Annotated in this window: 64 protein-coding genes, 1 tRNA gene and 1 other annotated feature; of the genes, 52 read left to right on the top strand and 13 right to left on the bottom strand. The window is 41.1% G+C overall.

Features of this window, described 5'->3' with window-relative positions:
* The first annotated feature begins 13 nt into the window (after positions 1-13).
* The 8 genes from B806_RS0101180 (at position 14) to B806_RS0101140 (ending at position 9,523) form a co-directional block, all read left to right on the top strand.
* Entirely contained in the window at positions 14-826 is an 813-nt protein-coding gene (locus B806_RS0101180; RefSeq protein WP_155757611.1) for a zinc metalloprotease HtpX, read from the top strand.
* A 19-nt stretch (positions 827-845) separates the two neighbouring features.
* Positions 846-1,997 carry a trypsin-like peptidase domain-containing protein gene (locus B806_RS0101175; protein ID WP_000221973.1) on the top strand — a complete coding sequence of 384 codons (1,152 nt, stop codon included), beginning with the start codon at positions 846-848 and terminating at the stop codon, positions 1,995-1,997.
* Positions 1,998-3,034: 1,037 nt separating this feature from the next.
* Positions 3,035-3,457, top strand: a complete 423-nt coding sequence (locus B806_RS0101165) for a hypothetical protein (RefSeq protein WP_000582283.1) — start codon at positions 3,035-3,037, stop codon at positions 3,455-3,457.
* A 33-nt stretch (positions 3,458-3,490) separates the two neighbouring features.
* Positions 3,491-4,003, top strand: coding sequence for a hypothetical protein (locus B806_RS0101160; protein ID WP_005113776.1), 513 nt, complete (start codon positions 3,491-3,493; stop codon positions 4,001-4,003).
* A 132-nt stretch (positions 4,004-4,135) separates the two neighbouring features.
* Positions 4,136-4,999, top strand: coding sequence for a hypothetical protein (locus B806_RS0101155; protein WP_000991898.1), 864 nt, complete (start codon positions 4,136-4,138; stop codon positions 4,997-4,999).
* A 775-nt stretch (positions 5,000-5,774) separates the two neighbouring features.
* Positions 5,775-7,343, top strand: coding sequence for a type I restriction-modification system subunit M (locus B806_RS0101150; RefSeq protein ID WP_017402507.1), 1,569 nt, complete (start codon positions 5,775-5,777; stop codon positions 7,341-7,343).
* Positions 7,343-7,597, top strand: coding sequence for a hypothetical protein (locus B806_RS0101145; RefSeq protein WP_017402506.1), 255 nt, complete (start codon positions 7,343-7,345; stop codon positions 7,595-7,597). The genes B806_RS0101150 and B806_RS0101145 overlap by 1 nt, the downstream gene beginning before the upstream one ends.
* A gap of 318 nt (positions 7,598-7,915) precedes the next feature.
* Positions 7,916-9,523, top strand: a complete 1,608-nt coding sequence (locus B806_RS0101140) for a hypothetical protein (RefSeq protein ID WP_005130205.1) — start codon at positions 7,916-7,918, stop codon at positions 9,521-9,523.
* Positions 9,524-9,625: 102 nt separating this feature from the next.
* Here the strand turns inward: B806_RS0101140 and B806_RS0101135 are convergent, their stop codons facing one another.
* A complete protein-coding gene (locus B806_RS0101135; RefSeq protein ID WP_004740156.1) occupies positions 9,626-10,108 on the bottom strand; it encodes a hypothetical protein in 483 nt (160 codons plus the stop codon).
* Positions 10,109-10,339: 231 nt separating this feature from the next.
* Between B806_RS0101135 and tatA the strand changes: the two genes are divergently transcribed.
* Genes tatA through tatC form a run of 3 tightly spaced genes read left to right on the top strand, consistent with a single transcriptional unit; the run spans position 10,340 to position 11,713 of the window.
* Positions 10,340-10,567: a Sec-independent protein translocase subunit TatA gene (gene tatA / locus B806_RS0101130; protein ID WP_002123495.1), complete on the top strand. Its 228-nt coding sequence runs from the start codon at positions 10,340-10,342 to the stop codon at positions 10,565-10,567.
* Positions 10,568-10,600: 33 nt separating this feature from the next.
* Positions 10,601-10,945: a Sec-independent protein translocase protein TatB gene (gene tatB, locus B806_RS0101125; protein WP_002123497.1), complete on the top strand. Its 345-nt coding sequence runs from the start codon at positions 10,601-10,603 to the stop codon at positions 10,943-10,945.
* Positions 10,946-11,713 (top strand): twin-arginine translocase subunit TatC, encoded by a 768-nt coding sequence (gene tatC / locus B806_RS0101120; RefSeq protein ID WP_002123494.1) that lies wholly within the window; start codon positions 10,946-10,948, stop codon positions 11,711-11,713.
* A gap of 201 nt (positions 11,714-11,914) precedes the next feature.
* Here the strand turns inward: tatC and B806_RS0101115 are convergent, their stop codons facing one another.
* Positions 11,915-12,124: a helix-turn-helix transcriptional regulator gene (locus B806_RS0101115; protein ID WP_002123499.1), complete on the bottom strand. Its 210-nt coding sequence runs from the start codon at positions 12,122-12,124 to the stop codon at positions 11,915-11,917.
* A 356-nt stretch (positions 12,125-12,480) separates the two neighbouring features.
* Here B806_RS0101115 and B806_RS0101100 point away from each other — a divergent pair.
* The 5 genes from B806_RS0101100 to B806_RS0101080 all read left to right on the top strand — a co-directional run bounded on the left by B806_RS0101100 (position 12,481) and on the right by B806_RS0101080 (position 15,355).
* A protein-coding gene (locus B806_RS0101100) for an IS3 family transposase (RefSeq protein WP_107908566.1) occupies positions 12,481-13,700 on the top strand; the annotation gives its coding sequence in 2 pieces (ribosomal slippage) (positions 12,481-12,757 and positions 12,757-13,700; 1,221 coding nt in all).
* Positions 12,756-12,872 (top strand) — a sequence feature (AL1L pseudoknot). It overlaps the preceding gene by 117 nt.
* A gap of 113 nt (positions 13,701-13,813) precedes the next feature.
* Positions 13,814-13,889: transfer RNA gene (locus tag B806_RS0101095), tRNA-Asn, on the top strand.
* Positions 13,890-14,083: 194 nt separating this feature from the next.
* The gene (locus B806_RS0101090; protein ID WP_004832969.1) at positions 14,084-14,335 is read left to right on the top strand and encodes a hypothetical protein; all 252 of its coding nucleotides are present in this window, start codon (positions 14,084-14,086) and stop codon (positions 14,333-14,335) included.
* A 344-nt stretch (positions 14,336-14,679) separates the two neighbouring features.
* Entirely contained in the window at positions 14,680-14,853 is a 174-nt protein-coding gene (locus tag B806_RS19845; RefSeq protein ID WP_002123623.1) for a hypothetical protein, read from the top strand.
* Positions 14,840-15,355, top strand: a complete 516-nt coding sequence (locus B806_RS0101080; RefSeq protein ID WP_002123634.1) for a hypothetical protein — start codon at positions 14,840-14,842, stop codon at positions 15,353-15,355. Before B806_RS19845 ends, B806_RS0101080 begins: the two co-directional genes overlap by 14 nt.
* A 14-nt stretch (positions 15,356-15,369) precedes the next feature.
* Here the strand turns inward: B806_RS0101080 and B806_RS0101075 are convergent, their stop codons facing one another.
* Positions 15,370-15,591 carry a hypothetical protein gene (locus B806_RS0101075; protein ID WP_004832966.1) on the bottom strand — a complete coding sequence of 74 codons (222 nt, stop codon included), beginning with the start codon at positions 15,589-15,591 and terminating at the stop codon, positions 15,370-15,372.
* Between the two features lie 69 nt (positions 15,592-15,660).
* Complete coding sequence (locus B806_RS0101070) at positions 15,661-15,990, bottom strand: hypothetical protein (RefSeq protein WP_002123631.1); 330 nt, start codon at positions 15,988-15,990, stop codon at positions 15,661-15,663.
* A gap of 1,428 nt (positions 15,991-17,418) precedes the next feature.
* Between B806_RS0101070 and B806_RS0101065 the strand changes: the two genes are divergently transcribed.
* The 5 genes from B806_RS0101065 to B806_RS0101045 all read left to right on the top strand — a co-directional run bounded on the left by B806_RS0101065 (position 17,419) and on the right by B806_RS0101045 (position 21,273).
* Positions 17,419-17,601 (top strand): hypothetical protein, encoded by a 183-nt coding sequence (locus B806_RS0101065; RefSeq protein WP_223235332.1) that lies wholly within the window; start codon positions 17,419-17,421, stop codon positions 17,599-17,601.
* A 730-nt stretch (positions 17,602-18,331) separates the two neighbouring features.
* Positions 18,332-18,757, top strand: a complete 426-nt coding sequence (locus B806_RS0101060; RefSeq protein ID WP_000960557.1) for a hypothetical protein — start codon at positions 18,332-18,334, stop codon at positions 18,755-18,757.
* 439 nt (positions 18,758-19,196) lie between these two features.
* Positions 19,197-19,997, top strand: a complete 801-nt coding sequence (locus B806_RS0101055) for a hypothetical protein (RefSeq protein WP_002125709.1) — start codon at positions 19,197-19,199, stop codon at positions 19,995-19,997.
* A gap of 393 nt (positions 19,998-20,390) precedes the next feature.
* The gene (locus B806_RS0101050; protein ID WP_000819254.1) at positions 20,391-20,960 is read left to right on the top strand and encodes a LysM domain-containing protein; all 570 of its coding nucleotides are present in this window, start codon (positions 20,391-20,393) and stop codon (positions 20,958-20,960) included.
* A gap of 34 nt (positions 20,961-20,994) precedes the next feature.
* Positions 20,995-21,273: a hypothetical protein gene (locus B806_RS0101045; protein WP_000146944.1), complete on the top strand. Its 279-nt coding sequence runs from the start codon at positions 20,995-20,997 to the stop codon at positions 21,271-21,273.
* Positions 21,274-21,336: 63 nt separating this feature from the next.
* Here the strand turns inward: B806_RS0101045 and B806_RS0101040 are convergent, their stop codons facing one another.
* Both B806_RS0101040 and B806_RS0101035 read right to left on the bottom strand, forming a co-directional pair.
* Positions 21,337-21,630, bottom strand: coding sequence for a hypothetical protein (locus B806_RS0101040; RefSeq protein WP_000741665.1), 294 nt, complete (start codon positions 21,628-21,630; stop codon positions 21,337-21,339).
* A 125-nt stretch (positions 21,631-21,755) separates the two neighbouring features.
* Positions 21,756-23,465 (bottom strand): DEAD/DEAH box helicase, encoded by a 1,710-nt coding sequence (locus B806_RS0101035; RefSeq protein ID WP_000521251.1) that lies wholly within the window; start codon positions 23,463-23,465, stop codon positions 21,756-21,758.
* Positions 23,466-23,543: 78 nt separating this feature from the next.
* Between B806_RS0101035 and B806_RS0101030 the strand changes: the two genes are divergently transcribed.
* The 16 genes from B806_RS0101030 to B806_RS19715 all read left to right on the top strand — a co-directional run bounded on the left by B806_RS0101030 (position 23,544) and on the right by B806_RS19715 (position 35,181).
* On the top strand, positions 23,544-24,182 hold the full coding sequence (locus tag B806_RS0101030) for a ParB/RepB/Spo0J family partition protein (RefSeq protein ID WP_000110211.1): 639 nt from the start codon (positions 23,544-23,546) through the stop codon (positions 24,180-24,182).
* A 28-nt stretch (positions 24,183-24,210) separates the two neighbouring features.
* A complete protein-coding gene (locus B806_RS0101025; protein WP_000131110.1) occupies positions 24,211-24,813 on the top strand; it encodes a hypothetical protein in 603 nt (200 codons plus the stop codon).
* Entirely contained in the window at positions 24,810-25,460 is a 651-nt protein-coding gene (locus tag B806_RS0101020; RefSeq protein ID WP_001292430.1) for a ParB/Srx family N-terminal domain-containing protein, read from the top strand. Before B806_RS0101025 ends, B806_RS0101020 begins: the two co-directional genes overlap by 4 nt.
* Positions 25,460-26,116, top strand: a complete 657-nt coding sequence (locus B806_RS0101015) for an ATP-binding cassette domain-containing protein (RefSeq protein WP_000312034.1) — start codon at positions 25,460-25,462, stop codon at positions 26,114-26,116. The genes B806_RS0101020 and B806_RS0101015 overlap by 1 nt, the downstream gene beginning before the upstream one ends.
* Positions 26,113-26,535: a thioredoxin family protein gene (locus B806_RS0101010; RefSeq protein WP_000184979.1), complete on the top strand. Its 423-nt coding sequence runs from the start codon at positions 26,113-26,115 to the stop codon at positions 26,533-26,535. The genes B806_RS0101015 and B806_RS0101010 overlap by 4 nt, the downstream gene beginning before the upstream one ends.
* Before the next feature lie 38 nt (positions 26,536-26,573).
* Positions 26,574-27,527, top strand: a complete 954-nt coding sequence (locus B806_RS0101005; protein WP_017402505.1) for a hypothetical protein — start codon at positions 26,574-26,576, stop codon at positions 27,525-27,527.
* Complete coding sequence (locus B806_RS0101000) at positions 27,518-27,841, top strand: hypothetical protein (RefSeq protein WP_001175928.1); 324 nt, start codon at positions 27,518-27,520, stop codon at positions 27,839-27,841. The genes B806_RS0101005 and B806_RS0101000 overlap by 10 nt, the downstream gene beginning before the upstream one ends.
* Complete coding sequence (locus B806_RS0100995; protein ID WP_001228682.1) at positions 27,816-28,304, top strand: hypothetical protein; 489 nt, start codon at positions 27,816-27,818, stop codon at positions 28,302-28,304. The genes B806_RS0101000 and B806_RS0100995 overlap by 26 nt, the downstream gene beginning before the upstream one ends.
* Before the next feature lie 111 nt (positions 28,305-28,415).
* Positions 28,416-28,817, top strand: a complete 402-nt coding sequence (locus tag B806_RS0100990) for a hypothetical protein (RefSeq protein ID WP_000084570.1) — start codon at positions 28,416-28,418, stop codon at positions 28,815-28,817.
* Between the two features lie 152 nt (positions 28,818-28,969).
* Entirely contained in the window at positions 28,970-29,575 is a 606-nt protein-coding gene (locus B806_RS0100985) for a hypothetical protein (RefSeq protein WP_000134192.1), read from the top strand.
* Positions 29,576-29,584: 9 nt separating this feature from the next.
* Positions 29,585-30,829 carry a phage terminase large subunit gene (locus B806_RS0100980; RefSeq protein ID WP_002125703.1) on the top strand — a complete coding sequence of 415 codons (1,245 nt, stop codon included), beginning with the start codon at positions 29,585-29,587 and terminating at the stop codon, positions 30,827-30,829.
* Positions 30,830-30,874: 45 nt separating this feature from the next.
* Positions 30,875-31,672, top strand: a complete 798-nt coding sequence (locus B806_RS0100975) for a hypothetical protein (protein WP_017402504.1) — start codon at positions 30,875-30,877, stop codon at positions 31,670-31,672.
* A 92-nt stretch (positions 31,673-31,764) separates the two neighbouring features.
* Complete coding sequence (locus tag B806_RS0100970; RefSeq protein ID WP_000138815.1) at positions 31,765-32,157, top strand: hypothetical protein; 393 nt, start codon at positions 31,765-31,767, stop codon at positions 32,155-32,157.
* Entirely contained in the window at positions 32,157-32,795 is a 639-nt protein-coding gene (locus B806_RS0100965; protein WP_004832954.1) for a lysozyme, read from the top strand. Before B806_RS0100970 ends, B806_RS0100965 begins: the two co-directional genes overlap by 1 nt.
* A gap of 1,010 nt (positions 32,796-33,805) precedes the next feature.
* Positions 33,806-34,927 (top strand): replication initiation protein RepM, encoded by a 1,122-nt coding sequence (repM, locus tag B806_RS0100960; RefSeq protein ID WP_000818856.1) that lies wholly within the window; start codon positions 33,806-33,808, stop codon positions 34,925-34,927.
* A gap of 116 nt (positions 34,928-35,043) precedes the next feature.
* On the top strand, positions 35,044-35,181 hold the full coding sequence (locus B806_RS19715) for a hypothetical protein (RefSeq protein ID WP_004832952.1): 138 nt from the start codon (positions 35,044-35,046) through the stop codon (positions 35,179-35,181).
* 98 nt (positions 35,182-35,279) lie between these two features.
* Here the strand turns inward: B806_RS19715 and B806_RS0100950 are convergent, their stop codons facing one another.
* The 3 genes from B806_RS0100950 to B806_RS0100940 all read right to left on the bottom strand — a co-directional run bounded on the left by B806_RS0100950 (position 35,280) and on the right by B806_RS0100940 (position 37,674).
* A complete protein-coding gene (locus tag B806_RS0100950; RefSeq protein ID WP_017402503.1) occupies positions 35,280-36,884 on the bottom strand; it encodes an IS66-like element ISAba46 family transposase in 1,605 nt (534 codons plus the stop codon).
* A gap of 74 nt (positions 36,885-36,958) precedes the next feature.
* Positions 36,959-37,294, bottom strand: coding sequence for an IS66 family insertion sequence element accessory protein TnpB (gene tnpB, locus B806_RS0100945; protein ID WP_004832949.1), 336 nt, complete (start codon positions 37,292-37,294; stop codon positions 36,959-36,961).
* The gene (locus tag B806_RS0100940; protein ID WP_004646130.1) at positions 37,291-37,674 is read right to left on the bottom strand and encodes a transposase; all 384 of its coding nucleotides are present in this window, start codon (positions 37,672-37,674) and stop codon (positions 37,291-37,293) included. Before B806_RS0100940 ends, tnpB begins: the two co-directional genes overlap by 4 nt.
* Positions 37,675-37,878: 204 nt before the next feature.
* Here B806_RS0100940 and B806_RS0100935 point away from each other — a divergent pair, with 204 nt between their 5' ends.
* The 12 genes from B806_RS0100935 (at position 37,879) to B806_RS0100880 (ending at position 46,865) form a co-directional block, all read left to right on the top strand.
* Entirely contained in the window at positions 37,879-38,295 is a 417-nt protein-coding gene (locus B806_RS0100935; RefSeq protein ID WP_017402502.1) for a hypothetical protein, read from the top strand.
* Positions 38,296-38,382: 87 nt separating this feature from the next.
* Complete coding sequence (locus tag B806_RS0100930) at positions 38,383-38,814, top strand: hypothetical protein (protein ID WP_000005905.1); 432 nt, start codon at positions 38,383-38,385, stop codon at positions 38,812-38,814.
* A gap of 36 nt (positions 38,815-38,850) precedes the next feature.
* Positions 38,851-40,254, top strand: a complete 1,404-nt coding sequence (locus tag B806_RS0100925; RefSeq protein WP_000102026.1) for a DnaB-like helicase C-terminal domain-containing protein — start codon at positions 38,851-38,853, stop codon at positions 40,252-40,254.
* 87 nt (positions 40,255-40,341) lie between these two features.
* The gene (locus B806_RS0100920; protein WP_004832942.1) at positions 40,342-41,436 is read left to right on the top strand and encodes a hypothetical protein; all 1,095 of its coding nucleotides are present in this window, start codon (positions 40,342-40,344) and stop codon (positions 41,434-41,436) included.
* Between the two features lie 78 nt (positions 41,437-41,514).
* On the top strand, positions 41,515-42,054 hold the full coding sequence (locus tag B806_RS0100915) for a hypothetical protein (RefSeq protein WP_228141956.1): 540 nt from the start codon (positions 41,515-41,517) through the stop codon (positions 42,052-42,054).
* Positions 42,054-42,545 carry a hypothetical protein gene (locus B806_RS0100910; RefSeq protein ID WP_004832937.1) on the top strand — a complete coding sequence of 164 codons (492 nt, stop codon included), beginning with the start codon at positions 42,054-42,056 and terminating at the stop codon, positions 42,543-42,545. Before B806_RS0100915 ends, B806_RS0100910 begins: the two co-directional genes overlap by 1 nt.
* Positions 42,539-43,147 (top strand): Asp23/Gls24 family envelope stress response protein, encoded by a 609-nt coding sequence (locus B806_RS0100905; protein ID WP_002124005.1) that lies wholly within the window; start codon positions 42,539-42,541, stop codon positions 43,145-43,147. Before B806_RS0100910 ends, B806_RS0100905 begins: the two co-directional genes overlap by 7 nt.
* Positions 43,144-43,653, top strand: coding sequence for a hypothetical protein (locus B806_RS0100900; protein WP_004832935.1), 510 nt, complete (start codon positions 43,144-43,146; stop codon positions 43,651-43,653). Before B806_RS0100905 ends, B806_RS0100900 begins: the two co-directional genes overlap by 4 nt.
* Before the next feature lie 12 nt (positions 43,654-43,665).
* Positions 43,666-45,081: a hypothetical protein gene (locus B806_RS0100895; protein ID WP_004832933.1), complete on the top strand. Its 1,416-nt coding sequence runs from the start codon at positions 43,666-43,668 to the stop codon at positions 45,079-45,081.
* 17 nt (positions 45,082-45,098) lie between these two features.
* Positions 45,099-45,560, top strand: a complete 462-nt coding sequence (locus B806_RS0100890; RefSeq protein WP_000949172.1) for a hypothetical protein — start codon at positions 45,099-45,101, stop codon at positions 45,558-45,560.
* Positions 45,561-45,599: 39 nt separating this feature from the next.
* Positions 45,600-46,172 carry a guanylate kinase gene (locus B806_RS0100885; protein ID WP_002125274.1) on the top strand — a complete coding sequence of 191 codons (573 nt, stop codon included), beginning with the start codon at positions 45,600-45,602 and terminating at the stop codon, positions 46,170-46,172.
* Between the two features lie 72 nt (positions 46,173-46,244).
* Positions 46,245-46,865 (top strand): hypothetical protein, encoded by a 621-nt coding sequence (locus B806_RS0100880; RefSeq protein ID WP_002125265.1) that lies wholly within the window; start codon positions 46,245-46,247, stop codon positions 46,863-46,865.
* On the opposite strand, the gene B806_RS0100875 is transcribed toward B806_RS0100880, so the two are convergent.
* Positions 46,853-47,281, bottom strand: a complete 429-nt coding sequence (locus tag B806_RS0100875; RefSeq protein ID WP_002125269.1) for a hypothetical protein — start codon at positions 47,279-47,281, stop codon at positions 46,853-46,855. The two genes, B806_RS0100880 and B806_RS0100875, sit on opposite strands and share 13 nt — an antisense overlap.
* The gene (locus tag B806_RS0100870; RefSeq protein WP_002125263.1) at positions 47,278-47,955 is read right to left on the bottom strand and encodes an AAA family ATPase; all 678 of its coding nucleotides are present in this window, start codon (positions 47,953-47,955) and stop codon (positions 47,278-47,280) included. The genes B806_RS0100875 and B806_RS0100870 overlap by 4 nt, the downstream gene beginning before the upstream one ends.
* 202 nt (positions 47,956-48,157) lie before the next feature.
* Here B806_RS0100870 and B806_RS0100865 point away from each other — a divergent pair, with 202 nt between their 5' ends.
* Positions 48,158-48,574, top strand: a complete 417-nt coding sequence (locus B806_RS0100865; protein ID WP_001180909.1) for a hypothetical protein — start codon at positions 48,158-48,160, stop codon at positions 48,572-48,574.
* Here the strand turns inward: B806_RS0100865 and B806_RS0100860 are convergent.
* Positions 48,571-49,155 carry a site-specific integrase gene (locus tag B806_RS0100860; RefSeq protein ID WP_000124734.1) on the bottom strand — a complete coding sequence of 195 codons (585 nt, stop codon included), beginning with the start codon at positions 49,153-49,155 and terminating at the stop codon, positions 48,571-48,573. The genes B806_RS0100865 and B806_RS0100860 overlap by 4 nt on opposite strands.
* 339 nt (positions 49,156-49,494) lie before the next feature.
* Positions 49,495-49,914, bottom strand: coding sequence for a helix-turn-helix transcriptional regulator (locus B806_RS0100850; RefSeq protein WP_000833467.1), 420 nt, complete (start codon positions 49,912-49,914; stop codon positions 49,495-49,497).
* Positions 49,915-50,335: 421 nt separating this feature from the next.
* Between B806_RS0100850 and B806_RS0100845 the strand changes: the two genes are divergently transcribed.
* A complete protein-coding gene (locus B806_RS0100845) occupies positions 50,336-50,530 on the top strand; it encodes a hypothetical protein (RefSeq protein ID WP_000047261.1) in 195 nt (64 codons plus the stop codon).
* A gap of 240 nt (positions 50,531-50,770) precedes the next feature.
* Positions 50,771-51,676 carry a cobalamin biosynthesis protein CobT gene (locus tag B806_RS0100840; RefSeq protein ID WP_002125271.1) on the top strand — a complete coding sequence of 302 codons (906 nt, stop codon included), beginning with the start codon at positions 50,771-50,773 and terminating at the stop codon, positions 51,674-51,676.
* The last annotated feature ends 30 nt before the right edge of the window (positions 51,677-51,706 follow it).

The raw sequence follows: 51,706 nt of genomic DNA, 5'->3' as shown, positions 1-51,706 counted from the left end.
GGGTGACAGCGCTCTGTGGCTGGCGCTGGCGGCCGCGGGGTTCACCCTGCTGCTCGAACCGGCGGCGGCTTCCGGGCTGACCCTGCGGCTGTATGGCGCACGCCCTCTGCACCCGAATGAAGCGCCCGATCTTTGGGCTGTGTTGCGCGAACTGGCGGCGCGGGCCGGGTTGCCTGCCGTGCCGGTACCGCACTACGTGCCCAGCGGGGTCGTCAACGCCTTCGCCACCGGTACGAAGCATCACGCGGCCATCGCGCTGACCGACGGTCTGCTGCGTAGCCTCACGCTCCGCGAGTTGACCGGCGTGCTCGGCCACGAAATCGCGCATATTGCGAACGAGGATTTGCGTGTCATGGGGCTGGCCGATTCCATCAGCCGGCTCACCCATCTTCTGGCCTTGTTGGGGCAAATCATGCTCCTCTTCAGCCTGCCGGCCTTACTGTGGGGCACAGTCGCTATCCAGTGGCCGGCGCTGCTGTTGCTGGCCGTTTCGCCGCAGCTCGCGCTGCTGGCGCAACTGGGTTTGTCGCGGGTGCGCGAATTCGACGCCGACCGGCTCACCGCCGAATTGACCGGCGACCCACAGGGATTGGCTTTGGCGCTCGCCAAGATCGAGCGGGAGAGTCGCGCCTGGCTGCTGCCCGGATGGGGCAACCCGGAACCCTCCTGGTTGCGCACGCATCCGGCGACGACAGAGCGCATCCAACGCTTGCGGGAATTGGCTGATTCGATGGCACCGCAACCGCTTCATTCCAGCCCATTTCTGCCGGACATCCCCTTGGCGCCACGCCCACCGCGTTGGCGCGCCAGCGGTGTCTGGCGCTGATTTCAACAAGGAGAATGGCATGACCTACCCCGATCTCAACAGCCGCCCGGCGCCGGACCGATTCATCCGGCGCTGGCTCGTCATCACTGGCTGCATCGCCGCACTCATGCTGCTGTGGCAGTTCTTGCCTGCCATCGAAGCCTGGTTCAGTCCGCGCGAAGCGGCCGAGCGCACGGTGACACCGCGTGGTGATCTGGCGGCAGACGAGCAGACCACCATCCAACTGTTCGAGAAATCGCGCGGGTCGGTGGTTTACATCACCACGGCGCAACTGGTGCGTGACGTCTGGTCGCGCAATGTCTTTTCCGTGCCGCGCGGCACCGGCTCCGGCTTCATCTGGGACGATGCCGGCCACGTGGTGACCAACTTCCACGTCATCCAGGGGGCATCGTCTGCCACGGTCAAACTGGCCGACGGTCGCGATTATCAGGCTGCGCTGGTGGGCGCCAGCCCCGAGCACGACATCGCCGTGCTCAAGATCGGCGTCGGCTTCAAGCGCCCGCCAGCTGTGCCGGTGGGCACCAGTGCCGACCTCAAGGTCGGGCAGAAAGTGTTCGCTATCGGCAATCCCTTCGGATTGGACTGGACGCTCACCACCGGCATCGTCTCGGCGCTCGACCGCACCCTCGACGGCGAAGGGGGCGGGCCTGCCATCGATCACCTGATCCAGACCGACGCCGCTATCAACCCCGGCAACTCCGGCGGCCCGCTGCTCGATTCGGCTGGGCGGCTGATCGGCATCAACACCGCCATCTACAGCCCTTCGGGCGCGTCCGCTGGCATCGGTTTCGCTGTGCCGGTGGATACCGTCATGCGCGTGGTGCCGCAACTCATAAAGACCGGCAAGTACATCCGTCCGGCGCTGGGCATCGAGGTGGATGAGCAGCTCAACGCGCGTCTGCAGGCGCTGACCGGTAGTAAGGGCGTATTCGTATTGCGCGTGACGCCGGGCTCGGTGGCGCACAGGGCCGGGCTCGTCGGCGTCGAGGTCACCGCAGGCGGCATCGTGCCCGGCGATCGCGTTATCAGCATCGACGGTATCGCCGTCGACGACGTCACCACATTACAGGCCCGGCTAGACGACAAGAACGTTGGAGATGTTGTGGTCTTGTTAGTGGAGCGGGCCGGCAAGACTCGCGAGATGCTTGTGGAACTACAACCGGGAGTTTGATGGAAAGTGGGTCATGGATCTGCACAGCGAAGCAGTCAAGCGACTTCAGCCTTGCGCCGAACTACGAGCCCTAGCTAGTGCAGTGGGGGGAAGGCTGTTTAGGTTAAATGGATATAAGGGAGTCATTTTTGATTGTGTTTTTAAAAGAAGATGTTGATTTTTTTGGGTAAGCATTTAGGGCGTCCAAGGGTTGGAGCAGTTGGCACGGATGAGAGAGCTCAATGCTCGCTAGGGATTGGATCTATGTGTTTTTTCTGACTGACTGCTTACGTGTTGGAACGGGCAACATCGGAAAAGGATGAATTTTTATTTTCACCATTTACCGTATTTTTCGAGCCTGGGCGAAAATTAGGATGATACTTTAGCGCCCTTAATCATTCTCCCATGAAAGGCAAAACGATCCAGTCTCGGGTGTAAGTGCTCACAACATACTGATATAAAATGGATTTTTTATGAATAGGAGAGCGCGCGACGTTTCTCTCTGTTTTTAGGGTTAGGATGAAACTTAACCTTGGTGAAAGATGTGACCAAGATTATGACTAGATTAATAAGTCTTTATTTTTAAAGACTTATTTTATATTTTCTTTTAGTCATAATTTTAGTCATAAAATATAGAAAAACTAGATCAAAATACAACCAAATAAGTCATAAAAAACCGATTCCATTTTAAATCTATGGTTCAAATCGATAAAGCATTTGGTTCATTTCAATTATTAGATTAAAACAAGGCTCATGTCGAACACCAAACTTTTAGGTCAGCTCTTGTTGTTTTCTTTATGTACGATTCAGTACATGCTAATAACTTTGATATCTCTTCGGTAATAACTGATTTACTTAAGCCGGGCTGAACAATGGCATGGCGAATTTAAACCGATCGTTAGCCTTTCGGACGTGAAGTGGACCGACGTCAAAGACCGACACCGTAAAGAGTTCCAAGCGCTTATTAATAAAATCAAACCCAATCAGCAAGCATTGAATGCCTAATTTTGATTGCAATAATAAGTAAGCACTTATTTATAATTAATGGGTATTACGTTATGATTATTGCTGAAAGTATTTTTAGCCGTATTGGCAATCTGCGCAAAGTTATGTCAGACCCTCAAATCGCCTGCCTTCTATCAGGAACCAAAGGTGTTGAGAGTGAGCATTACAAAGACTTGATTATCAAAGTCGATGACATCGTAGCCAAATGCCCTGTTACCTATCAAACAGACGGCCAAGGCGACAACGCAATATGCCAAATGCATTACTTCAAGGGAGATAGCGACGTTTACATCGTTGAATTAGACGTTGCTGGTCCACCTCATACTCAAGCATATGGAGTAATCAGACTTAATGGCGGTTATCCGGAGCTTGGATATATCGATTTAGATGAATTGATCAAATATGGGTTTGAGCTTGATTTGTATTACGCCCAACAGACAGTTGGCGAAGTTATGAGAAAACTTACCTATGAGTAAACACGACGATACCGTAAATGAAGGAGAAAAATAATGGCGCGTTACTTTGACATGTTTAGCAAAGAGATTTCTAAGGAAGAATATGAAAAGTTACGTGCCCATTTTGAGGAAGTTTTTAGAAAGCATGCCGAAAACGAACCAGACACTTTGCCGCTAAACATGTTTTCGGTGCGCGAATTTCAAAATGAAAATCTATGTGTGCAATTAATATGGCTCGGTGAAATCAGCGATAAGATAGTCTCCAGCCACTACAAGTCACAATATCCTATCTTTAAAATTGCGATCTTGAATAAACGGAATGATGACCGATGGTATGAAGAACCTTTATCCAAGACGTACAACCGGCGGTCATCAGCCGATGCGGAATATGAAGATATCCTCTTGAAATACTCCAAATGTTATTACGATGAAGAAGGTAACTTTACCTATAGTGAGGACAATATTTCAAAATGTATTCATGAGCGAATTACGGTTGAGAACCTAGAAGAAGAACAACTACCTTCCATCACCTTCAAACCGAAAACCAACTTTGATTCAGTGTGGTAACACACTGAATCTTATTATTTTACTTTACCTACAACATCGCCATCATTTCGCTTCTTATCCACACGGCGCTCAATAAACTACATACAGCAGCAAGAAAACTGCAATAACTTCAACTAATAAAGGTATGTAAGTATGAACGCAAAAGCTACTAATCAAGTAAAAGATGATGAATTACTTATATCTAATCTTTTTGATCAACTTGATATTGATGAATCAGAACTCGACATGGCTTTAGAGCCAACAGCCGAATCTGCTGCTGTTCAAGATGAAAAGCTAGTCGATGAAGAGTTGCATGATGTTGAGTTATTGGACAACTTAAATAATGGCGCGTTTGACGATCTGATTAACGAGGAAGAACTTGATTTAAATCTTGAAGCAGAAGAAACAAAACAGCCAATTGTTCCAGAAAAGCAAAATAGCGCACCTCAGAAAGTGACAACAGAAAATAAAGCTGCAAAAGAGAAACCTAAATCTACACAGCAACGTGTGACACACTACAACTCCAAGAAGTCAGAAGTTCTCTTAGACCGTCTAGGCGGTAGTGCAGACATGATTCTTCTTGAAGCGAGTGATATTGATTTACCAAATGACAAGCTTAAAGAAAAACAAGAAAACCTGTTACGTATCCTGAACAACCAACCGACGGTAATTGGTACACGAGGTAATGTTGAGACAGTTCAAAAGAAAGTAGCTGAGAAGGTCATTATCTTGTTCACCTATTTCAAGAACGGTGGAAACTTAAATAAGGTCATGAGAATCGCATTTGAGACGATTATTACAGATGGTTATATTACAACTGGTAAAGGTGGCAATCTATATAACAACCTGTTGAATGCACATTACTCAGAAGGTACAGCGCGAGCGCAGGCGGGACAGATGCTCCAAATGTTCCCCCTATTGAAAATTGCAACAAAAGAAGGAAATAAGCTAATTCCAAATGAGCAGTCGCTAATTTTAGCCAAGATGAAAGCTGATCTCTTTCCAAGTGAAAAGTAATAGAAAAAAGCGGTAAAAAGGGAGTGTCAAACTCCCTTTATTTTTGCCTATGTCAAAAACACTATTTTCCTGCTTCTAATTTGCGCGCTAATTACGTTAAAAAAATTTTTATAAAGAAACACTCACGCTGAAAATAAAATTAAATCTAGCGCTTTACAACGCAAAATAGCACTGCTTATATATAAGCGCTTACTTATAAATATTGTTATGCTCTTTTAAAAATATAAAACAGTAGATAGAATCCATATTATTAGTTAGCGCTTACTATATATTTCCAGATAATTACATTTACTATTCACTCAACACTGGCTTTGTTGCACAAACCTAGCCTATAAGGTTTATTCAGTCCTATAATTTCAAAATGAATAAACCTACTCCTAAAACGAATTAGGTCGTCCTCATACCCAAGTTGTCACTTGAATTCTGTTCAAATGAGCAGAGTGTTATCTTTTAAATCTTTGTGCAACAAAGCCATTGGACATTAATTAATGCGTATATTGATGCTGAATATGACCAACTTTAACAAACCGCCTTTTTATTTATTTTGCTTATAAATATTTTTCTAAGCATCTGTAATTTTGATATGGGCCTTAATTTAAATTATGATACTTGAACCTGTTAATCTTTTAAAATCCAAATAAAACCTTGTATATCAATATTATTGATATGCATTTAGTGCGACAAATTTTGTCTTTCTATTTCCAATTTTGCTGAAAAAACTTTAATTTTCGGTAAACTAGTCATGTTTTATTCATTTCATCGGACATGCATAACAATGACCCAAGTACAACTGCAACAATTACAAAAACAACTTTGGAATATTGCCAATACTTTGCGCGGCACCATGGGCGCCGATGAATTCCGTGATTACATTCTGGGTTTTATTTTCTTTAAATATTTATCAGAAAAATCGGTGAACTTTGCCAACGAATTGCTCGATGGCGAAGACCTCAGTTTTTTAGAGTTAGATGAAAATAATCCTGAGCATGTGCCATACATCGAAGAAATTAAAAAGAATGCCATTGCCGAAGTGGGTTATGCGCTCACTCCAAAACAGCTATTCCATACCTTAGCCGAGCGTGGTCGTCAGGGCGAATTCATTTTGGATGATTTAACTGCAACCTTAAAATCAATTGAACAAAGCACGTTAGGCACCGACTCTGCCGATGACTTTGCCAACCTGTTTGAAGATTTAGATCTAAACTCGACCAAGCTTGGCAATAATGCCAGTGACCGTAATGCACTGGTGGCGAAAGTCCTGAGTCATTTAGATGACATTGATTTTGATATTTCCAATACCGAAGCCGATGTACTGGGGGATGCTTACGAATACCTGATTGGTGAGTTTGCCTCAGGCGCGGGCAAAAAAGCGGGGGAATTCTATACCCCGCAAACGGTATCGACTCTACTGGCGAAGATTGTCACGCAAGGCAAAGACCGTTTACGTTCAGTCTATGACCCGACCTGCGGTTCAGGTTCGTTGTTGCTACGGGTAAAACGTGAAGTTAAAGATGTCGATATGATTTACGGTCAGGAAATGAACCGTACCACCTACAACTTGGCGCGCATGAACATGATTTTGCATGATGTGCATTTTGCAAAGTTCGACATCAAGCAGGAAAATACTTTAACCCGTCCGCAGCATTTAGATAAAAAGTTTGATGCGGTGGTGGCGAATCCGCCATTTTCTGCAAAATGGTCAGCCGATCCGTTATTTTTACAAGATGAACGCTTTGCTGCTTATGGCAAATTGGCGCCAAGTTCTAAAGCCGATATGGCTTTTGTACAGCACATGCTGTATCAACTGGATGACAATGGCACCATGGCGGTGGTGTTACCGCATGGCGTATTGTTCCGTGGTTCAAGTGAGGGCGTGATTCGTCAGTACTTGATTGAGCAGTTGAATGTGGTGGATACGATTATTGGTCTACCCGCCAATATTTTCTATGGCACCTCGATTCCGACCTGTATTTTGGTGTTGAAGAAAAACCGTGAGAATAGCAGCAACATTCTGTTTATTGATGCCAGCAATGATTTTGAAAAGCAGAAGAACCAAAACAAGTTATTGCCTGAGCATTTGGATAAGATTGTTGCGGCATTTGAAAAGCGTGAAAATATTGAAAAATATGCGCATGTCGCGACCTTGCAAGAAGTGAAAGATAACGATTACAACCTGAATATTCCGCGTTATGTGGATACCTTTGAAGCGGAAGCCGAGATTGATTTAGATGCGATTGCAAAACAGCTTCAAGCTTTGGAACAAGACAGCCAAAATACTGATGCCATTATTGCAGATTTCTGCAAAGAGCTAGGTATTGCTTCACCGTTTGCGGAGGTGAAGTAATGGCTGCGCCAAAATTAAGGTTTAAAGAGTTTGATGGGGATTGGAACAAAAATACTATTGGTAATTTTGTATTAAATTACAAAGGTGGTGCATCTCTAACACCAGCAGATTTTGTAGAATATTCAGATTGCGAAGTTATTCCTAAAAAAGCTATATCTTCTGGTGGATTACTTCAATTGGATAAAGTTGTTCCAACTTTTTGCACTCTTGAATTTTTGATGTGTGCTGAAAAAACAGGAGGATTACCGCATTGAAATGGAAGTAACGACAATAGCCATTGCGGGAGAATCGGTTCGAATTCTATTGTGGCATTAATGTTGCTCGGGTAGTGATATTTTAGTTCATCTATGAACTTAGTTGCATCATATGGGGGCGTTATAAAAACAGAATTAAAATAAATTTTAAGTACATAAAGCATGAGTATTATCAAAATTAGAGAAAAACCAATAAATATCATTTTCGGCGATTATTTGCTCAAAAAATCAAAGTTCTTCATAATTTCTACATATTTTATAAAATTGGTATAGATATTGTATTTATCTAGGCGGTTTTAATCCAACCTAGAGGAAATGATGATGGCACAGCCACAAGTGAACCTACAAAAATCAATTTTAAATACTCCCTTGACTCGACGCTCTATTTTGATTGGGGGAATGACCTTGCCTGCGGTATCCATGCTTACGGGCTGTGGTGGCGGCGGAGGTGGTGGTGAGGTTGAGTCGGATGTGGTGATACCGATTGCACCGTTTGACCCAGATACAACACCGCAAATTCCAGATCAAGGCGAAAAGACTGAGCCCGAACAAGGTACTGAGCCGATCATTAGTCCAGATGCGGTGAAAATGAATGTGGGGATCTATAACTTTGAATATAATTCTTTTGCGCAATTACGTGCACGTCGCAAAGTAAGTAAAGGTACAGCAGGTTCAGTTTTGGTGACCAATAAAGATGGTACTGAAACGGCTTGGGAAAGTATCGTAGATTATGTCAAGCGCTCGGTCGATCATCGTTTTGTATTGTTGTACCGAGGGATGTTGACTGCTTTTGCTGAGCGCCCACCACAAGACTATGATGTCACCTTTTTTACTGCTCCAGAATTTTATTGGAATGTGCCTTGGACTGATTTTTTGAATACGGATGAAGTCTTGGTAGTTGCAGATTTATTTTTAGAACTCGTCACACAGAAAGTCCGTAGTTTGATTGCTAAGTTTCCTGAATGTGATTATGGAAAACTGGTACTTCTCCCAGGAACTATCGCAGTGTTAAAGCCATCAGTAAATATTTTTAACAAAGATGGTAGTGATGCCAGCACCGATAAAAATCCAATATTAGAAGCAACGAACCATTTGGTATGTGTGCATAATCTGTCTTTAAATGATGAGCATCAGCGCCCTGCATATATGGTTTGGCCAAAACGCACTGTGTCTTGGATTGACTTCATTGGTGATAGAAGATGTGATCGAGGGGATGAACTTGGTAATAATGCCAGTAATCCTGATCTGGAGAACTATGCACATGTTTGTACTTTAAATGGAGAGGAAAAGCTGGTGGTAAAAATCCAGCGAGTTTCGTCTGATAAAGTTCAAGCCTTTGATGATTATGGTCGTCAATTATTGGACACCACATTTAATAATGAACTAATTGAAGGCTTGCCATTTGGGATAAATATTTGTTTGGACTACGCAGTTGCCAGTACGACTACAGATAAGTATCGCATGGCACAGCTAAAAAATACCGAGTTTAAATTGGATTTTGTAATCTCTGCTGGTATTGGTCTAGTTGCAAAAAACTATCAAGATGCTTCAACGGTACAGTACGCCATTCATAATGATGGTATTCAAGGTAGTAATCAAAACCCATATCAAGTCAAATATGAGTATTTTAGTAATGTTTCGCAAATTTTTTATGATAAGCGAATAGGGGCACCATACCTTCTGTCATTACCTGCACTTGGAACGACCGCTGATGGCTCAAGACAATCTACAACGATGATTTCAGTTGATAACAGCACAGATTTTACTTATCCAGAACGTTATTCAGGGATGCCATCAATTACTGATGAGATTAATTCAGCCAATGTTCGGGTTTGGAGTTTGCCTGTTGATGTGACTGACACCTTGAAGACGCAAGAAACAGTCACTGCAATGAAGTCTGAAAACTGTGAAGCGGCTGTTGCATAAATTTGCTTGATTCGTTTTGGGAATTTATAAGATGCGTGGTTGAGCTCAGTTTTTGATCTCAACCACAGTGGGGTAACACCGTTTCAGTTATTGTTCTGGTGGTTATTCTAGTCGCTGTGGTGAAAGTATATTTTGTAAATTATCTAAATAGTTTTGACGAAGTGAAAGTTTGCACTGCGATCGTGTGATTGAGCTGGATTTAGTCAATTTTGATGTATTCATTAAATCATTGCACATCATTCTTTCATAATTTTCATATTTAGATTGAATGCTTTTTTTATTTATGTGAGGTTTTTTATTATCTAATATTTTATTTATTTTATTTATTTTATTATTAATATCTTCCAATTCTTTTTGCGTACAATCTACTGCAAGGTTGAATCCTTGTTTGTGGTCTGATATGCACCTTTCATATGCTTTTGAATATCCTTCTGATTGATTGTTTTTCGGAGGGTTTTGGCTGTCTATAATACTGCTTTTAGTAGTCGTGTACTTTGTGTTGTGTGATATGCCACTATCGCTTGCCTTTGCACAACTTAATGATAATAAAGCAAATAATAAGGTGGTAAGTATTGTATTGTTCATGCGTTGATCCTCGATTGTATACAGCTAAAGCTGTAGTTAAGCTCAATAAGCATCAGTTACTATATGTTTTAGATAAAGACTTGTAAAATAAAAGTGTGAATTAATTTTCCTGATAATGGTTGATTAAAATTTGACGACACAATAATTTATTTTTAATTTTTTATTTATTTTTAAGTTCTTTGGTGTAGTATTTATTTTAAGTTATTTTTTTGTTTAGGTGAGGGTTGTGAAATGGCAGGTCTATCAATTTGGCATATTTTATTGTTCTTGATTATTGTTGTTTTGCTTTTTGGTACATCGAAGCTCAAAGGGCTGGGTCGTGACCTAGGTGGTGCGGTTAAGGATTTTAAAGATTCAGTAAAAAATGAAGATCAAGATCAAAAACTACTTGCCGAAGATACTTCGGTGATTGATGTGTCTAGTCATACCGTTCGAGATGCGTCACATACGCAAAAGTAATTTTCATCATTTGGCATAAAGGTGGTTTAACCAATGTTAGATATGGGATTTAGTGAAATCTTACTGTTTGGTATTGTCGCTATTGTGGTGCTTGGTCCTGACAAGTTACCACAAGCAATGCGTACAGTAGGGCGATGGTATGGAAAAGCTCGACGCTTAATGCATAGCGTGCAGCACGATATTGAGAAGGAGCTCAATCTGCTCGAGATGAAAGAACAAGTTCAGCGTGAACTTGATCAAATCCGTGCAGTAGAACGAGATATGCAACAGCAGTTGGTTGAAATGAGAAAGAGTGCTGAAGATATTGCGAGTACAAAAGCGCAACAAGGGCAAAGTAATCCAGCTGCTCAACAACCTGCACAAAGTATAGGAGAGTAGATGATGGCTTCTTCACAAACTCAACAAAGTGATCAGCCGTTGCAGTCTATGCCATTGATGTCGCATGTGATTGAACTGCGTAAATACTTGATGCGGATATTGATTGCGGTTTTTGCCGCATTCTTTAGCATGATTCCATTTGCCAATGACTTGTATGAAGTGCTTTCAAAGCCTTTGCGTTTACAGCTTCCTGCAGATGCGACCATGATTGCCACGGATATTACCACGACATTTATGGCACCATTTAAGCTCAGCTTTTTTATCGCAGTAATCGTGGTGATGCCATACATTCTGTACCAGATTTGGCTTTTCATCACGCCAGCTTTGTATAAGCAAGAAAAACGTATTGCAGTACCATTGCTCGTATCAAGTATTGTATTATTTTATGTTGGTATCTCGTTTGCGTACTTTATAACTTTACCTGCAGTGTTGGCATTTTTCTTACATGCAGCACCCGAGGCAGTTGCACCAATGACTGATATTAATAGCTATCTGAGTTTTTGCTTGAAATTATTTTTGGTCTTTGGGGTAACTTTTGAAGTGCCTGTAGCGACATTATTATTGATTTTGGTGAACTTAGTTTCCGTGGAAACACTGACTCGAAATCGACGTTATGTGATTGTTGGCTGTTTCTTTGTTTCGATGTTTATTACGCCACCAGACGCTCTTAGTATGGTAATGTTGGCGATTCCGATGTGGCTACTTTTTGAGATTGGGTTGATGTTTGGGCGTTTTATCGAAAAGTCCAAAACGCCACAAACTGCTTAATTGTAAGTCAAAGTATGAGTGGTAGAACTAGTAAGCTAGTTGTGCCATTCATGGCTGAATTTCTATTGTTTAGGCTCTGTATAAAGTTTTGCATGATGATTTTAAAGTACAGGAAGTACTTGGCAAAACAAAAATTCTAAAACTAAGCCAATCAGAAAAATAATAGGTTCTGCGACTAAATGTGTCGTTCAAAAAACTATTTTAATCTGGTAATAAGTCTTTGGGGCTAATTTGTAAAACCTGTGCGATTTGATACAGCTTATCTACTGTCAGATTGACTTCTCCACGTTCGATACGCCCTAAATAGCTACGATCTATTTCACATTTTAAAGCTAATGATTCTTGAGTAATGCTTGATTCGGTTCTTTTCTGACGAATAATTTTCCCAATCTTTACTGCTAACGCTGTCATTTTTACTGGAAAGTATAAAAAACAGTAATATCAGTAATTGAGGACTATAAATCCACGGACTATAATCCTCTTTTATTTGCTGGGCAGTCCATTATGAAAAATTCCGTACATCTACCTTTTTACAATGAGTTTATGGACATCTTTACAAATTATGAAATTAAAAATTGGCAGGCTAAACATTTTTGGGAAAAAATGATCATTGGTAAAAAATCTAAAACTAAACAACATCGGCGACTGATGTATGTGGGATTGCGAGTTTTAGTAAGGTGCAAGTACTTAGAAGTAGATGTATCAGAATCTACATCATGAACCGTACCGGGTTTGTCGGAGACTCAGTATTCTGAGAGAATGTTCCGATGACCAAATTAAAATATACCCCTGAAATCAGAGAAAGAGCGGTTCAATTATTGATTGAATCTGAAAAAGACTATCCATCTAATTGGGCTGCGATCACAGCTATTGCGCCTAAGATTGGTTGTACTCCTGAAACACTTCGTGCTTGGCATCAAAAGCATTTAGATGAGCAAAATCCTATCAAAGTACAACAGATCTCTGATCAAGAAAAAATGAAGCAAATGGAACGTGAAATCAAAGAATTAAAGCGTGCCAATGAAATTCTGCGTAAAGCAGCCGCTTTTTTCGCCCAGGCGGAGCTCGACCGCCCACACAAATAATGGTGGATTTCATCCATAACAATAAGGCGTTATATGGTGTTGAGGCGATTTGTAGGATTTTACCGATCTCAGCTTCTACCTATTATCGAACACTAGATATTGCTGAAAACCCAGAACATCGAGCAAAGCGAGATCTACATGATTTGCATCATGCTGAACAAATTAAACGAATTTGGAAAGAAAGTTCAGGTCGATATGGTGTACGTAAAGTTTGGCAACAACTGAAACGTGAAGGTTATGTTATTGCACGCTGTACTGTTGCTCGATTAATGAAAAAGCTAGGTATACAAGGTGTTTGGCGAGGTAAGAACAAACAAACCACCCGTAGCCGAGATGACCAAAAACGAGCAGATGATTTAGTGAAACGTAATTTTACTGCTGATCATCCTGACCAACTGTGGGTCAGTGACTTTACGTATATTCAAACTCATTCAGGCTGGGTCTATACCGCCTTTATTATTGATGTGTTCTCACGAGCAATTGTTGGCTGGAAAGTATCTACACGAATGAATACAGATATAGTGCTCGATGCATTAGAGCAAGCATTGCATGATCGAGGCATGCCAAAGAATGTGATTCATCATTCCGACAGAGGTGTGCAATATCTTTCCATTCGTTATACCCATCGTTTAGAAGCAGCAAATTTACGAGCATCAGTCGGTACGAATGGTGATTCATACGATAATGCTTTGGCTGAAACGGTGAATGGCTTATACAAAACAGAGGTGATTGAATATCTAAAAGCAGATTGGCAAGGTTTAGCAGATGTACAACTTGCGACACTAAACTGGGTAGATTGGTTCAAAAAAAAGCGTGTACACAGTGCACTGGGTTATGTATCGCCTTTTGAGTTTGAAGCAATGTACTATGATAAGATTAACCCGTTAGGTCAGGTGGCCTAACTTAAATAAAAAGGTCTCCGGCAAACCCGGTATGGTTCATTTTTTATCTATTTAGATTTCTATATTTTTATATAGATAAGTAGTTATAAATCCATATAATTATATAACTATATTGCGTAGTAGCTCAGTAGGTAGAGCAGCGGACTGTTAATCCGTTGGTCACTGGTTCGAGCCCATTCTAGGCAGCCATTCAACCGTGCCTGATGAGACTTTATTAGTCAAAACATTTATTAATGTCGCGCGGAGTTGCCCATGCAGGGGAATAACTGGCAACCAGTCAATCTAACCTTAAGCAAGCCGATAGTTTGTTTAGGGCGTGGATGATCAACGGATTGATATGCAGATCACATCTTGCCCTGCACCATTATTTAGTAAGACTCAAAATGACACCAAACGAAAGAACACCGATGGCTAAATTCTTTGATTTGCTGGCGTATGAGCGAAAAGGTGCTTCTGTTACTCACAAAATGGATAAAGATGAAACAAACGAATCTATTCACATCCAAGTAAGTTGCGGTTTTGCTAAATATGAAAAGAACGGTCAACATTATGTTTTTAAGTTTAATCATCAAAAACAAGAAATTGATCAAGATTGTTTTGAAGTCTTAAAAGAAAAATTCACATATAAACATTAAAAATTAATGGCTTAAAATATCTGTAGATTTCTATATATCTACATTTCTACATAGAAATTTCATTTCTAATTTAGATAGGGATAGTTTCATTTTGAAATATTCGCTATTGCAAATTATGCGTAAAAGCATAAAATAAACGATGCAAACTTAGAAATTTCTGGGTCGACCGATAGAAATTTATTATCAATATGCGTTTATGCATAAGTGAATCAATAAGGTTGCAGCCTTCTGGATTTACTAAACAACCGACTATTTAAGCGGTTTATTAAAGCTATAAAGCGAAATGGCACAAATTTATATTTGTAAGCCATCTCTTAACAACAGTCTCCTCATGGAGAAAAGTTATGAACAAGATGAGTAACCAAAACGTAAACCCTGCAATTGTTGAACTTGTTCGCATGGGTGAAGGCTTCGGTGGTACAAAAATCACTGGCAGCACACCTGAAGAAACAAGACGCAACCTTCGCAGAGCCTTTCAAGCGGCCAAGGAACGCACGAAAAGGGATGCCACAACCTGATCAACAACTCGAAAGAAAATACATCTCCCACGCAGAATTGCACGACCTATTCTTCGTAATCAGTCAACATATAGGCTTCACTATTGAAGACATTGAGGATTACGAAGAAGACATCTTTAACCTAATCGAGCTTTGGCGAGAGCAAGGTTACATCGATATATACATAGAAGATAGCGATAGACGCTACGGTAGAATCAAAAACATGGCTTCTGTACGAAATTCTGTTCCATACTATCTAAATATGTATCACGCCCGCGTTGTTAAAGGCGAGTACGATCCTTTACTTGTTATAACTTTTGAAGATACTGACCAAGTACATCCCGATGGTCACGAAATGAAAGTGGCAAGTATTCGCTTTATGGCTATTCATGATGATTTATTTGGTGAACAAGATCCAAGAGTAAAATTCAATGATGCTGCCATGAAGCAAATTCGAAAGAAAATTGATGCCTATAGAAAACAAGGCGATCAATACAATGAAGAAAAGAAAGGCTCGCAATAAGCTAGCCTTTTATTTTAAATGAACCAAGTTAACCCCACTCCCATCGCAATCATTGTTGATCCTGTAAAACCTACAACACAATACCAAGCCTGTTTAATTCGCGTGACCACCATCTCCTGCATATACAGACTACTGGTTGAGTGCGATACCGACGGGCTATGTAAATACTTACTCAGGGCAACACCGCGGTAGACAGATAACGCTACCAGCACCATTCCAACAATCATGATCAACATAAGTCACCTCATTTGTTCAATTTGATTAGTAGCGACAATTCCAAAAATACAAAAGGCATATTTATAATTTTAAGCATTTAGTAGTTTGTTGATCTGTTTAACGCCATTGCTTTGTTTCTTAATTCTGTTACCTGCAATATCAACCTTAAAAGTTAATTTCTCAAGTGCAGTTGTGAGGCTGAAATATATTTCACGTTCTTCATCGGTTAGAGTTTCAATAAAAGCCTCTTCTGGAGACATTGAGGCAAGTCTCATCTTATGCATAGATGCATTTACCAAAGCCTCAGATGCTTTCAATGAAAGTCGGCTTAATCTTGCCGCCTTATTTCTCTCGTTATGCGTCTTAACCATTAGTGCTATAACAAACAAGGCAACTAAAACAATAAATACAGTAAGCATGTATTAGAGACTCATTTAAGACATATGCCCATTATAGTAACCCCAAATAGCTTAAAAACAGGCAAAATTTGTTAAAAATCAGGCTAATCAACAACATAAGTCCACAAGCCAACAACAAACACAGAAATTCAATTATAGGCATTTGATTTTTAAGGCATTTTTCCAAATTAATACTTAGGCATTTTCCTTCAGGCAATTAAAGCTGATTTTGGTGTGAATTAATCGTTTTTATAACTCTACTCTATTTCGCTTTTTTAGAGCGTTTTAAGCAACTTCACTTTGGTATGTTCGATCTATTTGTGATATCTGGTCAGATTAAAAAGATTTTAGCTGGTCAGGTCTGTAAGAGAATAAGTGGTCAATTAAAAGAGAATATGCACTTAAGTTCTAAAATGCGAAATACGCGAAACCGTGAAGAAATACGATAGCATTTATGTCGGTTTGAAAGATACATGAGAAGAATCTCTAAAAACCCAAGTGAACCGCGCCTACATTTCCGAGAATAAGTAATATAAGAATGTTCTAAGAAGATATATTTATATATTCGAAAACTCTCGGAATACCCAAGTACACCCAAGTCTCGGTAAGCGTAGAGATATAGATGCGCGGCTTAATAAAATCCTCAAACGTATAAGAAGTGATAGAGATAAAAACAAATATTGGCAAACACTTATACACCAATACTTATAGAAATATAGAAATCCATATAGATATATAGTTCGAGTAAATATACAAGCAATCTATCTATATAGAAATGTAGAAAACTATCAATATAAAAAGCCAATCAGATAGAGATAAAAAGCATGTATAACTATCTATTAATGTAGAAATCTATATAGATAGATAACAATAATACTATACGGATAGGCATAGGTAAGCGTAGATAGAGATAGATCAGTAATAAAGAAAATAGCTAATTATTTATCTATATAGATATGTAGATAGTGACACAGGTATAAGGATAGAGATAGAGGATAATACACATGTAGTAGAAAGATAAGATGGCAAAAGAAAGGCGAACGGAGTGAGCCAAAGAATTGTGTGTTTCAATCAATCGTCTACCTAGCCATTCCTTTGACCAACAGGAAATATAAAAATCAAAACTTCGGGCGACATTCTTATTTTTATAACCAAGCACACCACGGCGCACATAGGTAAGCCGAACAGCTCCACTTCCAGCTTCACCCATACCACTATTATACCTGCACCTCTCTATCTAGGGTTGAGGCAATGCACCAATCGCCACACATCGCCATATTCCAATATGCATGCCTAGGCACTTATGTAGAAATATAGAAATCTATCTACACAGCTATATAAATGGATTTTTAGTTTTCTAGCTTTGTTTCCTGCTCTATCTCTATACACTGTTATGCATCTAAGTACACATAGAGTTTTACAGTCATGCCTATAAAACAAAACGAGCTAATGAGCGAGATGGTTAATGCAATCACTACACGCCTTAACGACCTCTATATTCAGTATTACAACGACTTTTTAAGCGTTGATGCATTTGCACGTTATCACGGTCTATCTATAGAGGATATGCAAAAGCTGATTGATTTGGGCAGACATGTGAATCACAACAGTCTTTGGAAAGAGGATAAGTAATCATGTTATTTATTCATCCTGAATTACGCGCTAATGATTGAAATTAGCGGTATTGGTGTTCGAAAATTTAAAGTTATTCCATTGCCAGCGTAAAGTTGGCTTTTTGACGCTGTACCACGGCATACCAAGGCATAAAATGGATAAATCAGGCATGCCTAGGGGGTTTACAATCTAGTGAGCGCTTACTATACTTCTGACAAATGGGTTTCGGGTTGAGATTTTCTCCCCGACGCGATTTGCTTGATGGGGGTCGTGGCTTATACCGTGTCAGTGGTTTGCACTGTAAAGAAAAGTTCCTTTTCTTGTGGTGGAAATTGGCTAGGTTAGGTTACGTCTCCCCAAACTCTCTCCAAGATTTATGAGGCAAAATTCTATGGGGGGGTTTGGGGGGGCGTTCCTTAACGTTAGTGGTTTCCGCTGTAAGAAAAGGGCATACCAAAATATAGAATATGGAATTTGAAAAATTAAAAACATTTCCTTAGAATTCCAAATCTATCGAATTAACATAACTTACAACAACTCTGCGTCTGAAAACCTCCTTTGCCCGACTATCCTCTAGGTCGGGCTTTTTTTATGCTGGGTATAAAAATTCGCGGGCGCGCATATTGAAAATTAAATTTCCCCTCCTAAATACATGAATTAGTGAAATGCAAACTTACATTAACTAAATTTTGTTACACCTATTTCTTCTTGCTAATATTTTCTTCAACTAAATAAACAAGGAGTAATTATGCTGGTTAAGCGGAAAATGCTTAAAATTCGTCGCCTTGCAAGTAAAGGTAAATTAGCTCAATGGGGCTTTATATCAGCGAACCAAGCGCAAAAGATTGGGCTAGACAACGGTTTTGTCGTGATTCTTTCATTATTGCAGGGCAAACAGGTAGAACCGAAATTTACCCGCTATAAACTCAGTGATGATATCGGCAGCGAATATGGGATTGAAACGGATGCCGACCTTTCATCCATAGATCAAAGCATCATTGATGCCATTGGTGTAGCGGTCGGTGATATTTATGATGCTGCGGTAAATTATGATGAGAAAACCGCCTATGAAGATGAGCGGGAAGATTTCGAGCGTACCAATCTCATGTTTATAGATATTGAGACTGGTCATGCCTATGACTCAAATCTTAATGAAGCGGTAGGATGGGCATAGGCTCATCCTAATATTCCAAAACAGCCCACCAAAAAAAATCAAAACTTTGGCCGACATCCTATTTTTATAACCAAGCGCCACGCATCTATATAACCAAAGAGCGCCTAGCAGCTCCTTGGAATGCCACCTTCTTATCTTTAACAACCAAGGCAGACCTAGGACTCTAATCACTACCGGGTGCGCGCCTGAACCTCAAGAAAAACCGCCAGCAAACAACCCAATGCATGCCTAGAGAATGTCTGTATAAAGCATATAGATGAAACGCGCACGCACGCGAATAGCGGAGTTTATTTATTAGTGCAAGTTTTTTATTAATGAAAATTTCGATTGAATTTTTATTCCACTAAAAAACAAACAATCAAATAAAAACTTGCATCAAATTTTTATTTGCACTAATATTTAATCAAGCAATAAAGCTTACTAACAAAAGGTCAAAATCATGAATGCACAAGTTAAAAACACAGAAACTCTAAACATCTTTGCAGACGTTAATTTTTCAGCTCATGAAGCACGTAATGCAATAGTTATAGATCAAGAGACGATAAAAGCGTATGCAAGACAGCAGAAAGTAACGAGCAAAGCAGTAGCAGTACAGCTTGATATAGCAAACGCGATCATAAACCGTATGAATAACAAGCTTGAGACAGAACAAAAAATATCAAGCACGTTATTCAGTGACTTAAGAGAAGCATGCTCACGCTCTATGCTTACAAAAATAGACACGCTTCAAAAAGCTAAGTTTGATTTATCAGATCTAGCAACAATCATCGCTCACACTGATAAATCACACATTGACTTTGTACAAGTGAAAGTCATTAGAAAAATCTTTCAAGCGATTACAGCTATCGCTGAAAACGACAGACGCAAGCTAGACGGTTACACAATGTCAATCTTGCTAAACTTATTACAGTACGGTTCACTTACGGTTAATGAATGTCGTTTATGCTGCACTACTGAAATACGCGCACAGTCGCATGAAAAGAAAGTAAGACAGTATTATTTATCTGCGCACAGTACAGCATCATCACAAGCGTCTAGCTCACGTATGACACTGAGAGCGCTTAATATCTGTAACGTTGTGAAGTCTGTAAAAGACAGTGAAATAACGTTCAATGAAAATTCTCAGTTTATTGAAGCAGTATTGTCATTCTTGCAAATGAAAGAGAATACACAACAAGAATTAGAGCGCGTACAGCATGACATTAAGAAAGAGTTAAGCGAAAAACAAGCAAGCGCATAATTTAGTAATCAGTGATATTAGTAAGCACTTACTAATATCACTCTAATAGAGAGTAAGAACATGATTAGCAACGAACATAAACTATTAATCGCTGTGTTAATTATGAGACAAGATAACAAGCGTAATAAGTGAACATGCAAAGATAAAGAAATATAGTAAGTGATTACTATATTTCTTTATATATTAATATCGAAGTCCTAGAAAAAATGCGAATGTGTCGGGTGCATAGCCTGTGTCAATCGCGACCATTTTCCAAACACCCTTTCACCACCAGGCCTATATAACAAATACTTTACCCTTGCGCCGCTTAAATCCATACACTTATCCTTGTCCCAGTACGCCATGTCCATTATTCTTTTCAGGACGACTTTCTAATAATATTTAAGGATCAATATGAAAAGATTTTTTTTGGCTACTTTGATTTTAGTTTGTTCAAATGCAATGGCAGAAGGGGAGGGCCTGTTCGCCGAGTACACCGTGAAACCGAGCGAATCATTAAATGATATAGCCAAGCGTAACGGGACCACGTGGGCAAAGCTGGCAGAAGACAATGATCTCCCTGATCCACCAACTGTTTATGTTGGGCAAAAGCTGGCAATCATGAAAAAGATGAATAAGGACGAATATCTGGCTGCGATTGCAAAGACCCGACCAACGTGCTCAAGCAAAGAAGAATGTGACAAGAAAATGGAAGCTGCTCATTTGTGGGTGAGTAAATACGCTGATTACAAGATCAGAAGTTCAAATAACGTATTAATCGAAACATACGCTCCGCGCGAGTTCACTGGCGAGATCATCGTAAAGGTTTCTAAGGAGCCTTATGGGAAGGGAACCTATGCGATCGTGGCCAACATGTCATGCAATAATCCGAATATGACCAAGCCTTATGACCCGATGGCCAGTTGCAAGAGAAACGTTTATAAGGAAATTATTAAGTTCAACGATTTCGTTAGTTCTTATTAGCTTTAAGCTATTTGACCAAGTAAAGAGGGAAAAGATGGCTTCAAAGGATGATTTAAATTATGTTGCTTACCACATTATCGAAATTCTGGAAGAACAGGGTTTAGATAATTCTTATATTAACGAAAAAATAGATCGTCTTTACGAATTCGGCGAAAATAAAGCCGCTACATTGCTTTGGGCTTCAAACCAGCTCGATAGTAGAAATTTTAGATTACTTTTGGGCAAACTTAATTTAACTCCCGATCAAGTAAAGATATTTTGTCGCGTATTGAACAAGCTGAAAAAATATTTGGGCTACAATTTATTGAGCTAAGCTTTTTAATTACCTATGATATTCCGAATAAATTAATGCCCCATATATCACTTGAGGCATTTCTTACTGCACTTGGCCAGATTTAATTAACTCTAGCGCTTTTTTCTTCAATTCCTTCCTACGCTCTTTTTCAGCAATCTTTTCTTCGCGAATGGCTTCAATATGCACACCGAAAAGCTGATCAGACAGATTGCCACTTTCAAGCAAACGTGCAAAAGCGTCAACAATCTCGCCTTGAGTGAGTTTATGCTGTTTTGCCATATTTTCTAAGGTCTGGATTGTCTCTGGACGCAAAGTGATGGATGTTCGAACTAAACCTTTTTCTTTATAAAATTTGGAAGAGTTAGTAGCTGCCATTATTTGCTCCAATTAAAATTTGATGAAAATTAAAACTTGCATATTATAGTTATTATTGCATTGATCACGCTGAAATACCACAAAATAAAACGGGCTTGCCCAAAACATTGAACAAGCCCAGAACACTATGCAGCTTTTTTGAAACCGAGCTTTTCAAACTCGAAATTCGCAACGATATTCTCGCCAAAGCCGGGTGTTTCTCTGATGATCTGTAAACGCTGTCTAGCGTGAGATTTGAGCGTTGAATTGTGCTGGTCTGTGAAATCAACAATAAACGCAACGTTTGGACCGAATTTCTTAGCACGTAACCCGCGCCCAATACGCTGGCGTAAGGCAACTTCCGCTTTCCCACCACCGGCAAGAATAATCAACCCGACAGCAGGGACATCCACACCCACATCAAGAATTGTTGTTCCAATCAGTACATCAATATCCTTATTGGCAAGTTCGGTGAGCGCAGATTTACGTTCTCCCTGATCATCTTCACCGCGAATATATCTCGCTCTGATACCTATATCGTCAAACAGCTTCAATAGGGTGTCGCCATGCGAGGTATGCTGGACGAGAACCATCGCCGTCATGCCATATTCACGGGCTTTGAGAATTTCCATACAGATGGCATTGTTCCGCTCTTCGTTTTGCACGATTCCCAAGCGATAGGCAGCTTGCCAAGGGGTAATAGAGTGTAATTTGGCTGGCTTTTTCTTCAATTCGACGATTTTGAAGTAAGGCTTAGCAAGGATTCCGCGATCAATCAGCATTTTTTCCGTAACCTTGATGGCAATCGGTCCGGAACAAGCCATCAAACGCATATTTGACTCTTGGCTTTCACGCATGAACGGCGTTCCGGTCAATGCCAAGCGGTAATAGGCGTTTTTACAGTGGCGCATGATCTCGTAATACGAATTTCCACCTGCCTCATGTGCTTCTTCGAGAATTACGAACTCAAAAAGCTCCAAAAGCTTGATGGTTTGCTGTCTAACGAGTGATTTTTCCTTGAATTTTGCTTCTGCCTTGGCTTGCATCGCAGGTGCCTTGTCCTGAAGCTCCTTTTCATGTTGCAGTGCAAGGTTATGAAGCACTTTTTTGATTTCGGACTCGACTTTACCGACCTTAATTAGCTGTTTTTTAGTGTCCGAAATCTCTTTTTCGTGTTTTTTGACTACGTTGTCATAAAGGATCTGAAATTCCTTCTCTAAAGTCGTCTCTTCCAGCTTGGCGGCGAGGGTTTGAACCATTCCGACCGTCATTTTCTTGATGGAGAGCTGACCTTTTTCATTCACCTGTCCAAAACTGCCATCACCAATGACCGAACATGCAACGCCATTTGCTTCGAATGCATCTTTCATCTGATACATCAGAATCGAACGGGTTGTTAAAAACAAGGTAGGGCGGTTAATTCGGGCCTGACACAACATGGCAATGCGTGATTTACCGCCACCAGTAGCGACTTGAGCGATAATCTGGCCATGACGTACAAGACGATCCATAACTTCCGGCTGGTAATCGTAACGAGGGTCATATCCGTAACTATCTACCACTGGTCGGGCAGGTCCAAGTGGAGCGGGGAGGGGTTTTCGTGCGAGTTTTACTTCAAAACCTGCCTTCTTGAGTCGATCCGTAACATGGACTACAAATCCTGCTGGAAAAGAGCACTTGGCAAAGTCAAAAAATGACGATCTGCCATCCCAACGGTGCTGTCTAAACGCTAGAGTTTCTTCGGCGCCATCCACCAAATAACTAAGCGCCGACTGTACTTCAAGTTTCGCCTCAACAGGAGGCTTGTGTAGGATGGCATTTACGGCGTCATAAGCGATTGTTACAACTTTTCCCATTTCAATACCTTTTGCATTTGCTTAATATTTGGCTTAAATTATAAGTAAGCACTTACTAATATTTCAAAGTAGTTTCCTATGTCAGTTGAATATTTAGAAATCGACCCAGGAGAGCTTTGGCCTAATCCTTGGAATTCAAACGTCGTATCACCTGAAAACGAGCGAAAAATCGAAGAAGGTATTAAACGTCACGGTATGTTTAAGCCAATTATCGTTCGTACCCTTCTTGATGGCCGCTTACAGATCATTGGCGGTCAGCACCGAGCAATGATTGCTAAACGTCTTGGTCTACTCACTGTGCCGGTAATGAACCTTGGGCGCATTGACGAAGCCAGAGCAAAAGAGATCGGTCTAATCGACAACGGTCGTTATGGCGAAGATGACATCGTTAAGCTCAACGAAATTCTTCATGATCTTGGCGGTATCGATGAATTGATCGATGTAATGCCTTGGTCAAGTGAAGAAATCGACATCTTCTCTAGCACTAATATAGCGCTGGACGCTCTAAGCGATCTCGATTCGCCATCAGAGGAAGTTGAATTACCCAAGACAACCAAAGTTCAAACTCACCAAATCATGCGTTTCAAGGTTCCGATCGAGGACGTAGACGCAATTACCAAACTCATCGAGAAGACCATTAAGGCACAGGGCTTTACCGAATCCGACAGCTTGACGAATGCAGGGGATGCCTTGGTTTATCTCTTGGGAAGCAAGTAATGAAACCATATGAAGGATGGGATGGCTAATGACCGATTTATCTCAAAAAGGGCAGGTTCGAATGTACCGACGGGGTGGCCAATACCCTGTAGACCTTGAAGCAATCCAGTTTAATGGAAACAACGGCTCCGAAATTGAACTCTGGCTTGGGGTTCACTGCTCAACCCAAATGAAAACAGTAGCCAGAGTAGGGGGAAATACCGATGAAGACTTTTCCCTTGTCATTCCCGGCATTGGTACAGCCGAGGCAGGTGATTACATCGCTAAAAACCTAGATGGAACGGTGGTCATCCTCAAGCCAGACTATTTCGAGAGCGAGTTTCAGGAAGTTATCACTTTCAACACGCCTGAACAGGAACATGAAGGGGCGGTTCCCGAAGTAGATGACGGCGCCTTGAAGTTTTTGAAGAAGTTCTGCAATGGATACCGCATCGTTTCAACATGCGACCTAACAGAATTGCAGATTGCAGAAGCCAACGTAGAAGGTCGTCTCTATATCGAACCTGAAGGTGGCTTCGGATGGGTAGCGCTCCCTTGGGAATTAACTACCGTCAGGGATCGGCAACGCGAAAAGTTCTACCAGATCAACAAGCAGTTGATTGAGCAAACCGATACGCGGGTGGCCGAATGAGCGAACTAAAAATCCAAATGTGGATTGTTGACGATGTAAAGCCTTACGAACTCAACGCCAAAATCCACAGTGAAGAACAAGTCGCCAAGATTGCCGAGTCGATTGCCCGCTTCGGTTGGGATCAACCCATTGTGGTAGATAAAAATGGCGTAATCATCAAGGGGCATGGTCGCCGTCTTGCAGCCATCAAGTTAGGTTTAATCGAAGTACCTGTTCTGGTCCGCGATGACTTGAATGAAGAACAGGTGAAAGCTGCACGCTTGGCCGATAACCGAGTTGCCATTGGTGACATTGATGCCGACCTGCTCAAGCTGGAGCTGCAATCCATCAACATCGAGTTCCTTGAGGACATCTTCGACAGCAAGGAGCTGGAGTTCATGCAAGCCGACCTCTCCGAAATGAACGTCGATGTGATTGTTGATGATCTGGACAGCGCGGTAGCCGAGCAACAGCGCCATACGGCAAATGCAGTATCGGAATCGAACGAAAAACCTATCCGAATCGACAAGGTTTTAGGGTTCAGCGAAGTATCGGGCAAAGAATCACGTTCCATTCACTACTTTATGGCCATTGCAGAAGATGCAACTGGACTAGAAGGGAAGGACGCTTTCGTAACGTATATCAGCAAATTGGTGGAGAGCGCTTAATGGCTGTTTATAACATCGATGTCCGATACAAAACGTCAGTTGAGCGTACCGAACGTGTACTGGAAATTGCCGAGTCGTTCGGGTTGGGCTTAGATGCGAAGGAATTTGTGGTTTTCGATAACACGCCAATTGAAATCGAGCAGGGAGACATCGTTTACATCACTGGTCAGTCTGGTGGCGGTAAATCGACCCTGCTACGGAAGCTGGCGGAACAAATGGAACAAAGCGGCTTAAAAGTCGCTGACCTGAATGCCATTGAGCATGATGACCGTCCAATCGTCGACCAGATTGGCGAAACACTAAAAGACGCTCTGGATGTACTCACCATTGCCGGCATCACTGATGCCTATATCTGGCTAAACAAGTTTGATGCCCTCTCGGACGGCCAACGTTATCGCTTCAAACTGGCAAAACTGATTGAGAGCAAGGCGGACGTCTGGATTGCAGATGAATTTCTTGCCGTTCTTGATCGAACTGTTGCCAAAGTTGTTGCGTACAACATTCAGAAAATTGCCCGAAAACTCGGAACAACCGTACTGGTTGCCACAACGCATGACGACATGGTTGAAGACCTCAACCCAAGCCTCTTCATTGATAAGCGATACCGCGAAAAAGTGGTAATCACCAAAGCACCTGAAGGATTTAAACAAGTATGACTAATCGATCAAAAAAAGTTGTAACTAAAGACACTGTAGATGCTCATGAATTCGCGTCAGAAGCATCCGAAACTGTTGCAGAGCAAATCGTTCAAGCAGAAGTTGTGGAGCGTTCTGAGAGCGAACCAGCGCAAACCAAGCGCACATTAACCCTATATTCTTCAACCGTCTGCTCACCTTGCAAGACCATCAAGCCGATTCTGGAAAAACAAATGCTAGGTCGCGCAACCGAATACCATGTGCTGACCATTGATCCAAACAATATCGAACCTGAAATCAAACAGCAGTTTGAAGAAGCGGGCGTAACGCAAGTGCCTACCCTGATCTGCAAGGAAGATGGCAAAGAGGTAGGTCGTTTATCGGGATACAGTGGTGTTCGACCGCTACTCGATGTCTTGAAAGCTTGGGAAGTGATTTAACAAAGGGCGTTTAACGCCCTTACTTGATTGAGAAAGGTATGGAAAAGGTTTTACTCGATACACCAGATATTCTCGTTACTCGTAAATCACCTAAGCAAAACCACAACCTGTCATTGCTCAAGGACATCATTGTGGAGCCGGGTGACAAGAGTGACTGGGACCTTCTGCACGAATTGCACTACAAGGCAGAAACGCTGCCGATCGGTTCAAGGTTCTGGAAAGTAACCCTGCATGGCAAGACCATTGGTGTCGGGATTCTGGCTGTTCCCAAAATGTTGCTTTCGGGTCGTAATGACTTGTTCAAATATCTACGTCCAAACGTCAACGGCAAGGATACCCGCCTGATCAATAATAGTCGGGCTGAATGGCTAAACGAAAATGTCTGCACCAATAGCCGACTTGTACTGGACACCATCTACCGTGGTTGCGGGATTGCGTATCGTGCCCAAAATTTAATGATGCGCATGGTGGATAGAAAACATACCGAGTTCCAAAGCTCGATGTCGAAATTCAATCCATTCGCGGAAAGGGCAGGCATCAAGTTCACCCCGCCTAAGCAGGCGACCAATTATCAACGCGGTGTGGACTTCTTTGTGAAATGGTTTGAAACCAAGCATCCGACAGATGTTGTGGGGATTCTGGAGGAGCTGAGCTCCAAACCCGAACCTATCAAAAAGAAGATCATCGCTGAAATGCGGAAGTTCTATTACCAATACAGCTCTTTGGAAAAATCCGGCAATAACCGGCTGAATGGTTTTAGCCGTGTAGAGAGCATGCCTGTCGAAAAGCTGCTAAAGAACATTCAACAACTGGTTTTTGCGTCTCCGTTATATGGGGTCTATACCAATCCTGACTTGATCTACAAAGCCAAACATCCTGAGCACGAGATTCCCAAACGGGTATCAATTTTGGCATTTGACTGTCAGAAACCAGACGACCCCCTAAATGTTGAACTCATTAAATCAAGAGGGCTTTTATTCGAATGCAATTAGGTCTAACCCCAAAACAGATCGAATTACTGACAAAGATTCGCGATAAAAATCCAGACGGTTCTTTGCTCTCAATCGAACAGCTTCATGACGCCGTGAGTTACACCTGCACCCGACAAGCCATTACATGCAGCCTAAATTTTCTGATTAAAAGAGGCCTGATTGAGAAGAGCGGGCAAAACGTGGTGAGAAACGGGCGTAGATTTACGGTCGTCAGCATCAAGCCATTGGGCGAGGAAATACTAAACGCCTATGTACCTTCGCTACGGCAGGTACTTGTAGAAAATGAGGATGAGGAAATTGAAAAAATCTTCTAAGGTAAAAAGCGTTAAGAAAACCTCGCCAAGTTGGTTCCGCACTCCGTACAATCGCTTATGGTATGTTTTGGTCCAAGACCCAAAACAATTCTTGGCTATGGAAGATGAAAGCCATCATGCGCTTTACGAGATTGCTAAAGAGCATTTTCAGTCCCATTTTAAAGCCATCACTTTCTATGCCGCCAACAATTCGGGCGAGTTGATTGCCGCGATCTATTATCCGAGGATGTTTGACGCTGACGAAAATGAGGTACTAACCGTGCTTTGCCATGAGTGTGTTCACATATGGCAGGAATTCGCGGAAAGCCTACATGAACACGAGCCTTCGCGTGAATTTGAGGCTTATACCATTGATGAGATTTTTGGAAACGTCCTGACTGAATACCGCAAGTTAGTGGAAATCAATAAAGCCCATACCGAGAGTAAAGCCATTAAACATAAAAAACAGCCCGACCTTGTTTAATTCCGACATTTGGGTAATTTGGGTTTTCCGCAACTCTTCGAATAATATATTATTAATAAGTGCTTACTTTATTGTATTATTAATATATTCGGAAAACTGCGGAACTCCCAAATGTCCCAAGTACAGGAAATCTTTCTTATCGGCGAAGATTTTGAGCCAGGCATCGTCGGAAATTCTGAAATTGATATTTTATTGGGCCATGACACGGCGATCTGTGGAGAGTTCGCAATCAGGAAGGAAGATGGCTATACACACTGTCCGGACTATTGCGAGGATAAGAATATAACTTTCAGGGAGTTATACAAATTAAACTTACATCCACTCATCCTTCCAGCCAGCCATGAATCCTCCAAAAGACGCTCTAAAAAAGCTTTAGAGAAAGCCGAACAGCTTCAAGACAAGTTTGTTGCAGTCTTTATTCTTGGCTCTGAATTTTACGTAACCAGACCATTTGAAAGTGAAAATACAGCACTAGCTTGCGTGCTTTGGTATGCGCTTGCTTATTACTCTTAAATAAAATTATTAATAAGCGCTTATTATTTACTTTTGGTTTTATTTTGCTTATCCTAGAGGCCATCGGACATGTTTGAAATGGTGCGTGTCTGACTTTTTAGAGGGCGCATATCATTTAGTAGCTGGTACGCGCCTTTTTTTTAGGTGATTGCATGACTGAAGAAACAGCCAACAAACGCAGATACCCTTCAGCAAGTGCTTGGGCAGAAGCAGAGGCGTTATGGGCTTCTGGTGATGTGACACTAGAGGACTTAGCCAAGAAAGTCGGGGTAAGCGCAACTTCTGTTTCCCTTCACATGAAGAAGCGGAAAATCACGAAAGGGGAGAAGGCCAAGGAACATTCCGAGCGTATCTCCAAACAGGTCGCCGAAGATATTTTGTCAGAAGGGACCGTACATAGCCAAAGAATTAAGGAAACCAAAGAAGAACATTACAAGATGGCGACGGGCCTGGCTCGCCTGACTTGGAATGAAATTGTCACTGCCAAGGCAAAGGGCGGTGCCTATGCGGCGATTCAACAAAATTTAAAAGCACTAGAAATCGCTTCGAATGTTTTGGCAAAGATCCGCCAAGAACGGTACGCCGTTTTAGGTTTGGATAAGCCTGATGCTGTAGATGCTACTCAACTTCCGGAATTGGTAATTGAAGAATTGACGGCCGATCAGGTTCAACAATTGAAAGAGCGTGATTTCAACAATGGTAATTACGACTTTGAAGATGAGGACATGTTAGAGCCATCAAATGATTCAGGGGAATGATGGTTTTAGATGGCAGATAAGGTTCGGCTTTCATTGCATCCAAAGCAAATGGAAGTCTATCTTTCAAATGCTCGATTTCGCGTAGTGGTTGCTGGTCGCCGATGGGGTAAGACCAGCCTTTCGCGTACTCTGATTATCAGTAAAAGTAGAAAGCCAAGACAAAGAATCTGGTACGTAGCGCCAACTTACCGAATGGCAAAACAAATCATGTGGAAGGATTTGATTGAAGCCATTCCTCGGAAGTGGGTAGTTAAGATTAACCATTCAAGTCTATCTATTGAACTTGTTAATGGCACCCTGATTGAACTTAAAGGCGCTGATGACCCAGACTCTTTGCGTGGTGTGGGTATCGATTTCTTGGTATTGGACGAATTCCAAGACATTAGCGAAGAGGCATGGACACAATGTTTGCGTCCTACCCTTGCCTCTACAGGTGGTCATGCCATCTTTATCGGCACACCTAAAGCATATAACCAGTTATATACCGTCTATATGCAGGGACAAGACCCGAAAAAGGTCGAAGCTGGCCAATGGCAGTCATGGCAGTTCCCAACCATTACATCTCCATTTATTCCTGAATCGGAAATTGAAGCGGCTAGAGCCGATATGGATGAGAAATCATTCAAGCAGGAATTTTTGGCTTCCTTCGAAACCATGTCTGGACGTGTTTATTACCCGTTTGATCGTAAGGAACATGTCGGGAAATATCCTTTTGATCCAAAACTGCCAATCTGGATCGGCATGGACTTTAACATCGACCCAATGAGTACCGTCATCATGCAGCCGCAACCAAATGGCGAAGTTTGGGTGGTTGATGAGATTGTCCAGTTCGGCTCTAACACGGAAGAGATTTGTGAAGAGATTGAACGGAAATACTGGCGGTATATGAAACAGATTGTCATTTTCCCCGATCCTGCTGGCGGTCAACGCCAACATGCTCGTGGTGAGTCCGACTTGGACATCATGCGCGAGAAGGGATTTAAGAAAATTCTTTACAGAAGAAAGCACCCTGCAATTGCCGACAGGGTAAATGCAGTTAACCGCATGTTGAGAACTGCGGATGGAACAGTTGCATTAAGGGTTGATGAAAAATGTAAGCATTTGATCAATTCATTTGAACAGACCATCTACAAACCAGGTGGACGTGATGTTGATAAATCAGGTGGTGTAGAACACAGTGCCGATGCCATTGGATATGCAATCGAGCACCAATTCCCACTTCGTAAGATTGAAATTAAAGGCGTTTCAATTTAACCTATATTATTAGTAAGCGCTTACTAATATTTTGAAGGCGATAAGATGACAACCGAACTATCCTCATACGACCGACATGCAATAAGTTCGACCGCTTCCTCAGAAGAAGCGAATGACCCTCTTGTACGTTTAGTATCACGTCGTCATCCACTATATGAAGCCATGTCCAAACACTGGATGTTTATGGATGACACCTATAGCGGTGGCAGAGAATGGTTTAATCATCATATCTTCAAATACATCAAAGAGGGTGATGCCGAATTCAAGGATCGTATCTCACGCGCTTATCGTTTCAACCATACCCGCGAAGTTGTAGATTTAATTAATAAATATTTATTCAAGCAGGAAATCACCCGCAATAAGGTAGATGCTCCTGCCGACGTGGTGAAGTTTTGGAAAAACTGCACCAAGAGCGGCTTAACGATTAATGATTTCGTTCGCCAGATCAGTAAGAAAACCTCAATTTACGGTCGTATTGGGGTAGTTATTGATATGGATGCGGTACCAGAAGATCAAAGACCCTTAAACAAACGGGAAGAAAAGGAAGCTGGGCTATCTGCTTACGCCTACATCATCACTCCGCTTCAAATGCTGGATTATTCGTTTGATGATCACGGCAAATTAAACTGGATGCTGATTCATGAAGTGGTTCGCGACGATGAGGACCCACTAAATTCAACAGGCAAGGCGATTCACCGCTTCCGCTTATGGACGAAAACGGAATGGAAACTGTTCGAAAAGCAGAATGATGATCAGAACGGCAAGATTACGATTAAAGAGATTGATCGAGGTAGGATCTGCTTTAATGCCATAGTAAACATCCTAAAAAATGAACAACGATAATTTTTACACACTCATAAATTATTAGTAAGTGCTTATTTATAAAATATAGTAAAAATGTTATATTTTCTCAACTAATCTAAGGCGAGAAAATCATGACCGAACCAGTATCAACTACTATCGGTGGATTCGCTGCTTGGAAGGCATTTGGCATGACTATCGTAGTCGCAATCTGTGTGATGGCAGTTGCGGCTGTAGTGCTCATGATGCGGATGCCGAGATCTCCGAGAGAGTGGGGAGTTGGCTTGATTACCACAGTAATTTCAAGCTTGGCTGGCGGCTCTTTCATCATCATCAAATTTAACCTTCATGCTTGGGCAACAGACGTATGGGGAATGATCGCGCTTGGCGGTTTCTTCTTCACATGTGGTTTGCCGGGGTGGGCTATTGTCCGTTGGATTTTCAACTATATCGAAAAGAAGGAGGATTCCGACATTTTCGAAGTTGCAACTGATATTAAAAACGACCTGAAGGAGTTTAAAGATTAATGAGTAGCATGGTATCCGCACTTGCATCAGTGCAAATGGCTCAGATTGCGCAAACTTATTCTTGGCTTCGGGCGATGTCAGGAGGCAGATTAACTCAGGAACAAGTAACTGCTGGTGACGAGATTATCGAGAAGGCGGGATTAGAAACTTTCGCCAAACTCATTGGTTACAAACTTGAATCTGGCGTTACAGGGCAATGGGATATTTCCGAAAAAGGATATGAACTTATACGTGGATTTGAAGGTTTCAGGAATACGGCATATCTGGATACTGGTAGCGTCCCGACTATTGGCTTCGGCACAATCAAATATCCAAACGGCCAACCTGTAAAAATGGGTGATACTTGTACTCGTGTTCAAGCAGAAGAATGGCTTAAAAACGATTGTAAGTGGGTTGATGCTTGTCTTGATAAGTATGTGAAGGTCAAGGTAACTCAAAATCAATTTGATGCGCTTGCTTCGTTTGTTTACAACGTAGGTGAAACTGCATTTGTCAAAAGTACAATGTTGGCTGTCCTTAACCAAGGGAACTATATTGCTGCTGCAAATCAGTTTGATCGTTGGATTTTTGACAATGGCAAACGTATTAATGGATTAGTTAACCGCCGTGCTGCTGAAAAGAAATTATTCTTATCATGAAGCATTTCGGTACATTAATGCTGTGCATCCTGTTTTCAGGATGTACAGCTTCAACAATTCAAAACAATATCCATGTCACTGTCTGTTTACAGTGTGCACCTATGATGAGCCGATAGAACAATGATTTCATTTCTTTGGCATCTGGTAGGGGGAATAATGTTTTTAACAACATGCATTATCCTTATGTACTCTTATCTTCAAAACAAATCTTAATTTGAATTTAAAACTAAACCCAATTTTACTTCTTCCTGTGAACTCTTTTTTTTAAAAACGCTCTATGCTTTGAATTACAAGAGTTCTAATAATAACAGTACAAAAATTCCGTTGTGGATAACTTAAAACCTATTTGAATTTAAAATCTTTTCTTTTTTTCTTTTAGAAGCTCTGAAACGATTGCTATCAAATACTTTCAAAGCCTATTAAGGTACAAAAACTCCGTTTGAGCGGTACAAATACTCCGTTTTAACGGTACAAAAAGTTTTAATTACGGTACAAATATTCCTTTTTAACGGTACAAAAATTCTGTCCTGTATTTTCAATAGTTTAAAAGGTACAAAAACTCCGTTAAATCGCCTTTAACGGTACATTTTCTCCGTTAGAAGTCCTATAAAGGTACAAAAACTCCGAATAAGTACCTTTTAAAGCCATTTTTCCATTAACTTAAAGAATACATAAAAGGATTTCGGTACATTTTCTCCGTTTACACCCCTATAAAGGTACATTTTCTCCGCTAAACTAATAGCCAAAATCATCATAACGGTACAAAAACTCCGATAGGGGAGTGATAACGGTACATTTTTTCCGTTCAAAACAGGCGATAACGGTACAAAAATTCCGAAGGAATGCCTATAAAGGTACAAAAACTCCGGTAATGTCATTACATTGTCATGTTTTGGTCAAAATCCTTAAATATAAATCCGCTCAATTCTGACTGATTAACTAGATTTACAAACATTATCTAATCATGTACCTTTTACGAAAACCAATAAAACCTTTCTGAAACGGAATATATGGCAGAACTTATTAGGAATTCAGATGTTTATAAAGCGAATGCATTGATTAATGCAAGCTACGCTTTGGACACTGCTGAGCAAAGAATAATTCTACTCGCCATTTTAGTTTCCAGAAACAAGAATGCAGATCTGACTGCCGAAACGATTATCGAGATTCCGGCTTCCTTATATGCCCAAAAATTTAATACAACAGTGAGCGCGGCATATAAAACACTGAAGGAAGCCGAAGATACCTTATTTGAAAGACGTTTTTCTTACACCACAATGCGAAATGGCAAGATTGAGGTGGTTCGGTCACGTTGGGTATCACGAGTTTCATACGTTAAGGATGATGCATTATTAACGATCACCCTAGCTCCTGATGTGATTCCTCTAGTAACCAAGCTAGAAGGAACCTTTACCAAATATGCCATCGACAATTTACGCGATGTGACCAGTAAATATGGCATCCGTCTGTATGAGTTGGTCGCTAGTTGGAAAAATTCGGATATACGAAAAACTCCTGTTTATGACTTTGAGGACTTCCGTGCCAAGATGGGCCTTCTTCCTCATGAGTATAGAGACAAGAAAAATCCCGAAAGTACGGATATGACCAACTTCAATAAACGTGTATTGAAGCCGGCAATTGATCAGATTAATAGTTTTACTGACCTGTTTATTACTGAAAAGAAAATCAAGACAGGACGTAATATCACGGGCATTTATTTTGAAGTAAGTTTAAAAACCGATAACTTCATTGAAGGCGAAGCGAAAGAAATCCATGACAGCAAGCCTTCTTCCGATTCAGCTAAAAAGACAGGCGCTCCTTTAGAAAACATTAGGCTTCCAAAAGTATCGACCCAAGAGTTTTTGGGTAGTGATCTCAGCGAAGAGGACCTTAACAAAGAGAACCCATTAAAAGAATTTATCGTTGAATCTGGCGTTTATAAGTCTGCTATTGAAAAGCCAGTAGAAGAAAAGGATGAATTTGAATTAAATGGCATAAAACGACTGTATGAGGCACTATTAAAGCTGGATGAGGGCGTAACCAAGGAATACGTCCGCGAATATGCCCAGATTAAAGGCGTAACTCTACAACACGCATTAATTGAACTTTATAACTCTAAAAGACCGGCTTAAACATTCCGGTACTTGGGTCTTTTCCGAAAACTTGGGTTTTTGAAGTGCTAACGAATAATTAAATAATACTTTCTATAATATTTAAGTTTTTATATTAATTATTCGGAAACGATCGGATGTCCCAAGTTGAAAAACAAATACCCAAGTATTTAGATTGGGCGGGTCACTTTTATGGCAATGACCTTGATTTAGAACATTACGAAATTCTCACCATTCAGTACATTCCCAAGAAAGAGCGGAAGCTAGAAACGTAGTTAATGACAACCAAGTGGTTTGACTATAGGCTGATGCATCCCATGCAAGCCACTTATTACTTCTTTCGTAAGCGTCCGCTGAATCCCATACCAATTTTTTAATTCGATTTAGGTTTCCAGCAGTGTGGCAGTAACTCTTCAATCTGGGTCACTTTATGTGTCGGTAGCTTTTTCAGCACATCACTTAAATAGGCATACGGATCCAAGCCATTCAGCTTTGCTGACTGGATTAAAGTCATGATATTTGCCGCTCGCTGTCCACTGCGCAGCGAACCTGCAAACAACCAGTTCTTACGGCCCAATGCCCAGGGACGCATTGAGTTCTCTGCCCAGTTATTGTCAATGGGTAGATTGCCATCATCCAGATAGCGGCTTAAGGCTGGCCAACGCTTCAGACTGTAATTGATCGCCTTGGCGGTTGGAGAACTCGATGGCACCGTCAGATCATGTTGGTTGAGCCATTCATACAGTTGTTGCCTCACCGGTTGGCTGTGCTGTTGTCGGTATTCGCGGCGGTGTTCTGCTGTACTATCGGTCTTTTTCCTGAGTTCTGCTTCTATGGCATACAGTTTCTGAATCAGCACTAATGCCTGTTCAGCGATCTGACTTTTCCCGGTCACATGCAGTTCATGAAATTTACGACGTGCATGTGCCATGCAGCCCACCTCAATGACATCGCCTGATTTAAAGCGTGCTTTATAACCACTGTAATCATCACAGACTAGATGGCCCTGCCAGCCATTCAGGAACTCTTCTGCATGCTGACCTGAACGGCTATCCTGAAAGTCATAGATCACCGCTTGAACTGGATTGTACTGTGTGGTGGCATAGGCCCAGACATAACCTTTCTTCGGTTTTTTCTCATTCTCACCCATCCGCATAATGGTGACCGGCGTTTCATCGGCATGGATCACCCGCTGTTGCAGCACCACCTGTTTTAAGGCATTGGCCAGAGGTTCCAGTTCCACACCGCAGCGACCAATCCAGTCAGATAACGTGGATCTGGACAGATCAATGCCCGCCCGCTGATAGATCAGGCGCTGACGGTACAGCGGTAAATGATCGGCATACTTCGATACCAACACATGGCTGAGCAGTTCAGGTGAAGCAATGCCTTTATCAATCACATAGGCTGGCATCGCTTGCTGAGTCAGGGTGTCGCACTGATCACAGACCCATTTGCCACGGATATGCTGTTCCTTATAGAACTGTGCCGGTCTGAAATGCAGTTTTTCACTGACATCTTCGCCGATACGCCGGAGTTGGCATCCACAAGCACATTGGGTTGATGCAGGTTCATGCTCAATACGGATGGTGTGTAGATGATCTGGCAGTGGTCGACGTTTAGGTTTATTGACTGTGGCTTTGTGTGTCACTGCATCGGTTTTATCTGCATTCAGCCGCTCCAGTTCTAGATCAACCGCGGCAATATCTTCTTCAACCGCTTCATCCCACAGATGGATTTGTTTTGCCGTTAAGTGTTCATTCTTTTGGGCGAATTTGTGCTTTTTAAACAGCGCCAGTTCATGCTCGTATTTTTGAGTGAGAATAGAAAGATGTTGAACTTTGGCATCCAATTGCTGGTTTGATTTTTCTAACTCTTGATTTGATTCTGCCAGAGACTGATGCTGCATTGCCAACTGTCTGGTGAATTCCAGCAGTTGTTCATGGGTCAGTTGGCTTAAGTCAGGCAGCGTATTCATGACCGCAGTATGCCTGAGGTCATGAGAAGAATGAAATAGAACGTTTGGAGAATAGCAGAATGGAACAGTCTGGTTTAAAGCATCGTCACCACCTGCTGTCGTCCAATGCGCTGCCAAGGTAAACCCTGGATCAGTGCCTGTAACTGTTCCGGACTTATCGCCATGCTTTCACCCTGGTGAACCTGCGCCCAGTGGAATTTTCCCTGTTCCAGCCGCCGGGCACACAGCCAGATGCCCAGTCCATCATGTACCAGCACTTTCATGCGATGGCCACGTTTATTACAGAACAGGTAAGCACAATGCGGTTTGATGTAGCCAAAGGCTCTCACCACCTGAGCCATGACAATATCCATCCCTGCTCGCATATCCAGAGGTTGGGTAGAAAGCCAGATTTCATCAATGCGGATCATGTTGCAAGTGCCTTGAGTAATTCTGCTAAAGCAGATATTTCTGATACTTGCCATTTCAAGCCAATTTCTGCTTTTGAGTGGGGTAAAGTAATTTGAACCTTTAACATGTCAGTAGGAGTAGGATCTAATGGTGCAGAGCAAGATAAGGCAATAAATGCAGGTTTATTCGGTAGTGGTGAGCGATCATTCCCTGGCTTAGCATCAATTAAGCGAATCCATTTGGATACAAGATTTGTATTCAATCCATGTTGCAAAGCGACCGAAGCAATTGAAACGTCCGGTGCTTTACAAGCCTGAACGATCTGCTGTTTAAATTCAGCACTGTATGTTCTTCGTTTTTTCGCAAGAGATGCGATGGATGTCTGGTGATTTGTAGTCATAAATTTTAGTCCCCACTTGTTTTTAAGTGTGGACTAAATTAAGGCTTATAGGATGAATTCAGAAGGTGTGTTCAGCGGACGCTTACCTTCTTTCGGCTTTTCAAAAATGAATATCGAAACTTTTATAGAAAAGCTATTGATCATAAGGCGGCCGAATTCGTTAAACCCATTAAGGAGCGAGATTTCTTACTCAGTCGTGAGGCCTTGTCATTTTGGCGACTCAGACAGGCGGTTGATGCTTTGGGAATGCGTTATGACTTCTATTTAAAAACCGCATTTGATAAATGCGTTAAGGTGATTGCGAATGGTAGACCTTTGCCACCTAGACCTGCTCAACTAAAAAAAGAAGAACTGTTAATTGAAGTCTTCCATGAGTGGGAGTCTTATTGTGAAGCTTCGCTCCAGATCGCTAAAAGTCCATATTTTACCGCTACACTTTTTCATAACAGTCCAATGCAAGTTGATTATGAAGATTTTATTGTTAAGCAGGTGCGGATGCGTCAAGTGCAGCATTACGCATTAGGGACATGCATTTATCGCTATGATGCGCTTCGAATTGAAAAAGCTTTAGAGTCTTTTGATATTTCAATCATCAACCAAGCTATTAAATCCAGTATTTAATGCTTTTTTCTCTTAAAATATTAATAAGCGCTTACTATAATTTGATAATATCGTTTTTATAGTAATTACTAATGTTTCGAGGTTTTAATGAGCGAATGGCAGAAAGAACTTGCGATACAAAACAAGTTCGGCAATAGCGCTCCAATTTCAAAGGAGTCTATTTACTTAAATACGGAAGAAAAGCAAAAACTTCAATTTCAGCCGCGTAAAACGTATGGGCGTAGGCTGCCAGCGAACGAATGCGAAATTGAAGAAATGGGCTACATGAAGTTTGTTCGTAAGCTGCAAGAGCAAGAACAGGAAATTGTAGTCATTAAAACAGACGGCGAAGTTGTACGTGGATACATCCGTGCTGCGGATGCAGAAACGATCTCGCTTCGTTGTTATTTGAATGGTGATAAAAACGGTCGTTATCGTGCGCGTGTTCTTTTTAAACACCAAATTTCCGAGTTCTCACCAACTAAGGGGATTGAAGACCTAGTTGATGAGCTAGAGAGAAAGTCGAAATCTAAATCTTAAACGTAAGCCATCTATTTTCTATAAGGATTATCTTATATGTCTACTGCTGTGGCCGAAATTCATGAAGAAGAGGTCGTTGATAAAGAACTCGAAGGCTTCACCGAAGAAAAGTTTGATTACGACGATGAGTTTCAATCAAAAATTGCGGCTTTAACTTTACGTGATGATGAGTTTCTTAGAAGAGCCGCCCATATTCTGAAGCCAGAATTTTTCGAAAATCAGGGTGAAGCATGTCTGGTCGATATTGCGCTCCAACACTTCAATAAATATGGATGTTCTCCTGATCCCGCTTCTGTTGTCCAAATTATCAAGGATAAAGCTGCTTCTAAAGTTTATAAGCGAGAAACATTAGCGGCAATTGTGGAAGCAAGGAAGAAATTAATTGGCATCTATGTCACTGACAAGGCTTTCGTTGAAGAAAAGGTTGTTGAGTTCGCGCGAAAACAGGCGGTATCCAATGCGATTGTTAATTCTGTTCCTGATCTTGAGGCAGGTAATTACGCCAAGATTGAAGCGCGTATCAAGGAAGCTATTGCGGTCGGATTGAATGAAGAGGGTGTTGGTTATGACTTCTTCGCTCAGGCGTTGAATCGTAAGCTGGCACGTATCGAGAAGCTGACAGGCAAAGTACCTCCGACAGGCATTACTACTGGCTGTAAAGAACTTGATGATCTGCTCTATCACAGAGGTTGGGGACGCAAGGAGCTGTCTCTATTAATGGGCGGTGCAAAAGCAGGTAAGACGCAAGCGCTTATTCACTTTGGCCGTATCGCAAGCTTTGCTAAATACAACGTTCTATATGTAACGCTAGAAGTTGGTAAAGACATTATTGCAGACCGTTTAGATGCCTCTATTTCAAAAGTGATCATGAAAGAATTGGCGTCGAAGGCTGCAAGTGTTGCAACTGCGGTCGAGACGGTAGCCAAGACGGCGGGCAAATTTATTATTCATGAATTTGGTTCCGGTACATTTTCTCCGTCACAGCTAAGAGCGTTAATTGATAGGTATAAGAATCCTGGGCGGAACCCTGATGGAACGATAAGACCGCCAATCAAGTTCGATATGATCATTGTGGACTATGCAGATTTGATGCGTCCAGATATTCGTACAAATGACCCAAAAGAGAACTCAAGAGCTATCTATGTTGATTTACGCGCGATTGCTTTTGAAGAGAATGTGGCGTTACTGACAGCTACTCAGACCAACCGTGAGGGCTTTAAGTCAACGGTAGCCAAGGCAGAGCACGTAGCTGAGGACTTTAACAAAATCAGGACCGCTGACGTTGCAATCTCCATCAACATTACAGAGGAAGAGAGAGCGAAAGGTCAGGCTCGATTGTACTTTGCAGCTTCTCGTAACCAAGAGATGGGGGTTACTGTGGTGATTAAGCAGAATGTGTCCATGATGAGGTTCTTGGAAGAAGTGATTAGCGTCGAATAAATTTAACCCATTATTATAGTAAGCGCTTATTTATAACTTTGTGCTAGTATAAATAAGCGCTAATTTTATCTAATGCGATTTTGCAATATGAGAGATCAAGAAAGTTTAGCGGAGATATTAGACCGCATTGATATGGAGTATTGGCTTAACCGCGAAGGGTTTGAATACAAAGTAACTCGCGGAAAAAACGGAATCCAGTTGAATGTTAAGGAATGTCCGGTATGTGGTAACTCAAGCTGGAAAGTCTATCTGAATCAGGATACGGGTTTGGGTAACTGCTTTCATGGTGATTGCGAAACCAAATTCTCGAAATGGAAGTTTATTAAGGCTGGTATAGGTGGTAATAGCCTAAGCAATAAAGAGATTGTCGAGCATGTTAAAGCAATTGCTCAGGAGCAGGGCTGGCAGCCAAAGCGCAAAAGTGAACCCACACAAACCAAAATTGGCGATCTAAAGCTTCCAAAAGCCTATGACTTGCCGATCATGGGTCAGAACCTAAAGTACCTGAAAGATCGAAATATAACGCTCGATACGTGTCGTGAATTTGGACTGAAATTCTGTCAAAAGGGTTGGTTTGCATACATAGGTCCAACGGGTGAAAAGCAATACCAAAACTACAGCATGAGAATCATCATTCCTGTCAGGGACCTTGAAGGCAAGCTTGTGTCTTTTCAGGGTCGGGATATTACAGGAAAGGCTGAAAAGAAGTATCTATTTCCTCCTGGTTTCGCGTCTACGGGCACTTACCTATATAACGGCCATAATGCCCTAGGTTACGTTGAAATCGTCATGGGAGAGGGCGCTTTTGACGCTATGGCGATATATCAAGCCTTCAAGGAAGACGAGTTCCTTTGCAATGTTGGAGTTGTCGCGTCATTTGGTAAGCATCTTTCGGTAGGTGGTGATGAATCGCAAATGGCTGAATTACTAAAGCTCAAAGATGAGGGATTGGAGTGCGTGACAATTATGTGGGATGGAGAGCCTGCCGCAATTCTGTCTGCGATCGATGCATGTTTAAAGATAAATAGCTTTGGCATAAAGGCAAGGTTGGCCACGTTGCCTGCTGGATGTGACCCCAATGAAGTCGACCCTGAAATCGTTCGCACAGCGTATCGAAAAGCGATACCAATTACGCCAATTAGCGCAGTAAGTTTACGCATTAAGTATATGGGTAAAGTCTGAATCGTATTTGATTCCAAATCATTGTTTTTAAAATATTGTTGAAGTTTTCAAGGTGCTTTTACTATGAGTTTAAAAATTGTGGTCAGAAGTGCCTACTCATTGCATACGAGTGGGACAAAATATTATTCGATGTTCTTGTTATCTGTACAGGACGGAGCTAAACGCAACACGCAATTATTCAAAATTTATGGCTCAGCGGTAAATCAAACGGCTCAAGTCAAACACCATTCAGAAGGTAAGGGTGAAACACTTGATACCGAATTTAATAAAACACTAAAAGCGAAAGGTAAAGCAGGTGAATATAGCGATTTACGTGAAAGCGAAATCCTGCATGAATTTGATAATTTCCATGATTTTATTACTTACTTGACTCTCGACTCTCCGATTAATGCCATTAGAGCGCCTTTCGCATCAGCGATTACCGAAAAGGGTTTTGAACAATATTTAGAAACCTTGTCCCAAACGTTCGGGATTCCAGTTGATGACATGTACAAATTTACATTCAGATATGAAACAGAGGAAGAACGGCAACGAAAACAAGAAGAGGAAGAGCGTAAAGCGGCTCAGCTCATGGCACAACGACAAGAATTTTATGGTGAAGTTTTGGGGTCATGGTAATGAACAGAGTAATTATTGGGGTTCCACATTGTCGGTTTATGGTGACAAAGACCACAACGAATGAAAAGGTTTTGGAGCTGACAGAATATTTTGCTGTCCACAAGCATACTCAAGATGAAGTATTAGGCTTGGCGATCAAGGCTGTTGATTACCATGATAACAAGGGCGGTTATCACCGAACGGTCGAAATTCTTGAAAAATACGGAGGACTTTCTTACTCAACAGTAGCAGAAAGGGTAAAGAATTTAAGTAAGGCTGCTGTACGTAATCTAGTTGATGAATTGTCTACCAATTCGGATTCGATTAATCCAATTGAATATGCTCAATCAATTTTCGGTCGCGAAGCATCCAATATTTTTGACAAAGGGCGAGAAGCTGAGATCAAGTCAATTTTTCAAAATTATTTTGGACCTATCAGAAGCGAACTGAGCGAATTAATTCTTGATACAGATGAGTATGCTGCCTATAAAGGAGTACAAGGATCATGGTAACTAAAACTCTTCCTGAACTCGATTTGGAATTATCCAGAAGCGGAACAAATGCCTATTACTGCGATTTTTGCCCTCATACTGGCAACCGTCCTAATTATGCCGCATGCCTAAAGCGCATCCATAATGTTCAGGAGGGAAATGAACGCGAGGTGGATGCAGTTTGTGTAGTCGCTATCCATAGACATCACTGTGAAGCTGCCGAAATGCGTGAACGTGAAATTGAGGCAGGTAAGCCTCTCTATTACATTGATCGTTCAGAAATGCGAAAACAAGTTGGGAAGCGGCTGGCTAAACAAGGAATTTCTATTTCTTCTAAATTTGATTATAAGTTAGAACTTACTAATATTAATGGTGAAAAACCAGAAAAAGAAATTCCAGTTAATTCAAAGGGTAATTATTCATTAAGTGATGCAATCAATACTAAACTAAAGAAAAATAGTTTGAATACCAAAGATGTTCATGTAGAATCGCAACAAGAAAATAAAGTAAGCGCTAACTTATATATCGAGAGTGAGAGCTTAACTGTACCAAGTATCGAGAGCGGATTATCGCTTTTAGAAATTGCTAACCGTTTCAAAGCAAACACACAGGAAAAATTATGAGCAACGCAGAAGATTTATTAGAAGCTTTAATCAAGGCATTAAAAGACTCGAATGTAGATGCCGAGGAATTACGCTTCATGACCTTGCTTCCTGATCACATGCGCAAGATTCAGGATTTAACCGAAGAGTTTGTAAAAGCTCACGTTAATGGTCCACAACAGCTTGAAGTTTACATGAGAGCCATTATGGGTGTGGTTGCACAGGTTCAAGCAGCATTAGTCGTGAATACCGGCACAGAATCAATTCAGGAATATGCACAATTATTGGCTCAAAAATCAGAAGATGAATATTTGCTTGATCTAGGTCACATGCTTCGTGATTTTACCAATCATTGGCTAGCGGTCTTTCTGCAAGCTGCAAAAGAGCATTTCGGCGAAGAAGTATTTAAAGCTCATCAAGCCCATGTTAGAGAAGTGATTAAAAACGCTAAAAGCGAAATGCTGAAATCCAAAGAAGGCGATTCCCCATTTAAAGATTCATTTATTCCTTCATTTGCAAAGCAGTAATAAGGTGTAGCAATGAATAGCGATCAGTTACTAGAGGCTTTAAACCAAATTGCATCTGAAAGCTCAAAAAATGAAAAACTAGCTTTACTCATGGATTTTGAAGCAGAAAAGGGGTTGTTCAGAGAAGTTCTGCGTTTGGCATATGACCCGTTTATTGTCTTTGGAATTTTGCCAAAAGCAGAAGATGCAGGAACAGGGGAATTAATGTTTGATGAGGTTGATACCCTTGAGTTCCTATCTAAGCTTAATAACCGTGAACTAACAGGCAATGCAGCGCGCGAAGCGCTGCGTAGCCAACTGGCTCAATTATCAGAGAAGTCAGGCGAGCTTCTAATTCGAATTTTAAGAAAAGATTTACGTGCAGGTTTTAGTGATGCAACGATCAACAAAGTCGTGCCTGATTTGATTCCTGTATTTCCATACCAACGCTGTTCATTGCCTAGTGAAGTAAAGCTGAAGGCATGGCCGTGGAAAGATGGCATTTATTTGCAAGAAAAAGCTGATGGCATGTTTGCCAACGGGACCAATTTAGAAGATAAGTTCTTCTTGTCCTCACGTCAGGGCACGCCGTTACCTATGGAGCATTTTTCCGACCTTACTGCGGAAATGGATATGCTGATCAAAGATGTCCAATATCATGGCGAACTACTTGTCGAGCGTGATGGTGTCGTCCTGCCACGCAAGGTTGGAAATGGCATCTTGAATTCGGTCACTAAGGGTGGCTCATTCGCTGAAAATGAAAAACCGATCTATATGATTTGGGACTTCATTCCACTTAGTTCTGTTAAGTCAAAAGGAAAATTTGAAGCAGCATATAAACGTCGTATTGCACTGATTAAATCGATGCTGGCCAAGTTTAAGCCTAAGTATGTGCGGCTTATTGATACGCATGTTGTTCACTCATTGGGCGAGACTTACGATCACTTTTTTAATGTACTTATGCAGGGCAAAGAGGGACTGGTAATCAAGCATCCAGAAGGTCACTGGAGAGACGGTACAAGTAAACACCAAGTTAAATTAAAACTTGATGCGGATTGTGAGCTGGAGGTTGTGAGCATTAATCCGGGTAAGGTGGGTTCAAAGAACCAAGGGCGAGCAGGAGCTTTGCATTGTAAATCTGCATGTGGTCAAGTCATTGTGGATGTCGCCATTAAGAATGAAAAAATGCGTGGCGAAGTTGATGCAAACCCTAGTGACTGGATTGGTCGAATTATCACTGTACGTTCAAATGCCATTATGCGCCCATCCAACAGTAACCAGAATTACTCGTTGTATTTGCCACGTATGGTTGAGGACTGCTATCGAATCGATAAAACGGAAGCTGATGATTTAAAACGTATTGAAGAGCAATTCAAAAACGCTATCGAAGCTGCCAAGAAGCTGGCAGAAAGTGAAGCGGTGGTGATTGACAATACAGCGACAGCATAAATATGGAGTATATATTGATGTTATCTAAAGCTAAAAAACTACATCGTCAAAAAGCTTTACGTCCTTCTACTGAACAATGGGAAATTATCGCAACTATTGGATTTGCCATTATTCTTACAGTTATCGGGTATTTTTGCATTGGCGGAGCTAAAGCGAATGCAGCGGTGGTAGCGAGAGCAGCGTCTGTATCCTCAGCTCGTCCTTCGACATCTTTTGCGCGGTCTTACAGCAGCTCGTCCACACGCGCTCCGACCACTACAAGTTTTCGTTCTAGTCCAGTTAAGACTGTGACAAAACCTAGTACGATTCGTTCTGTGAAGCCTGTTACAACGCCTGCTAAACCGATGCCTGTTTCTTCTTCATCTACACAGAAGAAATCGCGTAAGATTGGTTTCCAATATGATTACTATGCATTTACAGATTGCATCCCTTATTCAAGCGGAAGTTTCCAAGGTTGGAAGTGTATTGATCGGGATTAATTGGGGCGGTTCTACCGCCTCTTCTTATGAGGTATGACGATGTTTGTATTGTTATCTGGAACAACGTGCAGCGGCAAAACAACCATTGCTGACGCGCTGACCGAGAAATATGGGTTTAATCGTATTGTTACCACAACATCACGGCCGAAACGGGAAGGTGAGGTTGATGGTTTGCACTACCACTTTATTACTCAAACAGAGTTTGATGCACTGAAAAAGGCTGATCAGTTCCTTGAGACAAATAAACATGGTAATTATGAATATGGCGTAACGATTGATAATTTCAAAACCTTGCCAGATGATCGAAATGCCATAATTATTGTCGACCCAAATGGATATAAGAAGATTAAGCGTTATCTGAAAGCAAATGAAATTAAATATCTTGGGGTTTTTGTCGACGCTGATATTAAAAGCCGTCTACAACGTTTAATTGTTCGAGCAGATCAGAAACTTGCGGAACGTTTAGAAGTCATGATTCAGGTCGAATCTCATTGGATAAACGAAATCAACCAGTACGATATGTTGATCCAGAATGATGAAACGATTGAAGATGCCTTAGAGCCGATTTTAGATCATGTGCGCCGTGCAGGACATTTAGATAAAATAGCCTAAGCATTTTGATGAACAATTAAAATTTCCTAAAATAGAATGCTCCGATAATTTCAATAATTTCGGAGTTTTTTTATGCTACTAAAATCTGTTCCTGGTGTTTTGCCTGCACTTAAAAATAGCGATTTGGCAACTACGAAATTATGGACCACTCACATTGAAAGAATTACAAATTATCAATTAAACGCCGTAATTGCTAAATTCAAGTTTAAAAATGAAGAAAGTCAAATTGATAAGGAAATTGAATACGCGGTTAGTCAGATCAACGACGCTATTTATAACCGCCAAATCAACTCGGTAAAAATTGCTCGATTTAAATTAAAAAAAGATCATTCCATTACGGTGAGCAACCTAATTGCTGGTTTATTGAAGCTGAAGGAAGTTGAAAGAAAGGCTGTGTTGTTCTCATTAGAATCAGGATTAAGCCTTGATGAAGTGACAAACTTGGAAGTTAGACAAGCCAATGTGGCAGCTAGAAACTCAAAACTAGCGAGAGAAATTATTAAAAATTGCCCTGTGAGTATCAAAACAAACTATTTATTTTGGGAATCAAATGAGGAAAAGGAGCATGAAAAGCTCAAAAATTTAGAGCAAGCTGTGTTTGAAGCCTTTGGTTTTGACTTCAAACTGCTTGCCCTAAAATACGAGAATATTATTTATGACGAATGGTTTGAATTTCTTGGTCAGACGTCATAATTGTCGCCGAGTTTTTTGATTCGACGAGCCGTATATTCTTCTAAAGCTTCATTGAGCATGGTTGTAAAAGTGGTCTTGTTAGAACCCATGCCAATGGAGCTGATAGATTTAAGCCAGTTCAAACGAAGGTACATTTCTTGGCTAATATTGTTGTTAAAAGGACGTTGAATTAATTTCAAGTCTTCAGGAGCAATATTAATGCCCTGACGCCAAGGCGCTTCACGGTCCTTTTTCTCTTTAGGTTTGCTTAATCCTGATAGTTCATCAAGCTTATCAAGGTCTACAGGTTTTTCATTAGCTTCTGGCGTTGCTGTGGCAGTTTGTACTGGAGCACTCTTTGTAAAATCGGATGCATTTGAATTTTCAGCTTGTACTTTTGCAGCTTTGCCTAATGATAATCCACCACGTCCACTCATTTGAACAACTCCTCAGCCAATGCATTTACTTCTTCTGCTGCCTTAGAGGCACCAATATTTAACTCAATAACACCCAGACCCATGCCATAAGCTCTTGAATATGCAATACGGTCGTAATTTACGGAATCGAGAACTTTTGCAAAATCTTCAACTTCTTTAAACGCATTACGCGCATCGTCTAAAGCTGTGATACGTGCATTTGTCGGGACTTGAGTGATATAGATGTAGACATGAAGTGGATCGAGGTCCCTTTCATTTACACGGATATTATTTGCTTCTTCAATTAATTCCAAAATTTCCCCAGTTGATTCTACGTCAGCTTGGTTAGGGCGAGTTGGAATAAGAATGGCATCGGAACAAAGCAGCGCTTCACGGAAGCCAGAAGAGTCATAACCACCGCAATCGAGAATTACGTTAGGTGTTTCACTTTCAATTTTTGGAATGACTTTGTCAATTTCTGGTTGACCAAACAAATGATAAGTTTTGATTGAGCCGGTCTTTTCTATGAAAGTTTGGGCTTGACGATAAATACCCCATTTAACCGAATTTTTATTGGCGTCAAGGTCGACAAGAGCTACGTCTTGTTTTTCATTATTGGCAATCCATGCAGCCAAATTGGTAGCCGTAGTTGTTTTGCCGACGCCACCTTTTGAATTGGCGATCAATAATTTCATTAAATCCTCAACATAAACGTTGGCGAAAATCGTAGTGTAATAGTAAATGCGCTAGATAACAATGTATAAACTTGTATTCATTGCTATGTAGAAATCTATATAGAAATCTATATAGATTATTAATTTAAAAATTAGATTGTATTTAACTAAAACAAAATGTTTAATAGTTCTAATTGCTTACATATAAATTCATAGGCTTAAAATGCAGAATCAAATCAGACAATTAGAAGATGGAACTTTTGAAATAGGTACTTGGATTCAGAATGCAAATGGTGAAGTTGTGTTCTTTGATGCAACGAGTGCCAAAACATTAGAAGAAGCAAACAAGATTGCTGATGAGTTGGATGATCAGGAATTTAAATTAGCAAAGAGTGAAATTGATATGCTTGGCGGCATTCAAGGTGCCAATAAGGTTCTGGAGCTCATGAATGAAAACGAAGCCGTTGCCGTTGAATTTGATAAAAACCACTTTGATATTAATGAATTAAAATTCTATAACCAAAAAGATTTTGAGCAGCGAATGGATGACTACCTAGATAATGGTGAGACTGCAACCTATCTATATGCAGACTTTGAAATCCAAAGCCTGCTGCACAAAACTAGATTTTTGAAATTTTAATTTAACTTTTCAGCAACTTGGCGGAGCAATTCCGGATCCGATGCAAAATATTTTTGCGTGGTCAGGATTGAGCTATGCCCCATCAATTGTTGAATTGAATAAATATCACCGCCCTTTCTTATTAGCCTTGTGGCAAAGGAACGTCGACCGGAATGGCTGGTTGCTTGAATACCAGCCTTCTTATAACAGTTATTAATCATGGTCACCATGCTATTTGGTGAGAATGGACCGCCCTTCTGCGATAAAAATAAAGGTGCGTCGGGATCCTTTGGTCTTTCTTTTGTTATGTATTCTTCTACCAGTGATCTAGCGATTGGATTGACTAGGAATACCTCACGGTAGCGGTTGCCTTTAGTAATATTACCGAGCAATCGAATAATATCCTTCAGCTTGCCCTTCTTCACGTCGTAAACATCGCCGACCTTTAACATTGATAATTCTTTAGCGCGAAGCCCAAGGAAGTGTGAGAAATACAAAACACATTTGTTCCGTAATGCATTTACGCCCGTTTGAGTGGCTAAAGTAATCTCAAGATCATCTTCTGACACATATGGGGCTTTTCCAGTTGTTGTTCTTGCCATAAATCGACCAAATAATTTTTTATTACATTTTTCCAAAAACGGAAAGGATATAAAAACAGTCTACCACATGTCGAAAAATAAAAAATGTAATAAAAGATACATTTTATTATATTTTTTGGGGGTGCAAAAAGGCAGGGCGTCATATCCTGTCGTATACGTACTTTTCTATTAAGAGTGGTATTTCAAAGTTTGATTTAAATTGGTAATCTATACCAATCTTGATTTTGTAACGTTTTCAAGTTTAGGAGGAGCTATGAAAGAAAAATTTAAAAACAGTAATTTAAAGGGTATGAATAGCAAAAAGCCCGAACTTGATCGGGCAGTAAGAATAAAAACAGATTAGTTGACTTTAAGTGTTTCTAGGAAAGCATCAAAAGCTTCTTTCTGTCTAGGGTTAGTGAAAAACTCAAAATTATGGCCATCATTTGCTTCGCGAATTTGTTTAATTAAATTCGATTCTGCATCAGTAATAAGAGGTTGCTCAATCATGGCTTCCATTTCTTCAAGCAGATGAGGCATGTATTCCTCTAGGCAGCGCATGAAGAGGTCTTTAGCATCGATTTTTAAAGCTTCAGCCATAGCGCGCACACGTTCAAGAGGCAATTTGCTTTTACCACGAACAATGAAGCTAACCATGTTTTGATTGATACCCATAATCTCTGCCAATTGCGACTGATTCAGATCCGATGCATTTAGTTGAGCGTCGAGATATTGGGCGACAGTTAGTTTGCGTTTGGTGTTAGTAGCTGCTGATTTCATAGTAACGTTTTCCTTAGAATATTCTTAATAGATATAAAGTCATAATGTCGGAATGTATCCTCGATACAACATTATAGACTTAAAATATTTGCGGTTTAGGTAAAGTATATCAGTAAGTGCTGATTTACCCAAGTTCAAGAAAAGTACAGATTTGTATAGGATTGGATAACATGACATCGGTCACAATTAACGGAAAAATTTAGTAAGTAAGCATTGATTAATATTTTCTTATTTTTGGGTTAAACTAATGGTCAGACTATAGGTGAGTAGATGCTCATTTTAAGTACAGGCAATTTGTTAGCTGATGCAGACAATCATACTATAATGACAACGTATCGACTGATACCAAGAGGAAGTATAAGCCTCATTCAAGCCAATTATTTGTCAAAAAAGTATGATAGTTAGAGTATAGGAGTAAAAAATGTCGAAAAGTGTTGAAGTTATTACGCCTGAAACCGTAGCAGATTTCTTGGCAGAGCAGGGTTCTGAACTGATCTTTGAGGGAAATCAAATTAATGTAATTAAAGGAAAAAATGAGGAATGCGGTGATTTCCTTGTGATTAACAATGCACTTGGCGAAAATTTGTTTATTAAACTTAGCTATATAGTCTTATGAGTCTACCTAAATAATTAAAAATCCCTCACTTGACCCTTCTCTGTGGTTAGTGTCCAAGGTTTGATGCTGGCCACGGTCAAAATAAACCCTCTATTAAAACTCAAAATCTCCCCAATTTCACTCTTTATTTTTCAATAAATATTTTTATAATGCTTTTTAATATTAGTAAGCACTTGTTAATATACTGTCAGGTCTGTATATAGACATCCAATAATGACTTTTTCAGATTGAGATTTTTCAATGAATGAGCGCATACATATTTTAAGACAAGCAATTGTTGTCGTTACCCAAGCACTGACTAACTCTGATATTGCAGTAACACAAGAAGGCATTGAGGCAGGTGTGCATAAGGATCCAAAGACAGGCAAACCTGTGCGAATTAACCTTCCATATCTTCCGGACAATTCACCAGATTCGCTGATTGATGCGGTTCAAGGTTTTCTTGATCAAGAGGTAGCGAAGTATCTTTTTACCGATTTTTCTCTCAAGCTAAAAGGATCTGAAGAGGTAAAGACTTTAACTTCATTGTTAGAAGAAGCGCGTGTAGAACGTTGCATGGCTGAAAAATATCGCGGTTCAAATATCAATATGAAAAATGCGAGCCAATTTTTCATTGATGAATTGATTGACGATAAATACCAAAAACTTGTAAAGGAAAAAGCTTCTGATGAAGAAATTACGCAACATTTAATGTTGCCAATGTTACGTGCGTTAAGTGGTCCAATTGGGGCGTTTGCAAGCATTGAACCTAGTGAGCCTTCAGCGAAAGACCTCTCACGACGAAAGGATCAAATGAGGCTATTACCAGGATTAATTATTGATTCTGTAAAAGCAGATAGATACACAGATACCTCAGAGCCATTCCTGCGAGCTTCGTTGGTCGAGCATATGCGCGATTGCAAGCAATGTAACGGTTGCGACCTTGCTGGACAGGTTCATCCAGATATTCGTTTGGGTAAAAAGATGCGATTTATGGTCGTGGCTGACTGCCCAACTTGGGAAGAGGAAAAGAAAGGAAAACTTCTTGAAGGCGAGACGGCCCAATATGTGAAAGCTGCAATTAAAGATAATGAATTAGCAGTAGCGGACGGTTATTACACAACGCTCGTCAAAGCCAAAAAAGGGACTGTTCTAAATTTTGTGTAAGTACTTAATTTTCATTTATCCTTCAGAGGA

Origin of the sequence: Acinetobacter sp. TG2027 (assembly GCF_000302435.1) — a bacterium.
GTDB classification, from domain to species: domain Bacteria; phylum Pseudomonadota; class Gammaproteobacteria; order Pseudomonadales; family Moraxellaceae; genus Acinetobacter; species Acinetobacter pittii.
This window is presented reverse-complemented; position numbering and strand designations above follow the sequence as displayed.

What these genes read in the sequence shown, in the direction of transcription:
- B806_RS0101175 (WP_000221973.1), top strand. Translation starts at nt 846, where the DNA reads ATGACCTACCCCGATCTCAACAGCCGCCCGGCGCCGGACCGATTCATC.
- B806_RS0101165 (WP_000582283.1), top strand. Translation starts at nt 3,035, where the DNA reads ATGATTATTGCTGAAAGTATTTTTAGCCGTATTGGCAATCTGCGCAAA.
- B806_RS0101160 (WP_005113776.1), top strand. Translation starts at nt 3,491, where the DNA reads ATGGCGCGTTACTTTGACATGTTTAGCAAAGAGATTTCTAAGGAAGAA.
- B806_RS0101155 (WP_000991898.1), top strand. Translation starts at nt 4,136, where the DNA reads ATGAACGCAAAAGCTACTAATCAAGTAAAAGATGATGAATTACTTATA.
- B806_RS0101150 (WP_017402507.1), top strand. Translation starts at nt 5,775, where the DNA reads ATGACCCAAGTACAACTGCAACAATTACAAAAACAACTTTGGAATATT.
- B806_RS0101145 (WP_017402506.1), top strand. Translation starts at nt 7,343, where the DNA reads ATGGCTGCGCCAAAATTAAGGTTTAAAGAGTTTGATGGGGATTGGAAC.
- B806_RS0101140 (WP_005130205.1), top strand. Translation starts at nt 7,916, where the DNA reads ATGATGGCACAGCCACAAGTGAACCTACAAAAATCAATTTTAAATACT.
- B806_RS0101135 (WP_004740156.1), bottom strand. Translation starts at nt 10,108, where the DNA reads ATGAACAATACAATACTTACCACCTTATTATTTGCTTTATTATCATTA.
- tatA (WP_002123495.1), top strand. Translation starts at nt 10,340, where the DNA reads ATGGCAGGTCTATCAATTTGGCATATTTTATTGTTCTTGATTATTGTT.
- tatB (WP_002123497.1), top strand. Translation starts at nt 10,601, where the DNA reads ATGTTAGATATGGGATTTAGTGAAATCTTACTGTTTGGTATTGTCGCT.
- tatC (WP_002123494.1), top strand. Translation starts at nt 10,946, where the DNA reads ATGATGGCTTCTTCACAAACTCAACAAAGTGATCAGCCGTTGCAGTCT.
- B806_RS0101115 (WP_002123499.1), bottom strand. Translation starts at nt 12,124, where the DNA reads ATGACAGCGTTAGCAGTAAAGATTGGGAAAATTATTCGTCAGAAAAGA.
- B806_RS0101090 (WP_004832969.1), top strand. Translation starts at nt 14,084, where the DNA reads ATGACACCAAACGAAAGAACACCGATGGCTAAATTCTTTGATTTGCTG.
- B806_RS19845 (WP_002123623.1), top strand. Translation starts at nt 14,680, where the DNA reads ATGAACAAGATGAGTAACCAAAACGTAAACCCTGCAATTGTTGAACTT.
- B806_RS0101080 (WP_002123634.1), top strand. Translation starts at nt 14,840, where the DNA reads ATGCCACAACCTGATCAACAACTCGAAAGAAAATACATCTCCCACGCA.
- B806_RS0101075 (WP_004832966.1), bottom strand. Translation starts at nt 15,591, where the DNA reads ATGTTGATCATGATTGTTGGAATGGTGCTGGTAGCGTTATCTGTCTAC.
- B806_RS0101070 (WP_002123631.1), bottom strand. Translation starts at nt 15,990, where the DNA reads ATGCTTACTGTATTTATTGTTTTAGTTGCCTTGTTTGTTATAGCACTA.
- B806_RS0101065 (WP_223235332.1), top strand. Translation starts at nt 17,419, where the DNA reads ATGAGCGAGATGGTTAATGCAATCACTACACGCCTTAACGACCTCTAT.
- B806_RS0101060 (WP_000960557.1), top strand. Translation starts at nt 18,332, where the DNA reads ATGCTGGTTAAGCGGAAAATGCTTAAAATTCGTCGCCTTGCAAGTAAA.
- B806_RS0101055 (WP_002125709.1), top strand. Translation starts at nt 19,197, where the DNA reads ATGAATGCACAAGTTAAAAACACAGAAACTCTAAACATCTTTGCAGAC.
- B806_RS0101050 (WP_000819254.1), top strand. Translation starts at nt 20,391, where the DNA reads ATGAAAAGATTTTTTTTGGCTACTTTGATTTTAGTTTGTTCAAATGCA.
- B806_RS0101045 (WP_000146944.1), top strand. Translation starts at nt 20,995, where the DNA reads ATGGCTTCAAAGGATGATTTAAATTATGTTGCTTACCACATTATCGAA.
- B806_RS0101040 (WP_000741665.1), bottom strand. Translation starts at nt 21,630, where the DNA reads ATGGCAGCTACTAACTCTTCCAAATTTTATAAAGAAAAAGGTTTAGTT.
- B806_RS0101035 (WP_000521251.1), bottom strand. Translation starts at nt 23,465, where the DNA reads ATGGGAAAAGTTGTAACAATCGCTTATGACGCCGTAAATGCCATCCTA.
- B806_RS0101030 (WP_000110211.1), top strand. Translation starts at nt 23,544, where the DNA reads ATGTCAGTTGAATATTTAGAAATCGACCCAGGAGAGCTTTGGCCTAAT.
- B806_RS0101025 (WP_000131110.1), top strand. Translation starts at nt 24,211, where the DNA reads ATGACCGATTTATCTCAAAAAGGGCAGGTTCGAATGTACCGACGGGGT.
- B806_RS0101020 (WP_001292430.1), top strand. Translation starts at nt 24,810, where the DNA reads ATGAGCGAACTAAAAATCCAAATGTGGATTGTTGACGATGTAAAGCCT.
- B806_RS0101015 (WP_000312034.1), top strand. Translation starts at nt 25,460, where the DNA reads ATGGCTGTTTATAACATCGATGTCCGATACAAAACGTCAGTTGAGCGT.
- B806_RS0101010 (WP_000184979.1), top strand. Translation starts at nt 26,113, where the DNA reads ATGACTAATCGATCAAAAAAAGTTGTAACTAAAGACACTGTAGATGCT.
- B806_RS0101005 (WP_017402505.1), top strand. Translation starts at nt 26,574, where the DNA reads ATGGAAAAGGTTTTACTCGATACACCAGATATTCTCGTTACTCGTAAA.
- B806_RS0101000 (WP_001175928.1), top strand. Translation starts at nt 27,518, where the DNA reads ATGCAATTAGGTCTAACCCCAAAACAGATCGAATTACTGACAAAGATT.
- B806_RS0100995 (WP_001228682.1), top strand. Translation starts at nt 27,816, where the DNA reads ATGAGGAAATTGAAAAAATCTTCTAAGGTAAAAAGCGTTAAGAAAACC.
- B806_RS0100990 (WP_000084570.1), top strand. Translation starts at nt 28,416, where the DNA reads ATGTCCCAAGTACAGGAAATCTTTCTTATCGGCGAAGATTTTGAGCCA.
- B806_RS0100985 (WP_000134192.1), top strand. Translation starts at nt 28,970, where the DNA reads ATGACTGAAGAAACAGCCAACAAACGCAGATACCCTTCAGCAAGTGCT.
- B806_RS0100980 (WP_002125703.1), top strand. Translation starts at nt 29,585, where the DNA reads ATGGCAGATAAGGTTCGGCTTTCATTGCATCCAAAGCAAATGGAAGTC.
- B806_RS0100975 (WP_017402504.1), top strand. Translation starts at nt 30,875, where the DNA reads ATGACAACCGAACTATCCTCATACGACCGACATGCAATAAGTTCGACC.
- B806_RS0100970 (WP_000138815.1), top strand. Translation starts at nt 31,765, where the DNA reads ATGACCGAACCAGTATCAACTACTATCGGTGGATTCGCTGCTTGGAAG.
- B806_RS0100965 (WP_004832954.1), top strand. Translation starts at nt 32,157, where the DNA reads ATGAGTAGCATGGTATCCGCACTTGCATCAGTGCAAATGGCTCAGATT.
- repM (WP_000818856.1), top strand. Translation starts at nt 33,806, where the DNA reads ATGGCAGAACTTATTAGGAATTCAGATGTTTATAAAGCGAATGCATTG.
- B806_RS19715 (WP_004832952.1), top strand. Translation starts at nt 35,044, where the DNA reads ATGTCCCAAGTTGAAAAACAAATACCCAAGTATTTAGATTGGGCGGGT.
- B806_RS0100950 (WP_017402503.1), bottom strand. Translation starts at nt 36,884, where the DNA reads ATGAATACGCTGCCTGACTTAAGCCAACTGACCCATGAACAACTGCTG.
- tnpB (WP_004832949.1), bottom strand. Translation starts at nt 37,294, where the DNA reads ATGATCCGCATTGATGAAATCTGGCTTTCTACCCAACCTCTGGATATG.
- B806_RS0100940 (WP_004646130.1), bottom strand. Translation starts at nt 37,674, where the DNA reads ATGACTACAAATCACCAGACATCCATCGCATCTCTTGCGAAAAAACGA.
- B806_RS0100930 (WP_000005905.1), top strand. Translation starts at nt 38,383, where the DNA reads ATGAGCGAATGGCAGAAAGAACTTGCGATACAAAACAAGTTCGGCAAT.
- B806_RS0100925 (WP_000102026.1), top strand. Translation starts at nt 38,851, where the DNA reads ATGTCTACTGCTGTGGCCGAAATTCATGAAGAAGAGGTCGTTGATAAA.
- B806_RS0100920 (WP_004832942.1), top strand. Translation starts at nt 40,342, where the DNA reads ATGAGAGATCAAGAAAGTTTAGCGGAGATATTAGACCGCATTGATATG.
- B806_RS0100910 (WP_004832937.1), top strand. Translation starts at nt 42,054, where the DNA reads ATGAACAGAGTAATTATTGGGGTTCCACATTGTCGGTTTATGGTGACA.
- B806_RS0100905 (WP_002124005.1), top strand. Translation starts at nt 42,539, where the DNA reads ATGGTAACTAAAACTCTTCCTGAACTCGATTTGGAATTATCCAGAAGC.
- B806_RS0100900 (WP_004832935.1), top strand. Translation starts at nt 43,144, where the DNA reads ATGAGCAACGCAGAAGATTTATTAGAAGCTTTAATCAAGGCATTAAAA.
- B806_RS0100895 (WP_004832933.1), top strand. Translation starts at nt 43,666, where the DNA reads ATGAATAGCGATCAGTTACTAGAGGCTTTAAACCAAATTGCATCTGAA.
- B806_RS0100890 (WP_000949172.1), top strand. Translation starts at nt 45,099, where the DNA reads ATGTTATCTAAAGCTAAAAAACTACATCGTCAAAAAGCTTTACGTCCT.
- B806_RS0100885 (WP_002125274.1), top strand. Translation starts at nt 45,600, where the DNA reads ATGTTTGTATTGTTATCTGGAACAACGTGCAGCGGCAAAACAACCATT.
- B806_RS0100880 (WP_002125265.1), top strand. Translation starts at nt 46,245, where the DNA reads ATGCTACTAAAATCTGTTCCTGGTGTTTTGCCTGCACTTAAAAATAGC.
- B806_RS0100875 (WP_002125269.1), bottom strand. Translation starts at nt 47,281, where the DNA reads ATGAGTGGACGTGGTGGATTATCATTAGGCAAAGCTGCAAAAGTACAA.
- B806_RS0100870 (WP_002125263.1), bottom strand. Translation starts at nt 47,955, where the DNA reads ATGAAATTATTGATCGCCAATTCAAAAGGTGGCGTCGGCAAAACAACT.
- B806_RS0100865 (WP_001180909.1), top strand. Translation starts at nt 48,158, where the DNA reads ATGCAGAATCAAATCAGACAATTAGAAGATGGAACTTTTGAAATAGGT.
- B806_RS0100860 (WP_000124734.1), bottom strand. Translation starts at nt 49,155, where the DNA reads ATGGCAAGAACAACAACTGGAAAAGCCCCATATGTGTCAGAAGATGAT.
- B806_RS0100850 (WP_000833467.1), bottom strand. Translation starts at nt 49,914, where the DNA reads ATGAAATCAGCAGCTACTAACACCAAACGCAAACTAACTGTCGCCCAA.
- B806_RS0100845 (WP_000047261.1), top strand. Translation starts at nt 50,336, where the DNA reads ATGTCGAAAAGTGTTGAAGTTATTACGCCTGAAACCGTAGCAGATTTC.
- B806_RS0100840 (WP_002125271.1), top strand. Translation starts at nt 50,771, where the DNA reads ATGAATGAGCGCATACATATTTTAAGACAAGCAATTGTTGTCGTTACC.